The organism is Rheinheimera sp. SA_1, assembly GCF_001669775.1.
Lineage (GTDB): Bacteria > Pseudomonadota > Gammaproteobacteria > Enterobacterales > Alteromonadaceae > Pararheinheimera.
This window is the reverse complement of sequence record NZ_LXWK01000015.1, coordinates 749313-806453: the sequence shown is the minus strand read 5'-3', so window position 1 is coordinate 806453 and position 57141 is coordinate 749313. Positions and strand designations below refer to the sequence as shown.

At 48.9% G+C, this 57141-nt stretch carries 56 protein-coding genes and 5 tRNA genes (2 of these 61 running past the window's edge); 35 read left to right on the top strand and 26 right to left on the bottom strand.

Annotated features, from left to right (window positions below; translation table 11 throughout):
- The 7 genes from purN to A5320_RS10920 form a co-directional block, all read right to left on the bottom strand.
- Positions 1-456 carry the 5' portion of a phosphoribosylglycinamide formyltransferase gene (gene purN / locus A5320_RS10950; protein WP_068064254.1) on the bottom strand. Its footprint begins 201 nt before the window's first position, so the window shows 456 of its 657 coding nt (coding positions 1-456); its start codon is at positions 454-456; its stop codon lies beyond the left edge, outside the window.
- Between the two features lie 6 nt (positions 457-462).
- The gene (gene purM, locus A5320_RS10945; RefSeq protein WP_068064253.1) at positions 463-1515 is read right to left on the bottom strand and encodes a phosphoribosylformylglycinamidine cyclo-ligase; all 1053 of its coding nucleotides are present in this window, start codon (positions 1513-1515) and stop codon (positions 463-465) included.
- Between the two features lie 188 nt (positions 1516-1703).
- Positions 1704-2114: a hypothetical protein gene (locus tag A5320_RS10940; RefSeq protein ID WP_068064252.1), complete on the bottom strand. Its 411-nt coding sequence runs from the start codon at positions 2112-2114 to the stop codon at positions 1704-1706.
- Complete coding sequence (locus A5320_RS10935) at positions 2111-3022, bottom strand: LysR family transcriptional regulator (RefSeq protein WP_068064250.1); 912 nt, start codon at positions 3020-3022, stop codon at positions 2111-2113. The genes A5320_RS10940 and A5320_RS10935 overlap by 4 nt, the downstream gene beginning before the upstream one ends.
- Positions 3023-3039: 17 nt before the next feature.
- The gene (cmoB, locus tag A5320_RS10930) at positions 3040-4005 is read right to left on the bottom strand and encodes a tRNA 5-methoxyuridine(34)/uridine 5-oxyacetic acid(34) synthase CmoB (RefSeq protein ID WP_068064248.1); all 966 of its coding nucleotides are present in this window, start codon (positions 4003-4005) and stop codon (positions 3040-3042) included.
- Positions 3998-4774, bottom strand: coding sequence for a carboxy-S-adenosyl-L-methionine synthase CmoA (gene cmoA, locus A5320_RS10925; protein ID WP_068064247.1), 777 nt, complete (start codon positions 4772-4774; stop codon positions 3998-4000). Before cmoA ends, cmoB begins: the two co-directional genes overlap by 8 nt.
- Before the next feature lie 102 nt (positions 4775-4876).
- Entirely contained in the window at positions 4877-5737 is an 861-nt protein-coding gene (locus A5320_RS10920) for a DUF72 domain-containing protein (protein WP_068064245.1), read from the bottom strand.
- 84 nt (positions 5738-5821) lie between these two features.
- Here A5320_RS10920 and A5320_RS10915 point away from each other — a divergent pair, with 84 nt between their 5' ends.
- The 19 genes from A5320_RS10915 (at position 5822) to rlmC (ending at position 22632) form a co-directional block, all read left to right on the top strand.
- Positions 5822-8665: a transporter substrate-binding domain-containing protein gene (locus A5320_RS10915; RefSeq protein WP_082971683.1), complete on the top strand. Its 2844-nt coding sequence runs from the start codon at positions 5822-5824 to the stop codon at positions 8663-8665.
- Positions 8666-8756: 91 nt separating this feature from the next.
- Entirely contained in the window at positions 8757-10544 is a 1788-nt protein-coding gene (gene aspS / locus A5320_RS10910) for an aspartate--tRNA ligase (protein ID WP_068064239.1), read from the top strand.
- A gap of 159 nt (positions 10545-10703) precedes the next feature.
- Positions 10704-11447, top strand: coding sequence for a YebC/PmpR family DNA-binding transcriptional regulator (locus A5320_RS10905; RefSeq protein WP_068064237.1), 744 nt, complete (start codon positions 10704-10706; stop codon positions 11445-11447).
- A gap of 3 nt (positions 11448-11450) precedes the next feature.
- The gene (gene ruvC / locus A5320_RS10900) at positions 11451-11972 is read left to right on the top strand and encodes a crossover junction endodeoxyribonuclease RuvC (protein WP_068064235.1); all 522 of its coding nucleotides are present in this window, start codon (positions 11451-11453) and stop codon (positions 11970-11972) included.
- Between the two features lie 72 nt (positions 11973-12044).
- Complete coding sequence (ruvA, locus tag A5320_RS10895) at positions 12045-12668, top strand: Holliday junction branch migration protein RuvA (protein WP_068064233.1); 624 nt, start codon at positions 12045-12047, stop codon at positions 12666-12668.
- Between the two features lie 102 nt (positions 12669-12770).
- Complete coding sequence (gene ruvB / locus A5320_RS10890; RefSeq protein WP_068064230.1) at positions 12771-13787, top strand: Holliday junction branch migration DNA helicase RuvB; 1017 nt, start codon at positions 12771-12773, stop codon at positions 13785-13787.
- Positions 13788-14459: 672 nt separating this feature from the next.
- Entirely contained in the window at positions 14460-15146 is a 687-nt protein-coding gene (tolQ, locus tag A5320_RS10885; RefSeq protein WP_068064228.1) for a protein TolQ, read from the top strand.
- Positions 15146-15577 carry a protein TolR gene (tolR, locus tag A5320_RS10880; protein ID WP_068064226.1) on the top strand — a complete coding sequence of 144 codons (432 nt, stop codon included), beginning with the start codon at positions 15146-15148 and terminating at the stop codon, positions 15575-15577. Before tolQ ends, tolR begins: the two co-directional genes overlap by 1 nt.
- Positions 15578-16498 carry a cell envelope integrity protein TolA gene (tolA, locus tag A5320_RS10875; RefSeq protein ID WP_068064218.1) on the top strand — a complete coding sequence of 307 codons (921 nt, stop codon included), beginning with the start codon at positions 15578-15580 and terminating at the stop codon, positions 16496-16498.
- 11 nt (positions 16499-16509) lie between these two features.
- Complete coding sequence (gene tolB / locus A5320_RS10870; protein WP_231916715.1) at positions 16510-17868, top strand: Tol-Pal system beta propeller repeat protein TolB; 1359 nt, start codon at positions 16510-16512, stop codon at positions 17866-17868.
- A 40-nt stretch (positions 17869-17908) separates the two neighbouring features.
- Positions 17909-18418 carry a peptidoglycan-associated lipoprotein Pal gene (gene pal / locus A5320_RS10865; RefSeq protein WP_068064216.1) on the top strand — a complete coding sequence of 170 codons (510 nt, stop codon included), beginning with the start codon at positions 17909-17911 and terminating at the stop codon, positions 18416-18418.
- A gap of 19 nt (positions 18419-18437) precedes the next feature.
- A complete protein-coding gene (ybgF, locus tag A5320_RS10860; RefSeq protein WP_068064214.1) occupies positions 18438-19310 on the top strand; it encodes a tol-pal system protein YbgF in 873 nt (290 codons plus the stop codon).
- 313 nt (positions 19311-19623) lie between these two features.
- Positions 19624-19699 (top strand) — tRNA-Lys (locus A5320_RS10855).
- A gap of 26 nt (positions 19700-19725) precedes the next feature.
- Positions 19726-19801 (top strand) — tRNA-Lys (locus A5320_RS10850).
- 17 nt (positions 19802-19818) lie between these two features.
- Positions 19819-19894: transfer RNA gene (locus tag A5320_RS10845), tRNA-Lys, on the top strand.
- Positions 19895-19914: 20 nt separating this feature from the next.
- Positions 19915-19990: transfer RNA gene (locus tag A5320_RS10840), tRNA-Lys, on the top strand.
- Positions 19991-20062: 72 nt separating this feature from the next.
- Entirely contained in the window at positions 20063-21121 is a 1059-nt protein-coding gene (gene nadA / locus A5320_RS10835) for a quinolinate synthase NadA (protein ID WP_068064212.1), read from the top strand.
- Between the two features lie 115 nt (positions 21122-21236).
- Positions 21237-21326 (top strand) — tRNA-Ser (locus tag A5320_RS10830).
- 163 nt (positions 21327-21489) lie between these two features.
- Complete coding sequence (gene rlmC / locus A5320_RS10825) at positions 21490-22632, top strand: 23S rRNA (uracil(747)-C(5))-methyltransferase RlmC (RefSeq protein WP_068064210.1); 1143 nt, start codon at positions 21490-21492, stop codon at positions 22630-22632.
- Positions 22633-22821: 189 nt separating this feature from the next.
- Here rlmC and A5320_RS10820 read toward each other — a convergent pair whose 3' ends face one another.
- Positions 22822-23343 carry a SixA phosphatase family protein gene (locus A5320_RS10820; RefSeq protein ID WP_068064207.1) on the bottom strand — a complete coding sequence of 174 codons (522 nt, stop codon included), beginning with the start codon at positions 23341-23343 and terminating at the stop codon, positions 22822-22824.
- 291 nt (positions 23344-23634) lie between these two features.
- Between A5320_RS10820 and A5320_RS10815 the strand changes: the two genes are divergently transcribed.
- The 6 genes from A5320_RS10815 to A5320_RS10790 all read left to right on the top strand — a co-directional run bounded on the left by A5320_RS10815 (position 23635) and on the right by A5320_RS10790 (position 28069).
- A complete protein-coding gene (locus A5320_RS10815) occupies positions 23635-24288 on the top strand; it encodes an energy transducer TonB (protein ID WP_197490067.1) in 654 nt (217 codons plus the stop codon).
- 82 nt (positions 24289-24370) lie between these two features.
- On the top strand, positions 24371-24958 hold the full coding sequence (locus tag A5320_RS10810; protein WP_197490066.1) for an RNA polymerase sigma factor: 588 nt from the start codon (positions 24371-24373) through the stop codon (positions 24956-24958).
- Positions 24955-25620, top strand: a complete 666-nt coding sequence (locus tag A5320_RS10805; RefSeq protein WP_068064205.1) for a hypothetical protein — start codon at positions 24955-24957, stop codon at positions 25618-25620. Before A5320_RS10810 ends, A5320_RS10805 begins: the two co-directional genes overlap by 4 nt.
- Before the next feature lie 74 nt (positions 25621-25694).
- Positions 25695-26198, top strand: coding sequence for a M48 metallopeptidase family protein (locus tag A5320_RS10800; protein ID WP_068064203.1), 504 nt, complete (start codon positions 25695-25697; stop codon positions 26196-26198).
- Between the two features lies 1 nt (position 26199).
- Positions 26200-26667: a gamma-glutamylcyclotransferase family protein gene (locus A5320_RS10795; RefSeq protein ID WP_068064201.1), complete on the top strand. Its 468-nt coding sequence runs from the start codon at positions 26200-26202 to the stop codon at positions 26665-26667.
- A gap of 94 nt (positions 26668-26761) precedes the next feature.
- Positions 26762-28069 (top strand): serine hydrolase domain-containing protein, encoded by a 1308-nt coding sequence (locus A5320_RS10790; protein ID WP_068064199.1) that lies wholly within the window; start codon positions 26762-26764, stop codon positions 28067-28069.
- Positions 28070-28104: 35 nt separating this feature from the next.
- On the opposite strand, the gene rlmA is transcribed toward A5320_RS10790, so the two are convergent.
- From rlmA to A5320_RS10765, 5 genes are all read right to left on the bottom strand, one after another.
- Positions 28105-28947 (bottom strand): 23S rRNA (guanine(745)-N(1))-methyltransferase, encoded by an 843-nt coding sequence (gene rlmA, locus A5320_RS10785; RefSeq protein WP_068064197.1) that lies wholly within the window; start codon positions 28945-28947, stop codon positions 28105-28107.
- Positions 28948-29001: 54 nt separating this feature from the next.
- Entirely contained in the window at positions 29002-29463 is a 462-nt protein-coding gene (locus tag A5320_RS10780; protein WP_068064195.1) for an SRPBCC family protein, read from the bottom strand.
- Between the two features lie 295 nt (positions 29464-29758).
- A complete protein-coding gene (locus A5320_RS10775; protein WP_068064193.1) occupies positions 29759-30160 on the bottom strand; it encodes a VOC family protein in 402 nt (133 codons plus the stop codon).
- A gap of 73 nt (positions 30161-30233) precedes the next feature.
- The gene (locus A5320_RS10770) at positions 30234-30884 is read right to left on the bottom strand and encodes a response regulator (RefSeq protein WP_068064191.1); all 651 of its coding nucleotides are present in this window, start codon (positions 30882-30884) and stop codon (positions 30234-30236) included.
- Positions 30881-32041 (bottom strand): sensor histidine kinase, encoded by a 1161-nt coding sequence (locus tag A5320_RS10765; protein WP_068064189.1) that lies wholly within the window; start codon positions 32039-32041, stop codon positions 30881-30883. Before A5320_RS10765 ends, A5320_RS10770 begins: the two co-directional genes overlap by 4 nt.
- Positions 32042-32211: 170 nt before the next feature.
- On the opposite strand from A5320_RS10765, the gene A5320_RS10760 reads away from it, so the two are divergent.
- The 4 genes from A5320_RS10760 (at position 32212) to A5320_RS10745 (ending at position 35363) form a co-directional block, all read left to right on the top strand.
- Entirely contained in the window at positions 32212-32961 is a 750-nt protein-coding gene (locus A5320_RS10760; RefSeq protein ID WP_068064187.1) for a hypothetical protein, read from the top strand.
- Between the two features lie 221 nt (positions 32962-33182).
- A complete protein-coding gene (locus A5320_RS10755) occupies positions 33183-33542 on the top strand; it encodes a DUF440 family protein (protein ID WP_068064933.1) in 360 nt (119 codons plus the stop codon).
- 64 nt (positions 33543-33606) lie between these two features.
- Complete coding sequence (locus A5320_RS10750; protein ID WP_197490065.1) at positions 33607-34206, top strand: HutD/Ves family protein; 600 nt, start codon at positions 33607-33609, stop codon at positions 34204-34206.
- On the top strand, positions 34203-35363 hold the full coding sequence (locus tag A5320_RS10745) for a dienelactone hydrolase family protein (RefSeq protein WP_082971678.1): 1161 nt from the start codon (positions 34203-34205) through the stop codon (positions 35361-35363). The genes A5320_RS10750 and A5320_RS10745 overlap by 4 nt, the downstream gene beginning before the upstream one ends.
- Positions 35364-35378: 15 nt before the next feature.
- Here A5320_RS10745 and A5320_RS10740 read toward each other — a convergent pair whose 3' ends face one another.
- Both A5320_RS10740 and A5320_RS10735 read right to left on the bottom strand, forming a co-directional pair.
- Complete coding sequence (locus A5320_RS10740) at positions 35379-36188, bottom strand: S1/P1 nuclease (protein WP_157605775.1); 810 nt, start codon at positions 36186-36188, stop codon at positions 35379-35381.
- Between the two features lie 8 nt (positions 36189-36196).
- Positions 36197-37036 (bottom strand): 23S rRNA (adenine(2030)-N(6))-methyltransferase RlmJ, encoded by an 840-nt coding sequence (locus A5320_RS10735; RefSeq protein ID WP_068064928.1) that lies wholly within the window; start codon positions 37034-37036, stop codon positions 36197-36199.
- Between the two features lie 264 nt (positions 37037-37300).
- Here A5320_RS10735 and A5320_RS10730 point away from each other — a divergent pair, with 264 nt between their 5' ends.
- From A5320_RS10730 to A5320_RS10715, 4 genes are all read left to right on the top strand, one after another.
- Positions 37301-38365, top strand: a complete 1065-nt coding sequence (locus tag A5320_RS10730; RefSeq protein WP_231916713.1) for a tRNA/rRNA methyltransferase — start codon at positions 37301-37303, stop codon at positions 38363-38365.
- A 69-nt stretch (positions 38366-38434) separates the two neighbouring features.
- Positions 38435-38965, top strand: a complete 531-nt coding sequence (locus A5320_RS10725; RefSeq protein ID WP_068064180.1) for a GAF domain-containing protein — start codon at positions 38435-38437, stop codon at positions 38963-38965.
- A gap of 134 nt (positions 38966-39099) precedes the next feature.
- Entirely contained in the window at positions 39100-43608 is a 4509-nt protein-coding gene (locus A5320_RS10720; protein WP_068064178.1) for a response regulator, read from the top strand.
- Positions 43609-43650: 42 nt separating this feature from the next.
- Entirely contained in the window at positions 43651-44793 is a 1143-nt protein-coding gene (locus A5320_RS10715; RefSeq protein WP_068064176.1) for a response regulator, read from the top strand.
- 18 nt (positions 44794-44811) lie between these two features.
- On the opposite strand, the gene A5320_RS10710 is transcribed toward A5320_RS10715, so the two are convergent.
- From A5320_RS10710 to A5320_RS10665, 10 genes are all read right to left on the bottom strand, one after another.
- Positions 44812-45066: a superinfection immunity protein gene (locus A5320_RS10710; protein WP_068064174.1), complete on the bottom strand. Its 255-nt coding sequence runs from the start codon at positions 45064-45066 to the stop codon at positions 44812-44814.
- Positions 45067-45404: 338 nt separating this feature from the next.
- On the bottom strand, positions 45405-46166 hold the full coding sequence (locus A5320_RS10705) for a LytR/AlgR family response regulator transcription factor (RefSeq protein WP_082971676.1): 762 nt from the start codon (positions 46164-46166) through the stop codon (positions 45405-45407).
- On the bottom strand, positions 46159-47310 hold the full coding sequence (locus tag A5320_RS10700) for a sensor histidine kinase (RefSeq protein ID WP_068064172.1): 1152 nt from the start codon (positions 47308-47310) through the stop codon (positions 46159-46161). The genes A5320_RS10705 and A5320_RS10700 overlap by 8 nt, the downstream gene beginning before the upstream one ends.
- Entirely contained in the window at positions 47303-48538 is a 1236-nt protein-coding gene (locus tag A5320_RS10695) for an ABC transporter permease (RefSeq protein WP_068064170.1), read from the bottom strand. Before A5320_RS10695 ends, A5320_RS10700 begins: the two co-directional genes overlap by 8 nt.
- 1 nt (position 48539) lies before the next feature.
- Positions 48540-49274, bottom strand: coding sequence for an ABC transporter ATP-binding protein (locus tag A5320_RS10690; protein WP_231916712.1), 735 nt, complete (start codon positions 49272-49274; stop codon positions 48540-48542).
- Entirely contained in the window at positions 49271-50422 is a 1152-nt protein-coding gene (locus A5320_RS10685) for an efflux RND transporter periplasmic adaptor subunit (RefSeq protein ID WP_068064167.1), read from the bottom strand. The genes A5320_RS10690 and A5320_RS10685 overlap by 4 nt, the downstream gene beginning before the upstream one ends.
- 93 nt (positions 50423-50515) lie before the next feature.
- Positions 50516-51208, bottom strand: a complete 693-nt coding sequence (locus A5320_RS10680; RefSeq protein ID WP_068064162.1) for a YIP1 family protein — start codon at positions 51206-51208, stop codon at positions 50516-50518.
- A 236-nt stretch (positions 51209-51444) separates the two neighbouring features.
- Complete coding sequence (locus tag A5320_RS10675; RefSeq protein ID WP_068064160.1) at positions 51445-52146, bottom strand: DUF4097 family beta strand repeat-containing protein; 702 nt, start codon at positions 52144-52146, stop codon at positions 51445-51447.
- 184 nt (positions 52147-52330) lie between these two features.
- Positions 52331-52921, bottom strand: coding sequence for a lytic transglycosylase domain-containing protein (locus tag A5320_RS10670; RefSeq protein ID WP_068064158.1), 591 nt, complete (start codon positions 52919-52921; stop codon positions 52331-52333).
- 174 nt (positions 52922-53095) lie between these two features.
- Positions 53096-53662 carry a YkvA family protein gene (locus A5320_RS10665; protein ID WP_068064156.1) on the bottom strand — a complete coding sequence of 189 codons (567 nt, stop codon included), beginning with the start codon at positions 53660-53662 and terminating at the stop codon, positions 53096-53098.
- Between the two features lie 244 nt (positions 53663-53906).
- On the opposite strand from A5320_RS10665, the gene A5320_RS10660 reads away from it, so the two are divergent.
- Positions 53907-54599: a M24 family metallopeptidase gene (locus tag A5320_RS10660; RefSeq protein WP_068064154.1), complete on the top strand. Its 693-nt coding sequence runs from the start codon at positions 53907-53909 to the stop codon at positions 54597-54599.
- A gap of 25 nt (positions 54600-54624) precedes the next feature.
- On the opposite strand, the gene A5320_RS10655 is transcribed toward A5320_RS10660, so the two are convergent.
- Positions 54625-56178 carry a hypothetical protein gene (locus A5320_RS10655; RefSeq protein ID WP_197490064.1) on the bottom strand — a complete coding sequence of 518 codons (1554 nt, stop codon included), beginning with the start codon at positions 56176-56178 and terminating at the stop codon, positions 54625-54627.
- Between the two features lie 453 nt (positions 56179-56631).
- Here A5320_RS10655 and ahpC point away from each other — a divergent pair, with 453 nt between their 5' ends.
- Positions 56632-57141 carry the 5' portion of an alkyl hydroperoxide reductase subunit C gene (gene ahpC / locus A5320_RS10650; protein WP_068064151.1) on the top strand. It continues 54 nt past the right edge of the window, so only the first 510 of its 564 coding nucleotides appear in the window; it begins with the start codon at positions 56632-56634; the stop codon falls past the right edge of the window.

The window sequence follows — 57141 nt, the reverse complement described above, 5'->3', positions numbered from 1 at the left end:
CTGTAATACCACAGGTCCACCATCGAGTTCCGCCGTGACAAAATGCACGCTGCAACCATGCTGCGTATCACCGGCGTCCAATGCACGCTGATGCGTATGCAAACCCTGATATTTTGGCAATAACGAAGGGTGAATATTTAATAATCGCCCTTGATAATGCCCGACAAATTCAGGTGTTAAAATACGCATAAAACCGGCCAGCACCACTAAATCAGGCTGAAAACTATCGATGCTCTGTAGTAATGCCGCATCATAACTTTGCCGATCAGGAAAGGTTTTATGGTCCAGCACCACAGTTGGAATGTCCGCTTCTAAAGCGCGTTGTAGCCCAAAAACCCCGGCCTTGTTCGAAATGACGGCGCTGATGCGACCGGCAATAAAGCCAGCCGCACAAGCATCGATAATGGCCTGCAGGTTTGAACCACTACCTGAAATCAGTACAACAATTGATTTCATAATGGTTTATGCATTTACGCCAGGGATCACAACCTGCGCTTCACCTTCAGCCGCAGTTTGAATTTCACCTAAGTGCCAGGCAGTTTCGCCCGCATCTTGCAGGAATTGCAGTGCCGGAGCCAGATTGTCGGCACTTACCACCACGATCATGCCCACACCACAATTAAAGGTGCGGTACATTTCATGACGGGTGACATTGCCTTGTTGTTGCAACCAGTCAAAAACTGCCGGCCATTGATAACTTTGCTCGTTACAAACTGCTTTGGTCTGTTCTGGTAATACCCGTGGAATATTTTCCCAGAAACCGCCACCGGTGATGTGGCACAGTGCATGTACCGGAACGGCTTTAATCAGTGCCAGCAAGTTTTTCACATAAATGCGGGTCGGCGCCATTAAATGGTCGGCCAGGGTTTTGCCTTCCAGCATAACATCCGGCGTTTGACCGCTGACTTCGATAATTTTACGAATGAGTGAAAACCCATTGGAATGTGGGCCAGAAGAGGCGAGAGCGATGATTTGGTCACCGGCTTTGACCTTAGAACCATCAATGATGTCGGCTTTTTCGACCACGCCAACACAGAAACCGGCGATGTCGTAATCGCCTGTATGGTACATGCCTGGCATTTCAGCAGTTTCACCGCCAACCAGGGCACAACCTGATTGTTCACAACCATCGGCGATACCATTGACCACACTGGCCGCTACATCAACATCTAATTTACCGGTGGCGTAGTAATCGAGGAAAAACAACGGTTCAGCGCCTTGAACCACGATATCGTTAACGCACATGGCGACTAAGTCGATACCAACGCTGTCATGACGGTTGAGGTCGATGGCCAGTCGTAACTTGGTACCTACACCGTCAGTGCCCGATACCAGGACTGGCTCTTTATAACCGGCTGGGATTTGACACATAGCGCCAAAACCACCGAGGCCACCAATTACTTCTTTGCGGGTCGTACGTTTAACTGCACCTTTGATCCGGTCGACTAAAGCCTCACCAGCATCAATATCTACGCCTGCATCTTTGTAACTTAACGAAGTTTTTTGTTCGCTCACGGTAATCCTCGATGGCAAAAATGAATACGGGTCAAAAAATCCGCCGCATTTTACCCTGTTCTGCCGTCAGACAAAAGGATTAAGGCTCGGCTGGCGCAGTTTATCTTTGTAGCTATTGACCTCAACACCAGGGGCACCAGATGAATCCCACTCACCATAGACAGATTCAAGCCCCTGTTATCAAAAGGTTATTGCATTACATTGCTCATCGCCTTGCTGATGTAATCCCGCACGCTCAGGTTATGATCTTTGCTGATTTTGTGATAACACAGTGATGCCAATGGAAACTCGCGGTTGTTGTAGTTCAAACTGACGTAAGGTGCTGTTTCATCGGCTTTTTGATGGATCCATTCCCCACCAACGACGTTGATAAATATTTGCCCGACATAAGCGGCAAAAATATTACACAGGGTAAACATGTGCTCGTCACTGAAGCGTTGCAGACGATTCACTTCATGTAACCGCGACAACAGGCTGTCGACCAGTAGTAGGCTTTCCAGACTGAAATCAAGGTTGATTTGGTATTCTTCCGCGGCGAATTGCACCGCATCGGCGGCACATTGCTGCATTAATGTATCAAGTTCTGGTTGAGTGCTCATAGCGGACTTCCTGTTTTGCCATGAATGGCAAGGATCAATTGACGGAGTTGCCGGCTGCCCGGCCCTAATTTTTCTTCTTTAGGTGTTAATAGTGACATTGGGGCCAATCGCTCTGAACTTTGTGTCAGTGGCAACCGGTATAACACGCCTTCGGCAATCAGGTTTTTTACCAGATGCTCCGGCAACCAACAAAAGCCGATGCCACTTTTAATGATTTCAATGGCTTCATAAAAATTACTGACGGTCCAGCGCTGTTCGGCTTTGAGCCAGCCGCCCGGGCCTTCCATTGGTTTGCTGGCGGTATCCCGGATCACAATTTGCAGATGTTGGCTAAGTTCATCTAAATCCAGTTGCTTATGCTGAGCTAATAAATGCGCTGCACCAATCACCGGAATTAAGTGGGCAACATAAATCGGTTCGCCCAAATAGCCGCGAGGGATCACTCCTGTTGCAGCTATGACTAAATCGGCTTTCCCTTCCAGAATGACTTCGGTGGTGCCGGTGATCACCGTATCAATAATTTGGATCCGACTGCCGCGACTCTGCGGGTGAAACAGCGCCAGCGCCTGATATAAATATTCTTTTGGGTAAACCAGCTCTACCGCGATACGAATTTCCGGCTCCCAACCCATATCAATACTGGCGGCGAGCAGTTCTAAGTCTTCAATTTGCTGCGTCAGAATCCTTGAGCGGCGCAGCATCACATCACCGGCCTCGGTTAAAAAAGCTTTGCGGCCAATCACCTGCAGCAATTCGACACCGAGCTGGTTTTGTAGTTTTGCCACCGCATGATTGAGACTGGATTGGCTTTTATTTAATAGATCAGCAGCCTGAGAATAACCGCCGGCATCGACTACGGCCTGCAAAATGCGCCATTGTTCCAAAGTCGATTTTGGCCGGTACGGCATAATTCTCCTTTTGCCAATCAGGCAGTTGCAATAATGACTGCTCGCAGTGGAGCCGGATAACCTTCGATGGTTTTACTATGATCAGTCGGGTCAAGAAAATCAACCAGACTTTCATTTTCCATCCAGCTGGTTTTACGCTGCTCTTCCAATGAAGTCTGATTTAAATCAACCACTTTGGCATCATTAAAACCAACCCGCTGTAACCAACCAAGCAATGCTTCGCAACTTGGAATAAACCAGACATTGCGCATCTTGGCGTAACGTTCACCCGGCACCAGCACTGTGCTGGCATCACCTTCGACCACCAGTGTTTCCAGTACTAATTGGCCACCCGGACGCAACTGATTCTTTAACTGCTGTAGAAAATCGATTGGCGATTTGCGGTGATATAACACGCCCATCGAAAACACGGTATCAAAGGCTTTTAATACCGGCATCTCGTCGATACCAATCGGAATTAAATGTACCTTTGGATCCGGATTAAAATGTTTAATCGCTTCAAACTGCGCATAAAACAACTGGCTTGGGTCGATACCAACCACAAATTCGGCACCGGCGCCGCGCATCCGCCATAGGTGATAACCGCTACCACAACCGACGTCTAACACCAGCCGATGTTGCAGCGGCGCCAAATGAGGTAACACCCGATCCCACTTCCAATCAGAGCGCCACTCGGTATCAATCTGCAAGCCGTGCAGCGTAAAAGGCCCTTTGCGCCATGGCATCAGTTGTTTCAGTAATACTTCTAACTGTTGTTTGGCGCCAGCAGACAGTTCATCTGCGCTGCCAAAGCTGACTTCTGTGGCAAGTTCAATTGCAGTAGTCGTGGTTTTAGGTAAGTTGGCCAGTACTTTTTGCCATTGCTTAAAATCGCCATGCAGTGCTTCTTTGCGCCAGCTAGCCAATTGTGCTGGCAACACTTCTAACCATTTATGCAAAGCGTTTTGGGCTATTTCGCCATAGAACTTATTAAATTCAAGCATTGGCTGGCTCCGGATCTGTCATTGCAGGATTTGTACTGGCCGGATTTTTGATTGCGACCATTGAGCAAAAATTAAAACACTGAAACCAAACCACACTGCTGTCAAAGCCAGCTTGTTGAAAACGTTGCTGATGCTCATCGATAGTGTCAGGCAACATCACATTTTCCAATGCACTGCGTTTTTGGCTGATTTCCAATTCGCTGTAGCCATTAGCGCGCTTAAAGTCATGATGCAAATCAATTAGTAATTCATGAGTTTGTTGGTTTTGCAGTACAATTTTTTCCGACAAAATAAAAATCCCGCCGGGTTTTAACCCCTGAAAAATCCTGGCGACCAGCTCATCGCGATGTTGTTTGGGCAAAAACTGCAGGGTGAAATTGCTGACGACGATGGCGGCATTGGAAATTTCGACATCGCGGATATCGGCAAGCAGCACGTCGAGCGGCACTTCCGAGCGGAATGATTGCAGGTGTCGCTGACAACGCTCGACCATCGCCGGGCTGTTGTCAATCGCGATAATCCGGCTACCGGCATCAGTCAGTTGGCGGCGCATGGCGAGACTGGCTGCACCTAACGAACAGCCTAAGTCATAATAACGGCTGTCCGGCTGTTGATACTTTTGTGTCAGTTTGCCGATGGTTTGGATAATGGTCTGATAACCCGGCACCGAGCGCTGGATCATGTCCGGAAATACTTCAGCGACCGTAGCGTCAAAGCAAAAATCCTGGATCTGAGCCAAAGGCTCGGCGTAAATAAAATCTTTTTGCATAATAAAATCAGGGCTGAGCGGCAATAATGCATTAGTTTAACCGATTTCACCGCCGCATCGTAACCCTGTCACCTGATTATCCGCTGGGCTACCAACCTAAAGTTAAAACAGCTGCAGCTGTGGTTTTGGTGATGCAATCGTCGAGACAGGCCATGGTGCTAAGACTGGATGGGATATGCCGGATAGTTGTAAAAAATCAACCGCAAATTGCCTTGCCAACAAAGGCGCCTGCGCATTGTCCGGGGTGTGAAAAAAGGCGTAAGGGGTAAAACCTTGGCTACACCACTGCTGCATTTTTTGTAACCAAGGCTGATAAAATGGCCGGTTTGCGGCCAAATCGTCCAGACCGATAAAACGAAACACTGGCTGAGAAGTAAGTGCGATTGCATGTACCGGCAGCCGCGGCTTTTTCTGCTGTGCATCGATCATTGCGGCGGTGTCAGCTGGCACAGAAAACAATGCCCTGCTGTCGAGACATAACCGCTCGGTGTGAGTGGCTCTGAGTAGCTGATGTAATGCCTGTTGTTGCTGCGCTTTGTCAAAAAACGCCGGATGACGCACTTCCAGCGCACAGGGATGTTCGGCCCGAATTTGCTCCAGTAACAACGATATATAAGGTAATTGTTCCGGGCCAAAACTCGCCGGCAGCTGTAGATGAATAAAACCAATTTTGCGCTGAAGTGGCCTCAGCAATGTAAGCCAGGCGTTCAAGTCTGCGACTGTCGCAACTTGATGGCTGATCGACTTTGGGACTTTAAAGTTAAACCGGAATGTATCAGGGCTCTGCTCATCCCAGCGTGTAATCATTTCAGCCGAAGGTGATGCATAAAATGTGGTGTTTCCTTCAACAGCATTGAAAAACCTACCATACTGGGATAAAAAAGTGGCAGGCTGACTGTCGTTGCTAAAAAGGCTGTCGCGCCAGCGTGGATTCGCCCACATTGGGCAGCCGAGATAGTACATCGTTGTTCCCTGAAAAGTTATTGATTGGCAGGTGGCAAATTGTTATCACTGCTGGCTTTGAGCCAGTGAGGAAAGAATATCACAATGAAGTTATGGCGTGTGTGGATGACCTGGTTTGTGGTGGGCTGTACTTTTCTCAGCGCTACGTGTCCTGCATTGGCCGCCGGGCAGCAACAAGCTCCGGTAACTTTGAAAATTGCTATCAGCAATGACACTTACCCATACATGTATCTGGACAAACAGGATCAGCCCGGTGGATTGGTCGTCGATTGGTGGCGGACCCTGGCCAAAGCACAACATCTCGACATTGAATTTCAGGCCGTTGACTGGGCGAATATTATGGAATTACTGGATTCCGGCCAGGTTGATATTATCGGTGGCATGGCGGTGACTGCCGAGCGGCAACAAAAATACCTGATGGGAGGCGTGGTAAGCGATGTGCACAGCAATGTGTTTTTACATCGGGACTTAGTACAGGTCAACACGCTGGAGCAACTTACACCACACATTATTGGTGTGGTGAAAAACTCCGGCAATATTGCAGCCATTAACAGCAAACAGCCTGGATTAACGCTAAAAACGTTCGAAAATACCAGCGCAATGTTTGATGCTGCGCTGGCAGGTCAGATCAAAGCTTTTGTCACCATGGACCGTCTCACACCACGATATCCGGAGTTCGAACGGCTGAATCAGCTGTATCCGGTGTTTAAAAAACTGCCGTTGCATAAACTCGAATTAACCTACGGTTTGCGCAAATCCGACGTGCAACTTGCATCAAAACTGGCGCAGTGGGCAACGCAGTTACCTGCTGATTTAACCGATAAATTGCAACGACGCTGGCTCAGTGGCGCCAGCACCGATGATTCCTTGTTGCTGTCGTTATCGGTTGGGAATCAGCCGTTAATGGGCGTGTCCCCAAGTGGTCAGCCACAAGGGTTGTTAGTCGATTTGTGGACCTTATGGTCAGAAAAAACCGCGACGCCGATTGCGATAGTGCCGGATATCAGCAGTGCCGGGATTAAAAGCCTCAGTCAGGGGCGGGTCGATATTCATATGGGCTATCCATTGCAGCCTTCGTCTGGCACCGATTTGCAATCGGCCTATCAGGTTTATAATTTCAGCTCGTCGTTTTATTATCCGAAGAATATGCCGGTCGCCAGTCTGGCCGATGTCAAATTGCCGGTGGGGATTTTTGCTTCAGCTGGTTATTACCAGCAACTGCGCAAAGATTTCCCCAATCTGGAATTGCAACGGGTGAATACGTTAGATGAAATGTTGTTTGCCGTTGAACGCCGGCAAATTGCCGGCTTTTTTGGCTCTGATTTAGTAATGCAACACCGGTTGTTGCTTACGCAGAGTGATACCTATAAAGCGCTTGATTATCCAAGGTTTAATAGCCCGTTGTATGCCCTGGTGCGTGAAGGTAACACCATGCTGGCCAATAAAATTGCCCAAGGTTTTGCCGCTTTGACCCAGGACCAGTTGGAAACCATCGAAAAACGCTGGATTAACCAAAGTGACTTTGCCTATTTTGCCAAGTTTCGGCAGCAAGTTCCTTTAACCACCGCCGAAAAAGATTGGTTAAGCCAGCACCCGCAATTAAAAGTGGGGGTACTCGCCGATTGGGCGCCGATGGAATTTATTGACGAGGACGGCCAGTTCAGCGGCGTCACGCAAGACGTGCTGCATAAGTTAAATCAGCGGCTGGGGACCAATTTTGTGGCGGTGCCTTTTCAGCAATGGGATGACCTGGAGCAAGCATTTAGTGCGGGGCAGCTGGATGTCGTTGCCAATATGTCAGATCTGCCAGAGCGACGCCAATATGCCGCATTCAGCTTTAATTTCTGGCCGTTACAATGGACGCTGATTAGCCACAACAGCACTGCAGAAATCAGTCAGCTGCAGCAACTGCAGGGAAAAAAAATTGCTGTGATGAAAGAGTATCAAATCGTTAAATATTTCGAAGTTAATTTCCCGACTATTGCCTTGTTGCATGTTGAAAGTCTCGATGAAGGCATAAAAGCGCTGCAAAGAGGCGAAGCCGATTTTGTGGTGGACACTGTAGTTTCCTCTGGCCGGGCCTTACGTCAGACCGAAAACCGCAATCTGCGGATGCATCTGCCGACCGATATGCCGACCTACCCATCGTTATTTGCCGTGCGCAAAGACTGGCCTGAATTATTGCGTATTATGGACAAAGGGCTAAAAACCCTGACTGAAGCCGATCGCTCGGAAATTCTCGACCGCTGGTTTACCGTTGAAATCCGTCAAGGGGTCGATGAAGGCAAAGTGGCTGATTTAATTCTACAAATTGTCGGCATTGGGGTGTTTTTGCTAGCACTGGTGTTTTTCTGGAATATGTCACTGCGCCGGGAAATAGGCTTGCGTCGCGATATGGAGCAAAAAATGCGGTTTATGGCCACGCATGATGATTTAACCAAACTGGCCAACCGAAATTTACTGGAAGAGCGCTTAACGCAGGCGCTGCATCAACATGCACGGCATCATGAAAAACTGGCGTTATTGTTTTTAGATTTGGATGGTTTTAAAGAAGTGAACGACCGCTTTGGTCATCATGTTGGTGATGAGTTACTGATCAAAGTCGCCGATGTGCTGAACCACTGTGTGCGTAAAAGTGACACCGTGGCGCGGTTTGGCGGCGATGAGTTTGTGATATTGCTTACTGCCATGCTGGATAGGGACGATGCGGCAATTGTCGCCGAGAAAATTTTGCTGCACTTATCAACACCACTGCAGTTGTCGGCGTGCTCCGCGCAGGTTGGCGCCAGTATCGGCATCGCCTTGTATCCAGACAACGGCATTGATAGTCAACAAATGATGAAAGCTGCTGACAGTCTGATGTATCAGGCAAAACAGCAGGGTAAAGGCTGTTATCGGTTTAGTCAGGGCGCAACAACCGGGCTTTGATGATCAAGGGCAGTGACTTTAACCATCTTTTCTATATAATTGGCGCTCATTTTCAGTGTCAAGTTTCAGTACCGGTAGAAAGGATCAGTGCATGCGTAGTCATTATTGCGGTTTGTTGAACGCACAACACGTCGGGCAACAAGTTTCTCTGTGCGGTTGGATCAACCGTCGTCGTGACCTCGGAGGTCTGATTTTTGTGGATCTGCGCGACCGTGAAGGTCTGGTGCAGGTGTTTTTTGATCCAGATTTAACCGACATGTTTGCTGCTGCCGCAGAACTTCGTAACGAATTTTGCGTACAAATCAAAGGCGAAGTGCGGGCCCGTCCTGACTCACAAATTAATAAAGATATGGCAACCGGTGAAGTGGAAATTTACGCTTCAGCTTTGACCATTCTGAACAAAGCGCCAGCGTTACCGCTTGATTTTAATCAGAACAACAGCGAAGAACAGCGCTTAAAATACCGCTATTTAGATATCCGCCGTCCGCTGATGAGCGATCGCTTAAAATTCCGCGCCAAAGTCACCAGCTTTGTCCGTAACTTTATGGACAGCAACGGCTTTTTAGATATCGAAACGCCGATCCTGACCAAAGCAACGCCAGAAGGCGCCCGTGATTATTTAGTACCAAGCCGCACGCACAAAGGCCAGTTCTTTGCTTTACCACAATCACCACAGTTGTTTAAGCAGCTGCTGATGATGGGCGGCATGGACCGTTATTATCAGATCGTTAAATGTTTCCGTGACGAAGACTTACGCGCCGACCGTCAGCCAGAATTCACCCAAATCGATATCGAAACCAGCTTTATGACCGCTGCTCAGGTGATGCAAGTCACCGAAGAGATGGTGGTGTCGATGTTTAAGTCGATGCTGGACGTCGATTTGGGCACCTTGCCACAAATGACTTATTTGGAAGCCATGCGCTTATATGGCTCAGACAAACCGGATTTACGTAACCCGATGCAGTTTGTTGATGTGGCTGATTTATTAAAAGAAGTCGACTTTAAAGTATTTTCAGGCCCAGCCAACGATCCAAAAGGTCGTGTAGTTGCGCTGAAAGTGCCAGGCGCTGCCGAGAAAGTGTCGCGTAAAGACATCGACACTTACACCGCTTTTGTTGGCATTTACGGTGCCAAAGGCTTGGCTTGGTTGAAAGTAAACGATGTGGCACAAGGCCTGGAAGGTATTCAATCACCGGTCGCTAAGTTCTTAACTGCAGATATCGTCAGCGAAATTTTAAGCCGTACCAGCGCGCAAAATGGCGACCTGATTTTCTTCGGTGCCGATCGTGCCAAAGTGGTATGTGAAGCCATGGGCGCACTGCGCTTAAAACTGGGTGAAGATTTAGGCATTACCCAGCCAGGCTGGAAACCGCTGTGGGTGGTAGATTTCCCTATGTTCGAAGAAAACGATGATGGCAGTTTTTCTGCTGTACACCATCCGTTTACTTCACCTCTGGATACCTCGGCGTTTTTAGCCACTGAAACCGGAGCGCTGGAATTGGGCTCGTTATTATCCAATGCCTACGATATGGTGCTGAACGGTACTGAATTAGGCGGCGGTTCGGTGCGTATCCACACGCCGGATGTACAGGCCAAAGTGTTCCAGTTGCTGGGGATCAGCGACGAAGAAGCTGCTGAAAAATTTGGTTTCTTATTAGAGGCCTTGCGTTACGGTGCGCCACCGCATGCTGGTTTAGCCTTTGGTTTAGACCGTTTAGTGATGCTGATGACCGGTGCAACCTCAATTCGTGACGTGATGGCGTTTCCAAAAACGGCGACTGCCGCTTGCCCGCTGACTGATGCTCCTGGTTTTGCAAATCCACAGCAATTAGCGGATTTAGGCATTGCGGTCGTGGTGAAAGCTGACGCTGCGCAATAAGGTCGCGTGCAGTCCGCCGCACCGATAGATCCGGCAGCGCGCTGAAGTGTGCAGCTATTTAGCTTCAAAGCGGCGACAACTGAGTCGCCGTTTTTATCTGTAGGTTTTGGGCATTGCATCCGTAACGACAGTTTTTCGAAATTTTGATGGAGTATCGACATGGCAGGTCATAGCAAATGGGCCAATATGAAGCACCGCAAGGCGCGTCAGGATGCCAAAAAGGTGAAGATGTTCACCAAGCTTATTCGTGAATTAACCGTTGCCGCTAAGCAAGGGCCGGATCCGGATGGTAACCCGCGTTTACGTACGGCAATTGCCAAAGCATTGCTGAATAACTTGTCGCGTGATGTGATTGAACGGGCAGTAAAACGTGGTGCTGGTGATAGCGGCGGTGAGAATTTCGAAGAGCTGGTGTACGAAGGTTATGGCCCGAATGGTGTGGCAATTATTGTCGAAACCCTGACTGACAACCATAAACGTACCGTTGCCGATGTCCGCAGCGCCTTTACTAAATATGGTGGCAATTTAGGCACCAATGGCTCGGTATCCTATATGTTCGCCCGCCAGGGATTATTGAGTTTTGCACCGGGGATCAACGAAGATTTGCTGATGGAGCAAGCATTGGAAGCAGGTGCCGATGATGTCGTCACGCATGAGGATGGCTCTTTTGAAGTGATAACTACGCCTGAAGCTTTTGTTGATGTACAGGAGGCATTGGCTCGGGCAGGGTTACAGGCCGAACATGCCGAAGTCAGTTTAGTCCCTGCGACCAAAGCTGAAATCGGCGCTGATACCGTGGTTAAATTCTTTAAACTCATTGATATGTTAGAAGATTTTGACGATGTACAAAACGTCTATCACAATGCTGACATCGCAGACGATGTTATGGCTCTGGTTGAATAACTGTTGAACATTATTCTTGGTATTGACCCAGGTAGCCGGCTAACCGGTTATGGTGTGATCCGCCAGCAGGGTTCGAAGTTTGAATATGTCGCTAGCGGCTGTATCCGGATGACCCTTGGCGAAATGCCGGACCGACTGAAGCAAATTTTTGATGGCATCAGTCAGATCATCGAGCAAACGCAGCCAACGGTATTTGCGATTGAGCAAGTATTTATGGCGCGCAATCCTGATTCAGCGCTGAAGCTCGGTCAGGCGCGAGGCGCGGCGATCGTTGCGGCAAAAGTCGGTGGGCTGAACGTGTACGAATATTCTGCCCGTCAGGTGAAGCAATCGGTGGTCGGCACCGGCGCTGCAGATAAAGCACAGGTGCAGCATATGGTGCGTACCTTGCTGAAACTACAGGCCAACCCGCAGGCTGATGCCGCGGATGCATTGGCCGTTGCTTTGTGTCATGGTCATACCCAACAAAGTTTGATCAGCATGGCCGGGCAGGCCAGTAAAACTGTGCGTGGCCGTTTAAGGTAATGCTGGTTTGAACTGCTGCACCATGACAACCCAAATGCAACTAATTCGCATGAATATGCAGGTAATAAAACAATGATAGGTCGACTCCGTGGCATTATTGCCGAAAAACAAGCACCAGATCTGCTGATTGAAGTAGGTGGGGTGGGTTATGAAGTGCAATTACCGCTGACTAGTTTTTATACTTTACCGGCAGTCGGTCAGGAAACTACTCTCTATACCCATTTTGTCGTGCGCGAAGATGCACAATTACTCTATGGTTTTGCCAATCCAACTGAACGCAGTTTGTTTCGTCAACTGATAAAGGCCAACGGCATTGGCCCGAAAATGGCGCTGACGATTTTATCCGGTTTAACGGCCAGTCAGTTTGTGCGTTGTGTGCAACACGACGACATCAGTACCTTGGTGAAGTTACCTGGTGTTGGTAAAAAAACTGCCGAGCGGTTGTTAGTTGAAATGCGTGACCGATTAAAAGACTGGGGTCTTTCTATCGCCACGCCTGTTACTGATCATTTGGTGTTAGGTGATGACGAAGTGGAGAGCTTTCAGCTGAAAGAAAGCCCGCAAGCCGATGCAACCAGTGCATTGGTTTCGCTTGGATATAGCCAGGCGCAAGCCGCTTTGGCAGTAAAAAAGGTGTATCATGCTGGCTTAACCAGCGAGCAGCTTATTAAAGCTTCATTAAAATCAATGATTTAATCAGTAATTTAATCGACGATTTAATCAAGAGATGGCTTGGCAGCACCAGCCTGATAGTGTTTAGCATTTAGTTTTCAGAGCATCGACTCCAGAGAGTAGCCCATGATTGAAGCGGATCGTTTAATTGCCCCCGGCGCCAGCCGTGAAGATGAAGTGATCGACAGGGCGATCCGGCCAAAATCATTGGCCGATTACACCGGGCAGACTCATGTCCGCGAGCAAATGGCTATTTTTATTGAAGCCGCGCGGGGGCGGGGTGAGCCGCTGGATCATTTATTGATCTTCGGTCCGCCTGGTCTGGGTAAAACCACGTTGGCGATGATTGTGGCCAATGAAATGGGCGTCAATATCAAACAAACGTCTGGGCCTGTACTGGAAAAAGCCGGTGATTTAGCCGCGCTTTTGACCAATCTGGAACCTAATGATGTACTTTTTATTGATGAAATACATAGGCTTAGTCCGGTCGTTGAAGAAATCCTGTATCCGGCGATGGAAGACTATCAGCTGGATATCATGATTGGCGAAGGCCCGGCTGCGCGTTCAATTAAACTTGATTTACCACCATTTACCTTAGTTGGTGCGACTACACGCGCTGGAGCCTTAACGTCGCCATTGCGTGATCGGTTTGGCATCGTGCAGCGGCTGGAATTCTATAAAGTAGAAGAATTGGCGCAAATCATTCTGCGTTCCGCTCATTTCCTCAATTTACAACTTGAATTACCAGCTGCGACAGAAATTGCCCGCCGTTCTCGTGGTACACCACGGATCGCGAATCGGTTGTTGCGTCGGGTGCGCGATTATGCCCAGGTCAAATCCAATGGCGAAGTGTCGATGGACGTCGCCAATCAGGCGTTGTTGATGGTAGATGTGGATGCGCAGGGTTTTGATTATATGGATCGCAAGTTATTGCTGACCATTATCGAAAAATTTATGGGGGGCCCTGTTGGTCTCGATAATCTGGCAGCCGCAATCGGTGAAGAAAAAGATACCATCGAAGATGTGATTGAACCGTTTTTGATCCAACAAGGTTTTATTCAGCGTACGCCAAGAGGGCGGATTGCCTCGCCTCATGCTTATAAACACTTTGGTTTTGATTTACCTGCCGCCAAAGCTGAGTAAACAACAACATCTGTGAATTTGAATGGCAGCTAATGCTGCCTTTTTGTTGTATTTCAGTTTATTACAGGCAAAAAAAAGCCCGCTTAAGCAGCGGGCGAATGCAACAAGTTGAAGTAGAACTTCAAAAATCCAGGGAACATGTTTGACTAGCCCGATTCAATCCGAAGACAAATCCAACTAATCTGTGATCTTTACTACAGTGAAACACCCTCGGGTCACACCGTTGCGCTAGCTCAGAACACGGAGGCATTCTAGGTAATTAGACTATTTACTTCAAACGAGAAAAATTGACTAAATTCATTAAAAAAAGTAATGCGAATATTAATGCATGATTAGTGAATATCAAGTGATGCCATAATGCAGGTCAATATTCTAAAGGCTCTTAGCTTGGTAAGATGAACATATCATGAATATTTGAGATTATTTTTTTCATGATTAACATGCGCAAGTGCGGCTTTTGACTCTTTATCGTTGAATCTCGGGGATTCATCGTAAAAAGTGAACTTTTACCAAGTGCAGGTCTCCATTCATAGGGTTTGGCACCAGATCCGCGCACATTTGGAACTATTTTTGCAATTGCCGATGTTGCGCTGTTGAGTTAGTCAGCCTGCTCCAATATCATAGCGCCCAAATCGGTAGTTTTATTTCAGCTTTTTTCAGAGGTACGTGCAGGTGACTGGTCAACTTTCAATTTTACACCTTATTCTTGGCGCCAGTATTCCGGTGATGTGCGTGATGCTCATCCTCAGCGCCGCATCCATCGTTTCATGGGCAATGATTATTCAGCGCAGTAAAGCCTTAAAAGAAGCTACAGAAGATACCCGCAAATTTGAGGACCGCTTTTGGTCCGGTGTTGATTTATCTAAGCTGTACAATGAAGTCAGCGCCCGTGCCAATGTCAACGGCATGGAATCATTATTTAAAGCCGGTTTTAAAGAATTCGCACGCCTGCACAAAACCAACGCCCGTCAGCCAAGCGCTGTAATGGAAGGCACCCAAAGAGCAATGCGCGTGTGCCTGTCGCGTGAAGTTGAACGTCTTGAAATGCATTTACCTTTTCTGGCAACTGTTGGGTCAATTAGCCCATACATCGGCTTGTTCGGCACCGTCTGGGGCATCATGACCTCATTTATTGCACTGGGCGCGGTGCAACAAGCCACTCTTGCAATGGTTGCACCTGGTATTGCTGAAGCTCTGATCGCCACCGCTATTGGTTTATTCGCAGCTATTCCAGCTGTTATTGCCTACAACAGATTTTCGCACCGGGTTGAACAACTCGAAAATGCTTATGCCAACTTTGTCGAAGAGTTTTCGAATATTCTGCATCGTCAGGCAGTTAGCGGTGGAGACGGTCAATAATGTACGTGCGCAAAAAACGCCGGATGGTCGCTGAAATTAACGTCGTACCTTATATCGACGTTATGTTGGTACTGTTAATTATCTTTATGGTGACCACGCCGATCATTACTCAGGGTGTTAAAGTCGAGTTGCCTAAATCTAAAGCTGAACCGATTGAGCAAGTCAAAGACGGTAAAACGCCGATCGTAGCGACCGTCGACGAAGCAGGTTTGTATTATTTTGAAAAAGACGGCGTCAATAAAGGCCCGTTTAATGCCGAGCAATTACAGGCGGAAGTCACTGATTCGCTGACCATTGAACCCGGTACCCAGGTGATCATTAAAGGGGATGGGCGGGTGACTTATGAGTCCATCATCTTATTGCTAAATTTATTAAAAGAAGCCGGAGCGCCGGCGGTTGGTCTGATGACAGAAGACGTGGAGTCCAAATAAATGGATCCAGCGTTTAAAAAAGCGCTGCAATTATCCGGTGGTGCGCATGTACTGCTGATTGTAGCGATGTTAGTCAATTTCAGTTTCTTTGACGACAATGAAGTTATTATTGTTCCGCTATACTCGGCCAGCAATGCCCCATTGATGGCCAGTGTGGTTGAAAATCCAGAGTTAAAAGAAGCGGAAAAAGCCACCAAGAAAAAACCTGAGCCGAAAAAAGAAGAACCGGTGAAAGAGCCACCTGAAAAGGAAGAACCAAAAGAAGATCTTCAGAAAAAGCAGGAAGAAGTAAAAAAACTTCAGGCTGAAAAAGAAGCGGAAGTGAAAAAGAAGCGTGAAGCAGATGTCGCGCTGAAAAAGAAAAAAGAAACTGAAAAGAAGAAAGAATTAGAGAAGAAAAAGGCTGACGACAAAGCCAAACAAGAAAAGAAAAAGAAAGACGAATTGGCTAAAAAGAAAAAAGCTGACGAGTTAAAGAAGAAAAAAGCGGATGAGCTTAAAAAGAAAAAAGCCGACGAATTAAAGAAAAAGAAAGCTGAAGATAAAAAGCGGCAGCAGGAACTAGAGCGCCAGGCTGAAGAACAGTTGATGGAAGACGAGTTGGCTGAAGAAGCTGACGAGGCACGCCGGGCGGCACGACAAGGGCAACAGCTAACTGAAAAGCAGCGACATGTTGCCATGATTGTTGAACGTGTTCGCCAAAACTGGTTTACTGATGACACAATGAACGGTAAAGAGTGTGTCATTTCGCTGAGTCTGGCTAGCAATGGGTTTGTAATTAATATGAATGTTGTAGGTGGCGATGCTGGTGTTTGTAATGCCGCAGTCAACGCAATCAACAGGGTAGGCCGTTTTCCAATGCCTGAAGATCCGGATTTAAACGCCGAATTCAGACAATTGACGTTACCATTTAAAAAATAAACAGAGACCTGATGACAATGATATTGAAGTGGATTGGAAAAACAGCAATTTTTGCGTTGGCAGTGGTCGCTTTACAAGCAAAAGCCTCGCTCGAAATTGTAATTACAGAAGGTGTGGATTCGGCGCGGCCGATCGCAATTGTTCCATTTACTTTTGTCGGTCAGAATCAACCGACACAAAACATAAGCCAGATTGTCGCTGCCGACTTAATGCGTAGCGGTAAATTTAATCCGGTAAATGTTATGCGGATGCCGCAACAGCCTCAAAACAGCAGCCAGTTTAATGCTGCTGCCTGGGCGAAAACCGGTATTGAAGCTGTGGTGATGGGCACCGTGAAAGAAGTCGGTCTTGACCGTTATACTATTAATTATGAGCTGGTCGACGTGGTAAAAGCCAATGGCGGTGTTGGTCAGCCAATGATGAATGCAGCTGGTCGTATGGTTGCAGGCTCAAATCATATATTGCATTCCAGCGAAATTACCATCGCCGGAAAATTATTCAGACAATATGCCCACCGGGTCAGTGATGTTATCTATGAAAAATTAACTGGCGAACGTGGTGCTTTTTCGACCAAAATAGCTTATGTATTAGTAAGAGATAAACAAGAGTATCGTTATCAGTTAGTTGTGGCCGATTATGATGGTGAAAATGAGCAGGTATTATTGCGCTCGAAAGAACCGTTAATGTCGCCAACCTGGTCACCTGATGGCACCAAATTGGCTTATGTAACTTTTGAACGTAAACAATCTCAGATTTATATTCAGGATGTTTATACAGCTCGCCGTAGTATCCTGACATCGTTTAAAGGGATTAACAGCGCGCCAGTGTGGTCGCCAGATGGCCGGAAAATGGCGATGACTTTGTCAAAAGATGGCAATACTGAAATTTACGTGATGGATATTGCGTCAAAATCACTAAATAAACTGACGAATCATCGCGCGATTGATACAGAACCGAATTGGGCACCTGATAGTCAGACGGTACTTTTTACATCTGAACGTGGCGGAAATCCGCAACTTTATACTGTAGATATCAACACAAAAGCAACAACTCGTGTTACTTTTGACGGTGAACAGAATTTAGCGGGTAAATTTACACCTAACGGGCAAGCAATTGTTATGGTAAACCGGACAAACGGTCAGTATAATATTGCGCGCATGGATAGGACTACCCGTCAAATGCAAGTGCTGACTCGCACTTATTTGGATGAGTCACCAAGCATTGCGCCTAACGGCTCAATGATAATTTATAGTACTTTGCACGGTTCGTCACAAGTACTGGCACTGGTGTCCATGGATGGTCGCTTTAAAGCTAGGTTACCAGCAGTGAATGGTCGGGTAAAATCGCCAGCCTGGTCGCCGTTTTTATAAAATACAAAAATTTGGTTAATCGTTTTACTAAGGAAAAATCATGAACTTAAATAAAGTTTTAAAAGGTTTGTTAGTAGCAGTGCCAGTGCTGACTTTAGCTGCATGTAGCTCTAACAATGACACTGATGCCGGTGCTTCTAACGAAGTAGTAAACCAGCCAGTTCAAGCTGTTGATCAAGGTATGAGCGATGCAGAACAACTGCGTCAGCAATTAGAAGCCCTGCGTCAGCAAAACACTATTTACTTCGACTTCGACAAGTCAACTATCCGTTCTGAATTCGCTTCAGTTCTGGATGCTCACGCTGCTTTCCTGCGTGCTCGCACCACTATCTCTGTAACTGTTGAAGGTCACACTGACGCTCGCGGTACTCCAGAGTACAACATTGCACTGGGCGAGCGTCGTGCTCAGTCAGTTCAAAGCTACCTGGCAAACCTGGGTGTTGCTGCTGGTCAGCTGTCTGTAGTTAGCTACGGCGAAGAAAAACCAGTTGACGCTGGTAACACTGAAGATGCGTTTGCTAAAAACCGTCGTGCAGTTTTAGTATACTAATCTGATTTTGTGAGTGTGCATGGACGTTAAGAAGTCTCTGATTACAGCGTTATCGCTGATCAGCATTGCAGTATTGGCTAACCCGGCGCCTGTCGCCGATTTAAGCCGTAGTAGCAATAAAACTTTCGGTGCACAAAACAGTGCGCGGGCTGGTTCTGTTGAAGAACGGCTTGCTGCACTGGAGCGTGTGGTGGAAGCTAGAGCATCTGCTCAGCTTGAAATGCAGCAGCAATTGCAGACTTTACTTGATGAAGTCAGCGAATTGCGCGGTACCACCGAAGTGCACAATCACAAATTAGAAGAGATATTACAGCAACAACGTGATATCTATCAGGAAATTGACCGTCGGTTAGGTGGCCAAGGTTCAGCAGGTGTGGCAGTACAGTCAAATGTGCCCACAACAGTTGAGCCTCAGACTTCTGTTCCAGCGGGCAATCCCGCCGCCGTAGTTGCAGCCGATCAGGTTGCAGCTTCGGAAGCGGCTGCTACTCAAGCTAGTGCTTCTTCGACATCGACGATGAGCGAAGGTCAGGCTTATGAGCAAGCAATCAACTTTGTGATTAAAGATAATAACTATGCGGCAGCAATTCCTGCATTTGAAAGTTTTATCGAAAATTACCCAAATTCAGAATACACGTCAAATTCGCACTATTGGTTGGGTCAGCTTTATTATCAAAAGTCTGATTTCCCAAAAGCAAAAACTCATTTTGAACGTGTCGTCAAACAGTATCCAAATTCATCACGTGTACCAGATGCTTTAGAAAAGCTCGGTATGGTTGCTGAAAAACAAAACGATTTAGTTGCGGCGAAGCGCTTTTACAATCAATTAATTAAAAGCTTCCCTAAATCAAAGCCAGCTGCAAAAGCCCGCAAAAAGCTGGAAACAATGTAATTTGTTGTTTTTAGAAAAAACCGCCGCAAGGTGGTTTTTTTTTGCCTGTTTTTTATAAACCACATTTGGTTGGTTGTAGTCACCTTGCACTTAAGAAATGCAAAGTATGTCTGGATATTTGTCGCAATTCTCAATATTAGGAAAGCTTGCGGGCTTGGTTAATTCGACCTCATAACAGCGTATATTTGTTCGATTAAGCAACAGCTTGGTTTTTTCTGCTGGCATTTTAAGCAGTCAGCAGCCCAAAATACTGTTTTTGGCAGATTTTGGTTGCACTGGGCGCGTAAATAAGTAAGATATGCCTCCGCGACAGGGGCCATTAGCTCAGCTGGTAGAGCAGCGGACTTTTAATCCGTTGGTCGATGATTCGAATTCATCATGGCCCACCACTTTCGCGCAAACAATAGATTGAACTGGGTCATTAGCTCAGCTGGTAGAGCAGCGGACTTTTAATCCGTTGGTCGATGATTCGAATTCATCATGACCCACCAGTTCAGTCCTTTCGTTTGGGTCATTAGCTCAGCTGGTAGAGCAGCGGACTTTTAATCCGTTGGTCGATGGTTCAAATCCATCATGACCCACCACTTTCTCAAAATCCCGTTTGGGGTCATTAGCTCAGCTGGTAGAGCAGCGGACTTTTAATCCGTTGGTCGATGGTTCAAATCCATCATGACCCACCACTTCCTCCGATAGTTTTTATCGTCATAAAACCCGTGTATAATGCGCCTCCCCTAGATTGTTGGATGGTCAGCATGAATCAAGCACTGCAGTTTAATGAACTTGAGTATGTCTTCCCGAAAAAGCCGTTGCCATTAAGCGCTGACGACAAACAAGCCTATAAAATTCGTATTAAACAATTATTAAAACAGCAAGATGCAGTCTTAGTTGCGCACTACTATACCGATCCGGAAATCCAGGCGTTAGCTGAGGAAACCGGTGGCTGCGTATCTGATTCGCTCGAAATGGCCCGTTTTGGTAATCAGCACGCCGCAAAGACGCTGATTGTCGCCGGTGTGAAATTTATGGGCGAAACCGCAAAAATCCTTACTCCAGAAAAAACTGTGCTAATGCCAACGCTGGACGCAACCTGTTCGCTGGATTTAGGTTGCCCGGCAGCTGAATTTTCCGCGTTCTGTGACGCTCATCCTGACCGCGTTGTGGTGGTCTATGCCAATACTTCAGCAGCAGTAAAGGCTCGTGCCGACTGGGTGGTGACATCATCGATTGCGCTGGATGTGATTGAGCATCTGGACAGTGAAGGCAAGAAGATTTTATGGGGGCCTGACAAACACTTAGGTGCTTACGTGCAAAAGCAGACCGGTGCCGATATGTTGTTGTGGCAAGGCGCTTGTATTGTGCACGATGAATTTAAAGCCAATGCGTTGGTTGAGCTTAAAAAGCAGTATCCAAATGCCGCAGTGTTGGTGCACCCGGAGTCTCCGGCTGCGGTTGTTGATTTAGCTGATGCGGTCGGTTCGACCAGCCAGTTGATCAAAGCCAGTCAGACGATGCCTAACGATACCTTTATTGTGGCCACCGACAAAGGCATTTTCTATAAGATGCAACAGGCGATGCCTGACAAGACCTTTATCGAAGCTCCAACCGGCGGTAACGGCGCAACTTGCCGTAGCTGTGCACATTGCCCTTGGATGGCGATGAATGGCCTGAAGGCGATTGAAGAGGCGTTAACGGATGCCAGCGGCCACGAAATTTTTGTCGACGACGCAATGCGTGAGAAGGCGTTACTGCCGCTGGATCGGATGTTAAGTTTCGCCAAAACCAATAGAGTCGCGGTCAAAGGTAACGCTTAATTGTAAAAATGGCGGCTTTGCTGAAAATAGCAGCGAAAAGCCTGGTTATTGCAATTTGTTGTTGCGCGGTGCGGTGAATTTACCTAGTATAGCCGCGCTTGCGCAAGCAAGTTCCGGAGAGATGGCTGAGCGGCTGAAGGCGCACGCCTGGAAAGTGTGTTTAGGTTAATCCCTAACGAGGGTTCGAATCCCTCTCTCTCCGCCATATACATGAACAAAGCCCCGCACGAAAGTGTGGGGCTTTGTTGTTTCAGGCGGCAGCGTATGCTTACAGGACATGCTGATGAGGCCAACCTCGCGGAACTCTTACGCCGGGACATCGCTATTTGCTAGAATCTAAGCGTAGCTATTACAAATCTGGATATCCGATGCTGTGTCAATACTTTGCTGTCGATCAATGCCGCTCCTGTCAGTTTCTTGCTACTCCCTACAGCGCGCAGCTTGATGAGAAACAGCAGCAATTGCTGAGATTACTTCCATCGGTGCAAGGTGCCGTGGTGCTACCGCCCGAGCCAAGTGCTGAAATGCATTTTCGCAATAAAGCTAAAATGGTGGTGATGGGCACAGCTGACGAACCGGTGCTTGGGATTGTGAATCATCAGCAACAATCGATAGATTTAACCGGTTGTCCGCTTTATCCCAAAGAATTTCGCGACGCATTTGCGCATATCAGCGCTTTTATCCGGCGGGCCAGATTACAACCTTATAATGTCGAAACAAAGAAAGGTGAGCTCAAGTTTGTGCTGCTCACCCGAAGTAGTGCCACCGGTCAGTGGATGCTACGTTTTGTGATGCGATCGCAAAATTGCGTGGCGGCGATGCGCAAGCACTTGCCGTCCTTGTTGCAACAATGGCCACAGCTTTGGGTTTGCTCGGTCAATCTGCAGCCTGAGCATAAAGCCGTGCTTGAAGGCGACGTTGAAATCCTGCTGACCAGTCAAGGTATGTTGCCGGAAATGCTGAACGATGTACCGATGTATATTCAGCCGCAAAGTTTCTTCCAGACCAACCCGGTATTGGCGGCAAAGTTGTATCAGACGGCCAGAGAATGGACAGCAGATTTACCTTTGGTGCAAATTTGGGATTTGTTTTGTGGCGTTGGCGGTTTTGCCTTGCATCTGGCGGCGCCGGGCCGGGCGCTGACCGGTATCGAAATCTCTGATTCTGCCATCGCCTGTGCCAGCCTGTCTGCAACCAAGCTTGGTCTGGATAATTTTCATTTTCAGGCACTGGATGCAGCTGCTTTTGCCAAAGCCCAGCAGCATCGACCGGATTTATTAGTCGTCAATCCGCCAAGACGAGGGTTAGGTCCGGAATTATGCGCCACGGTTGCAAGGCTTAAACCTGGTTGGTTACTCTATTCCAGTTGCAACCCGCAAACCTTAAGTACCGATTTAGCCTTGCTTACGGAATATCAACTTCGAAAAGTACAATTGTTTGATTTGTTTCCACATACCACCCATGCTGAAGTCCTCTGTTTACTAGAACTTTCTCCTCCTGCCATTGATTAATTTGCTTGGCACCTTGTCTATAAAAGTGCGACAGGCTTGCTGCCAAAGTCTGATCTGCGCCAATTTAATGCACAGCGATAAAAAAATTGGCGCACCGCCGGCAGTTGCAACTTTATGGCGCATCACCGGACGGTTTTTTCATTGTGGCTGTAAGGATACGTGAAACAGCAAAGGCAGCAGTCCACAGCATTATTTTTTCAGACAGGCTTCTGGTTGTGGCAATTGCAGCTGATTGATTGACTGTAACTGGCTGTTATTGAAGCTAAGCTGATAAATCACGCCATATGTCAGTTCTGACAGCGGGGCGATGTCTTTTCCTGACAATAAAGCAGCAAGCTGCGGTGTGGTATTGCTGTGACCAACCACAACGGCGGATTGTTGCTGTTGCTGCAACTGCTTGGAAAATTCGGCTAATTTGGCTGGATCATAAGACTGCAAAGCACGGCCAGGCTGCAACAGCGCCTGGGCTGTCATGGTTGTTCGCTGATAAGGGGTGTGATAAATCTGGGGCAATGGCAGCTCTTTTAACAATGTTGCTAAGGCTTGGGCCTGAAGTTTTCCGCATTCGGATAACTCTGGGTCGGCCGAAGTGGCGGCTTTTTCGGCGTGACGCACTAAAAACAATTGATAATGGTTAGCCAGCGCCTGGGTGCTACATAACAAACCGGCGATACTGCCGACTTTGATCAACTGCTTGATAATTTTTTTCATCTGACAATTCCCTGAACAGACACTCTGTGAATGTCTTTGTGTTGGTGGCGATACCATAAACGCGGATGCAGCGCCGGGCAAATAAAAATGCCCGTACCGTGCTTAACTGGGTTCGTGGTTGTGGTTCACGGTAATGGAGCATTTTTGCTGGATTTCAGTTAAATGAATAGCGAGAGGCAAAAAAATAGAAAAATTATTGCCCCTTTTTTTAAGCTCAAACGTCAAAGGTCAGACTCTTACTTGAAGGAAAGGATCTGTACTATGACAGCAGTAAACATGACAGCAGTAAACATGACTCCAGCAAACATGACAGCAGCAAACAGCTTGCCGCAATTTTTTCAACCTCGTTTTGCCGCAGCAGCCTGCACGGCTACAGTGATAACTTTGGCGTTGTTTCAATTGATGGCGACTTTAGTGACATCTGAACCCTATCAGTCAACAAGGCCAACGACCGTTATTGATGTAGCCTGGGCTGATCCAAAAAAAGAGCGCCCGGCTGAGACAAAACCAAAATTGCAGCCGCCGCCACCCAAGGTCACCGCTGCGCCAAAAACAACAGTGTTATCCGAACCTAGTGCAGGCGAATTGTTGCCAACTGAGGGGCCGATGCCAGAAATCCAGATCAACACCGGCACCGGGTTGCCGGTTCTACAGCAACAGCCCAATAGTGAGCCATCGCCGATAGTCCGGATCAATCCAAAATATCCGGTGGTTGCGGCACGAGATGGCATCGAAGGTTGGGTGCAGCTGCGGTTTAGTGTTGACGCTACCGGTGCAGTGACTGATATTGAAGTGATTGCAGCGAAACCACAGCGGGTGTTTGAACAAGAAGCGATCCGTGCGTTAAAACGCTGGAAATATCAGCCATCAACGCTGGATGGTGCTGCAGCAGCTCGCAGTGGCTTGCAAGTGCAACTGGATTTTAATCTGGATGCCGCGGAGTAATGATTCGATGTGCTGGGCGGAATAACGAAGTCATGTGACTCGGCTTGTTGTATCAGTTGTACCTGTTATGCCGGAGGCGTCTATGGGATGGAAACAAATCAGTGGTCGATTAGGCTTAGCCAAAGCACAGAGCCAACAGTGGATGACGGACTATCAGCAAACGGGTGATCAGGCGCTTTTAGCGAAACTGTTTATGTTGCATGCCGATGCACTGTATTTCTTTTTACTGCGGCAAAGTAATGCTGAACTCGCAGCGGATATCAGTCAGCAAAGCTGGCTGAAATTGCTCGAACAACGCCAGCAATTTCAGGGCGGCTGCAGCTTTAAAACCTGGTTGTTTTGTCTGGCGCGTAACGCTTTGCTGGATGAGTTTCGCCGGCAGCAACGCTGGGGGCTTTCGGAAATTTCTGACATTACCGAAACAACGTTATTTTCAGAGGCCGAACCGAACTCAGCTGAGCAACAACTATCGCAGATGCAACAACAACAGCAACTTGAATCGGCGATCCAACAATTGCCGGTGTTACAGCAAGAATCATTGTTACTGCAGCTAGAAGGCTTTTCACTGGCAGAAATCGCTTTAATTTCAAACAGTAACACCGAAACCGTCAAAAGTCGGTTGCGCCATGCCAGAACTAGATTGGTCAGTTTAATGGAGGACAAGCCATGAAGCGTTCGGACGAAGAGCTGGAGCAACAGTTACAGCAATGGTATCGGCAATCGCGGCAGCAAAACGGTCTGCCAGTGGCAGTTAAAAAACAGCTGGCAGCACAGATCGCCGCAACTTCCCAACCAACATTTGGCTGGCAGCGGATGATGCTTGGGATATTGCAACTCTTTAGCTGGCGGAATATTCAGGCGCTTACGGCAGTGCTGGCGCTTGGCATCGGCTGGCAGTTGCTGCAGCAAGAACAAAGTTATTATCAAATCAGTCAGAGTAATGACGTATATCCGGTGCAGGTGCACCAATTCACACCGCAGCAAACGCCAGCAACGCCACCCGATACACCGAATAACAGTTCCGGGCAACGTCAGGCGCTTTATACACAAAAGTATCAGGATTATCTTCAAGCCAGTAAAAACAGTCAGATACGACGGCAGTTGATTGTCTCGCGGCAGTTCAGTGAAGACGGCTGGCATTTGGATGTTTGTCAGCAAATGCAGTTACAGCTGACCAGCGAGTGGCTGGCACAATTTAAATTACAACAACATTGGACTGAGCCGCAGTGGCAACAATTACAGCAAAGTGATTGGTTACAGATAACGACCGGGGCAGAAGGACAAATTCTGGCTCTGCAGCGTAGCGACCAACCACCGGCCTGTGCACCGTAAAATGCTGTTGTTGGATGGCGGATACCGGTAAACTGAACACCGTTTGATAGTTCAGCCCGGAAAAACGATCCGCCATGCAAGAATTGATTTACCTGCGTTCCTACCCCGATTCTATTCAGCAACAAGTTTCGCAATTATTGCAGCAAGGCAAACTGGGCAGTACCTTGCAAAAACGCTACCCAGAACAGCAACACGCGATTCAAACCGATAAAGCTTTGTACGAGTTAACGCTGAATTTGAAACAGCAGTTTATGAAAAGCAGCGATCCGATCAGCAAAGTACAGTTTGATCCAAAAATTCATGTCATCAACAATGCACTGGGCACCCATACCCAGGTTAGCCGGGTGCAGGGCGGCAAACTGAAAAGTAAAAATGAAATCCGTGTCGCCAGCTTGTTAAAACAACTGCCATTGCCAATACTGCAGATGGTGGTGGTGCATGAACTAGCGCATTTGCGGGAAAAAGATCACAACAAAGCGTTTTATCAATTGTGCCAGTACATGGAACCCCAGTATCATCAACTGGAACTGGACTTACGACTGTTCCTGACGTGGCGCGACAGCGCTGAAGGAGTATGAAGTGGCGGAACCTTCTGAACCAATGCATATTTTTGTCTACGGTTTATTGACCTTTCCTGAGATAGTCACAGCAATTACCGGTCATCACTTTGACATGATACCGGCAGTGTTACCTGGCTACCGCCGATTTGGATTGTCGCAAAGTCCGCTTGAAACTGCGGTACCGGTGTTGCTGGAGCAATGCGGTTATCGTCAGTCGGGCCAGTTGTTGTTAGATGTTGATGCGGCTTCGGTCGCAAAATTAGATTTTTTTGAAGATCTGGACTCCGGGCATTATGTCAAAACGCGAGTACGGGTCGAGGCAAATGGCCAATGGTTTGAGGCCTTTTGTTATAGCGCAGGCCCGGCATTGGCACCCTATGCCACGGGTGACTGGCAGCCGGAATTGGTTTCGGCGGCGGCAAAAGCCGATTTAATTAACAGATTGATCCCACAGATGTTAGTGGCAATAACTGATCCGGCTTCGTGAAATTATATCGCTCCGGATTAATACGTCGATTCAGCAGGCTTGTGCTGCATTTCTTGAAGACGTTGCCCCAAATGTTGGGATCCCGGAAGGTAAAATGCTCAGATTAACAATGTTGGCGAGTCTTTTGTGGTGGTCGGCTTCGGCCGCCGCTGCGCCATCAATCAATGAATTTGCCAATGAATTCCACCAGGAATTCAGTCGGAAGATGGCAAAAAATAAAATCCCAGGTGGCGTTTACGTCATTGTAAAAGATGACAAAATTGTCCGGGTTGGCGCTTATGGCGTCCGTTCCCGCAGTGCCAAGGCCAAAATTGACGCCAACACTGTATTCCGGTTGGCATCAGTTTCTAAAACCTTCGCCGGTGGTTTGGCCGCTCAGGTCGCCCATGAAGGCCGTTTCAGCTTTCAGGATAAAGTCACCAAATATGTGCCGGGTTTTAAATTTCGTAGCCCAAATATGACCTCGCAATTAAAGATTGAACACTTGCTGGCACAAAACTCAGGCGTCAGCCCGAATGCGTTTGATGATTTAATTGAAGCCAATATGACACCGGCACAAATTCTACCGAAATTCGGCAATATCAACCCGCGCTGCCAGCCGGGCAAATGTTATGGCTATCAAAATGTGTTGTTCAGTTTAATTGAAACTGTACTGTTGAAAACCACCAACACGCCTTATGAGCGGCTGATCGAACAACGTATTTTTAAACCACTGCAAATGCATAATGCGTCAGTGGGCTATTCAGCGTTCCTCGCCAGTAAAAACCGCGCCATGCCGCACGTAAAAATTCGCAGTGGCTGGGGCGAAGCCAAAGTGGTCCCTACCTATTATCGGGTGAATCCGGCAGCAGGGGTGAATGCCAGTGCCATGGATATGGGCAAGTGGCTGATCGCCAGGCTTGGTCATCAGCCAACGGTGCAATCACCGGCGGTGCTGCAGGATATTCATAAACCGCGGGTGAAAACGTCAGACAATTTGTCCGGCCGCACCTTCGGTCCTTATGTTACCCAGGCGCATTATGGGCTGGGTACGCGTATTTATCAGTTTGGTAAACATAAACTTTATTACCACGGCGGGTTGGTGCGCGGTTATCGGACCGACCTTTCGTATTCCAGCGAGAAAGGCCTGGGATTAGTGGTATTGCTGAATGCACAAAGCAATCTGGTGGCAGAGCTTTCCAGTTATTTCTGGGCGACAATGCTCGATACCCAGCCCCAGGTCACACCGCCGGCTAAACGCAAAAAGAAAGTACGCAAAGTGGCACAGCAGCTGGAACCGTTGTTTACACCAGATGAGCTGGATGAATCGGCACCTTGGTTGGTGCCGATGCAGCTTCCCGTCGTTGACGACAGTCAATTAGCATTGTGGTCGGCTGAGGATTGGGAACAATCAGCGCCTTAAAGCTGCTCTGGCTTTGTGATGTTTTGTCTTGTTGCTTATTGGCGCTGGTATAGATCCAGATAAAAATCCAGCGTGATGGCCGGCAGTTCAACGATAAGTTGCTGCCGTACTTCAGCAATTAAGCGATAGCCCAACGGGATCATTTGTAGCAGTTGTTCAAGCTGGGTTGCCGATTGTGGCTGCCAGTTCCAGCTTAACTGTTGTCGCTGCTGATGGTTAAAACCTGCTTCTTCAGCGATTTCAGCACGATGTAATCGCGGCTCTTGATAGATTTTTTGTTTTAATTCAATTAAATGCTCTGGGGCAGGGGTGACGGTGCATAACCAGCCACCTGCTTTACAGACTCTTGCCAGCTCACTGCTTTGTGACGGCGCATAAATTCGTAGTAACGCAGCAAAACTCTGATCAGCAAAGGGTAAATGGTAGCTGCTGGCGACCGCAAACTGCAGTTGCCGGTACTTTTTCGCCGCCGCTTTGATGGCAGCTTTGGAAATATCGATGCCGTATAAAGATACTGCTGGTGCAGGCCCATTTAAATCCACAACTTGCTGAGTTTGAATAAAATTCTGTAAACGCTGGCTGTAATAACCTTCGCCACAACCGATATCCAGCAAGGTTGGCGCTGCTGTTTGCTCCAATACCCTTGCCAGCATGTCATTTACTGCATCTGACAACGGCTGATAAAAACCAGCTTCCAGGAAATTGCGCCTGGCCTGGATCATGTCGGCGCTGTCACCCGGATCCAAGGACTTTTTCTGTTGGACCGGCAGCAAATTGACATACCCCTCTTTTGCCCGATCAAACTGATGGCGATTGGCACATTGATAGCCGGAAGGGGAGCTTACAAGCGCAAGCTGACAAAGCGGGCAGCGGTACATAACAAATCCATGGAGAATGAAGGCCAGCGATTATACCCTGAACTACGCGAATGGCTAATCCAGACTATTGGCACCGCCGCTACGATTTAGCTCCGCCGACAAGCCAACCAGCACGTTGGTCCAGCCTTCAACAATTTTTTGTTGATGTGGTTGCCACTGTGCGGACATCTGATGCCGTAACGTCAGTTCGCAGCCAAAGGGCATTGGTGTGATCAGGATCCTGACCAGATCCGGCTCCGGTGAGTCGCTTTCGGTACTAAAGCTAAATAATAATTGTTGTGGCCGGTCGATCAAATGGTATTCGCCGGTGTGCAGCACATCAACGCCATTGCGATGTTCGATCATTTTGTAACGACCGCCGACTCTGGCGTCGATGTCGATTTGCTGCAACTTGCCCGTTGGTGTGGCGAACATCCAGCGGCCGGCGCGGTGTTCATCCAGCCAACAATCAAACACAATTCCGGCATCAAACTCAAAACAGTGGCTGACTTCCAGTAATATGGTTTGATGTGGCATTGCAGATCCCTTCTGACTGTGTGTAAAGGCGCGGAGTAAAACGCGGAAAAAGTCGTTTTTTCGCTGGCAAAATCCACCAGCCGCAGCTCAAGTGTAGTCAATATCACTACAATTATGTGTCAGTATGGATGCTAAGTGTGAAGATTGTGTGATTATACCCGTCATCCTTAACGATTCGGGGTTGTTGGCCGCTTTAGCTCACTGGAGCGCCAGTCCGACCCAGTCACATATGACAACTATGCTCCGGGCCGGGCTGGCGTTCCAGATTCGCTCACTTGCCGCCTACCCGAAATCTTTAATGATTTTGGGTATATGTTCTTTGCAACAGATCCCATTTGTTGCCATACAGATCCTGAAAAACCACCACAGTGGCGTAACTTTCTGCGCGTGGTTGCTCCAGAAATTGCACGCCAGCGTCGAGCATGCGTTGATAATCTTTCCAGAAATCATCGGTTTGTAGAAATAACCAAACCCGGCCAGCGCCCTGGCCGCCGACAAGCGCCTGTTGCTCCGGTTTACTGGCTTTTGCAAGCAGAATGGCACTTTCGTGACTGCCATGCGGTGCCACCACCACCCAGCGTTTGTCACCTTGCGGGGTATCTTCTTTCAGGTCAAAACCAAGTTTTTGTGTGTAAAATTCAATTGCATGGTCGTAGTCATCGACCAGAATGCTGACCAGACTGAGTAGTTGTGACATAAGGTTTCCAAAAGAAATTAAATTAATTCAGCGTTAAATTAAGCGGCAGCAACAATACCGCGATCTTGGCGGGTTAACCCAGCAACCCCAAATCAATGGCTTTGAGCACGGCTTTGGTGCGATCCCGCACGCCGAGTTTACCTAAAATCGCCGACACCTGATTTTTCACCGTGCCTTCTGATTTAAACACCGCTGCGGCAATTTCGCGGTTGCTAAAACCAGTGGCGAGCAACCGCAGTATTTCCAGCTCTTTGCCGGATAAAGCTTCGGCATGCTGATCTTCGGCTGACGGCTCATCGGTTTTTCGTTGTAAAAACGACGCCAGAATTTTATCGGTAATGGCTGGTTGCAACAAGCTGCCACCACGGTGCACGGTATGAATCGCATCGACCAGCAATTCCAGCGCCACATCTTTTAGTAAATAACCACGGGCGCCAGCTTGCATGGCTTGTAGCACCCGGTCGTTATCATCGAAGGTGGTCAGGATAATCACCGGCACTTTAAGGTGTGCCTGATTGAGTAAATGCAGCGCATCAATACCGCTGACTTGCGGCATCTGGATATCCATCAGTATTACATCGACCTGATGCTGTTGCACCAGTTCAACAATACCGGCACCATTGGCCGCTTGCACTACCACTGTTAAATCTGCGGCCAAACTAAGCAAGCTGACAATGCCCTGACGCACTAACGTTTGGTCGTCAATTACTGCGATGCGGATCATGCTGTGGCCTCCGTTAATTCAACATCAATCTGCAGCGATTGCTCTGGACGGCTGAGCAACAATTTGCCACCGGCTTCTTCAATGCGCTCGCGCATCCCCTGTAAACCATTACCTTCCAGCAGCGGCCACTGTGGACATTGACCGTTATCCTGAAAGCGTAAATGAATGGTTGAACGATGCCGCCATACTTCAACTGAGGCTTCAGTGGCGCCGGCATGGCGAATACTGTTGGTGAGGGCTTCCTGACAAACCCGGAATAACAAGGCCGTTGACAGTGGATCAATCGCCAGATCGGCACTGATCTGACACTGTAGTTTTAACTGCGGGAAATTCTGTGCTAAAGCACGGCACTGACTGGCCAGATGTGGTTTTTGCGGCTCACGCAATTGCGACACACTGTGCCGGATATCCTGCAGCAGCTGTTTTGCTAATTGGTGGCAGTGTTGTAACTGCGGTTGGTGCGCCGCATCAGCTTGATATTCCGCCACTTGCAGCTGGATCACCAACGCTGTCAGGTGATGACCTAAGCTGTCATGTAAATCTCGGGCGATGCGTAGCCGTTCGGTGTCGGCAGCTTGTTCGGCTAGTTTGCCCTGTGCATCCAATAATTGCTGATGGGTCAACGCCAGAGCTTCCCGGGCCAATGATTCCGAGCGCGCTTTACTCATGGCAAAAATGGCAAAAAACTGAAAGGTGCCGCAGGTCAGCAGCATGATAAAGTCGCCGATATGCGGCTGATCCAATAACGAAACCAGCGCATGCGGTGCCAAAGCCGGAACCACCATCCAGTACAACCAGCGCTCCGGTACAAACCACGGCAGTAGTGCCACCCACAGTACCGCCAGACCCGGCGTAAAACCATCGCTGACCAAAGCAGAATTCAGTGCCAGGATCAGCCACATTGAGCCCAGTTGCAGCCATTGCTGGCGGCGGGTTAAATCAGATTGTGACTTTAAAAACAGCACGATAAACAGCAGCATACTCAGCGCAATCACTGCCGTTTGCCAGCTTGCCATGCCATCATTTCTGATTACGGCAGTGACCTGAATATAACTAAAAGCAGCCCAGGTAATAATGGCGGCCCAGTTTTCTTTGGCAAACCAGGAGCGGCGCTCCGGATCTTGGGCTCTGCCCTGATGTTTTAACACAATTTCCATTCTGGCAAAGACCATCTGCTGAAGTTCTGCGAAGTATGCCGTCTCACTCTCTGCGCGGCAATAGGCCGTAAGTCATTGTGACGAATATGACTTCCGGCACTACAGCGCACTTTGATTGCCGCTTAATCTGACGGTACTTTAATGCTGGTCAGCTTGACCGGGAGAATCTCATGTTATTGATCCATCAATGGTTAGTTTGGGCACATATTGTCGCGGGCAGTCTGGCACTGGCGTTGTTCTGGCTGCCAATGCTGGCGAAAAAGGGGAGCCCGATCCATCGGCAAAGTGGACGTTATTATGCGTATTTACTCTATGGCGTGTCGATGTCGGGCATTGTTAGCTGTGCGCTGGTGATTGTGGCGCCGTTGTATTTTAAAGCCAAAATGTTAAAACACGGCGTTGACCCAGTGCTGCTGGCCGAGAATATCCGGGCGTTCTGGCACTTTTTGGGGTTACTCAGTTTATTGAGCTGGGTGTCTATTCGCCAGGCGGTGCAGGTGCTCAAAGCAGGGGTTGAACGCAGTTTGCTAAAACAGCCGCTGCATTTGCTGGCCATAACGACGTTAGTGCCGTGGGGCGCTTATGTGTTGTGGTTGGGGATTGCTCGTTCGCAGCCATTGTTTATCGTCTTTAGCCTGATTGCCATGGCATCTGCTGTCGGGGCCTTACAGTTTATTTTCCGCGCCGAAGTCAGCAAAATGATGGTGCTGCGCGAACATATCGGCAATATGCTGGCTTCAGCCATTGCGATTTACACTGCTTTCGCCGCCTTTGGTGGCCGTAATTTACTGGGGTTGTCGGCGAATGGACAACTGGTCAGCTGGTTGTTGCCGTCAGTGGTTGGTGTTGGTTTTATTGTTTGGTACAACCGACGTTACCAGGATAAGCCTAAAGCTATGGTGACTGCGCAGCAGGCGTGACTTTCTATACCCAAAATCATTGAAGATTCGGGTAGGCTACGAAGGAACGAGACTGGAGCGCCAGCCCGGCCCGGAGCATAGTAGTCCTATGTGACTGGGTCGGACTGACGCTTCAGCGAGCGACTGAAGACAACAACCCCGAATCTTCAAGGATGATGGGTACTGGAGACCCAACCGCAGTTATTGTTATACTGCGGTTTTCCTTCAGCCACGAGGCTTTTATGTCACTTGACTCACCCGGCGATTCGCCAACACAATTATCTGAATTAGAACTGTGGACCATGGACGAGCTGTGCGACCACGCATTCAGCATTTTTGAAGAGCTGGCGTCCGAAAATTTATCTGCCGAAGATTATCAGTTGTACCAACAACATTATGAAAGCCGTGCTTATGTTGATCTGGTGCCACCAGCGGCCGACTGGGTCGAACTGATCCAGGCAGAACTGGAGCCAGAACTGCATTTTGAAGCATTAATTGGCTTAAGTGGTGAACAGGGGGGTGCCGATCTGGTACTGGCGCGTATTTTACTCAGCCTCGAAAAACACGATTCGTTATGCCATGCCCAATGGCGTGGTCAATAGCGGCTTGGACAATAGTGGCTTGGACAATAGCTGCGAGGGCAGTAACCAGGTGAATAGTAGCTGCGTGGAAGCAAAAATCATCCCGGCAGCTTCGATGCCCGTCAGCAAATGGACCGGCGGCGAAACCCGGCAATTGGCGATTTCACCGCCGAGCGGCACAGTTGCAGCCCAGGATTTTCAGTGGCGTTTTAGCTCGGCGACCGTGCTGCAAGATGGCGCTTTTACTCAATTTCCAAAATATCAACGGCTATTAGCGCTGCGCCAAGGCGCTGGCTTTACTTTGCAGGTGGATGCCCATCAGCAGCAGGTCAGTTCGCCGTTACAGATGTTACGCTTTGCCGGAAGTGCCCAAAGCAGTGCAACGTTAATCGCCGGTGCTATTGTTGATATTAACCTGATGGTTGATGCTTCGATGCAAGCAAATTTGTGGTCGGCACCCTGTACAACTGAGTTCCAGCCTTGGCCTGGGCCAATACTTCCAGGCGCAATCTTATTGATCTACGCCGATCAAGCGCCGCTGCAAATATGTCTTGAGCCTGGCGCACCTCCGCTGTTATTGGCACTTGGCGATGTGTTGCAACTACAGTCGCCACAACAGCCTTGTCTAGTTCGCGCTGCCAATGCGCCTTGTACTGCAGTGTTTGCCTGGCTGGCACCATTATGAGAAGTTGGCGCTTTGGCTTGATCTGCGTTCTTGGGTTCGCGACTGGATCCATCGCCGCTGAGCAACCAGCGTCATTCTGGCCAGTTGAGTTAGAAGCTTTAACGCCACAAACCAGCGAAAAACAGCTCCAACGCCAAAAAACAGATTTTCACCAATGGCAGCAACAAAACCGCCAACGCCTGCGTCAGTCCTATTTATGGCCAGAGCCGCTGCCGCAAATCACAGCACAGCGACTCAGTCGCAGCGACGAGGGTGCTTATTGGCGCGAGCACTGGCAGCTGCAACTGTTAACGCCGGTGTGGCAGCAGGTCTGGTTATTAATCCCCAAAACAGCAAATCCAGCACAGCCGAAACCAGCGGTTCTGCTTTTGCATGATCATGGCGCCGAATTTCGGCTTGGCAAAGACAAGTGGATCCGACCTTTGGATCAAACCAAGTTGCCATTGGCGCAGCAATGGGCTGATCAATATTTTTCCGGCAACTTTGTTGGCGAACAGTTGGCAGAACAAGGTTTTGTGGTGTTGGCGGCAGATACCTTAGGTTTTGGCGAACGTGGCCCGGTGGCTTATGCGCAGCAACAACAATTAGCTGCGAATTTTCTGGCGCGCGGCCGTTCGCTGGCGGGTTTTACTGCGCTTGAAGATCTGCAGCTGGCGGCTTTTTTAGCCGCGCAGCCGGTGGTCAAAACTGGGCAAATCAGCGCATTGGGCTTTTCGATGGGCGCTTATCGGGTATGGCAACTGGCCGCGTTATCAGAGCATATCAGTGCCGGTGTTGGCATTGGTTGGTTTAATCAGTTTGCCAATTTAACCACTCCGGCTGGCAATTTCAGTAAAGGTCAAAGTTCGTTTTATTTATTGCACCCTGGCTTACTGGCGCAGCTGGATTTACCGGATATCGCGGCGCTGGCGGCGCCTAAACCTTTGCTTCTGGTGATGGGCGGCAAAGATCCGCTGATGCCGGCAAGCGGTGTGCAGCAGGGTTTTCAAAAGCTACAACAGTGGTATCAGCAGTGCAGCGCCACTGCATCGGCTGGGCTGCAATTGAAATTCTGGCCAGAGAAAGGTCATATTTTTGATGCCCAGATGCAGCAGCAAGTACTGCACTGGTTACAGCTGCAGAGCGTCACCGCAACATGCGACCCGCCGCTGCGATGACCATCGAGCTGAAAACTATCGAGCGTTAGTTTTCAGCTGCTGTTCTAACAATGCAGCCAGCCGCACGGCCGCTTGTTGTAAACGTCGTTCGGCGATTGGACCATCCCGCTTCACTGCGGATTCGTCCAGTAACATGCCAGGGCGGTAATGCTGATAAATGTTGATGGTTTGCGCCAGCGATTCATTGGCCCAGCTCAACGCATTGCCCTGACGCCACAGTTGTTGTTCTTTGGCTGACACTTTGGCTAACTTTTCAGTGAGTAAATTCTCGTTTTGCTCATATCCCAGTTCGGTTAACAAAGCCCGATCCCAGACGCCGTGCAAATTTGACGGTTGTTTTAAAAAATACACCGCGGTTTTATTACCGCCTTGATCAGCAGCATAACTTACATGCAGCGGTTGATGTAAGTCGGCGATAAAATGACTGAAAAATAACAGCGACTGGCGTTTTGGCTCATTTAACGGCAACTTTTTCAGCAAATTGCCATGGTGTTGAATCGCCGACAACAAACAACCGACAGTGGCGCAATCGCGCGCTTTAACTTCACGTGCCTTGCGTGCCACATTGATAAAATGGTGCGGCGCGGTATATCGATAAGCCGCTTCTCCACGTGCTTCGTCCGGCCAGACACAACCGTCGGCAAAACTTTGGCCGGGTTTAAGGGCCAACAGCGCATCGACTTGTTGCTGAGTGTCATCAGACAATAACTGATAAGCCGCCTGGCAAACTTGCTGATGACCGGTGCGGCTAAAAGCGCTAGCCTGCGACGCGCCAAACAAACAACACAGCAGCAGTAACGATTTGATAGAGATGAGCTTTGTCATAAAAAACCTTATTCGCCAACCAATTGGGTCACTTGCCATTGCGCCGTGCCATCGGCCAGCAACGGAGACAATTCCTGCAGCGCGGCTTTCATCTCGGCAGCCAGCGTATAGGGAGGGTTAATCACCAGCATGCCGGAGCCGGTCATGCCAAAACCTTCGCTGTCGGCTTTCGGACTGAATTCAATTCGCAGTTGATTGCGAATACCGGTATCGACTATCGCCTGGATCACCGCTTCAATGCTGTCCCGTTCAATCACCGGATACCAGATAGCGTACACGGCTTGTGGGAAGCGCTGATAAGCCTGCTGTAAACCTTTGACCAGATCCTGATATTCGGTTTTTAGCTCATAGGGCGGGTCTATCAGCACCAGACCGCGTTTGGAAAGCGGCGGTAACATGGCGCGAAAACCGGCATAAGCATCCATTTGTTCGATACGGCAATGACGACGGTTTAAAAACTGTGCCTGCAGCAGCGGAAAGTCACTTGGGTGTAATTCGGTGGCCTGAATACTGTCGTCGCGGCGCAGCAGCATTTTGGCGATGGCAGGGGAGCCCGGATAAAATTGCAGCTGACCGTTTGGGTTTAGATCGCGGATTAATTGCAGATAAGCCGCCAGCGCTTCGCTGTGTGGCTGGTACTGCATCAACCGACCAATACCTGTGCCAAATTCGCCGGTCTTCAGCGCTTGCTCTGAATTCAGGCTATATAAGCCAGCACCGGCGTGGCTGTCGTGATAGCAAAAAGGTTTATCTTTTTTCTTCAGATACAACAGGATCGCAACTTCCACCAGATGTTTAATCACATCAGCGTGATTGCCGGCATGATAACTATGACGATAACTCAGCATAAATCTGTTCTCCGCGCCAACCTGCGCCTGTTTGGAAGTAAAACACTCAATCAATGGACTTAAAGTGGTCCAAAAAGTACCTGACAGCTGGCTTATCCAGACTGGAGGACGCCACTGGGTGTTGGTAAAAGTACCAAAAATTGCGCGCCAGCATACTGCGCGCGCGGACAAACTCAAGTCTAATCTTCGCCGTGCGCGGCAATTAGGTTAGAATAACTGATTATTGATGCCTGTGATGCAGGCGCAGCCCCAAAGGAAAAGTTCGTGTCCGCAGATACCAAACCACGCCGCCAGCACGGCAAACCATCTTCTTCTATTGCTGCGCCGGGCAATCCGCGCAAGCAGGGTCAGGAGCGGAACAGCCGCACTCCTCAAACGAACTCCACCAAAGCTGAAGATGCATTACAAAAGCCTTGGGCGAAAGCTGGTTATAAAGCTGCGGTAAAACCAGGCCAAAAGTCAGGCAAAGAGCACAGCGCAAATACAAGAGCGGACGCCAGACATCATGCCGGAACTGACGCAAACACGGACAACAAAGCGGCGGTCAACAAAGCTGCAGTCAATAAAGTAAATGCCGCCACATTAAAACAACACCGGCTGGAAGAAACCAAAGTGCAGGGCGAAAACGCTTGCCGGGTTTGTTTCACCAAAAGACCACAATCGGTGGTCAAAATGTACCTTGAAGCCAGTATGGCCAGCAAATTTGCCGACGTGATGAAATATCTGGCAGCGAATAAACATGCTTACCATATTGTCGACAGCAGCGAACTGGAAAAAGTTGCTGGCAGTCAGCATCACGGTGGTGTGGTGCTGATAGTAAAACGCAAACCGGAGTTATCGTTAGCCGCTTATCTGGCGGCGAATAAACATCTGAAACAAGACTGTTTATTGGCGCTGGATGGCGTAGGTAACCCGCATAATTTGGGCGCTATTGTGCGCAGTTGTGCTCATTTTGGCGTGAAGGGCGTGATTATGACCCAGCCTTATTTGCTGCAATCTGGCGCCGCAGCACGCACCGCTGAAGGTGGGGTTGAGTTTGTTGACGGTTTAAGCTGTGAACATTTACCGCTGGCGCTGCAGCTGTGTAAACAAGCCGGTTATAGTTTGGTCACCACATCCAGCCATGCTGGGGTGTCGTTGTACCAAAGTCAGCTCGGCAGCAAAGTGGTGGTGGTGTTTGGTGAGGAGATGGATGGTGTCTCGAAACAAGTCGCCAGCAGCACCGATGTCGCGTTACAAATCCCGGGTTCGGGCCAGGTTGAATCGCTGAATGTCAGCGTCGCGGCCAGTCTGATTCTGGGTGAATGGTATCGTCAGCAGCAGCGCTAAAAGTGTTGTCACCTGATTTGCAATTTTTTGAGTCATTGATCCAACAATTGATCCAACAAAGGAGTTGTTATGCTCGACCAGACCGGCTTATTGCTGCTGATCAAATCGTTAAAAGACGGACAAATCAACGCTGAACAATTTTATCGGCAACTGACTGAAACTATTACCCTTCAGCTTAAATGCAGTCGCGCCAGCCTGTGGTTGTATTCCGACACTTTACTCAGTGAAATTGTTGCCATCGATTTATATGATTCGCTGCAAAATGAACATTATCAGGGTATTGCGCTACATGAAGATGATTTCGCGCCCTATTTTGCAGCAATGCGTGATGAAGGTGGGATTGATGCGTCTGTCGCGGCCGAACATCCGGCAACTTCATGTTTTAACGAACTTTATTTTGAACCGAATGACATTTATTCGCTGCTGGACGTTGGTATTTGTTACAACGGCCAATTAGTCGGGGTGTTTTGTTGTGAGCAGGTTGGCGAAGTGATGCAATGGAACAGTGCGCAAAAAGCCTTTTTGGAACAAGCAGGTAAACTGATTACCTTCGCCTTAAAACCCTATTTACAGCAGAAGTTTGCGGCATTGTTTTCATAAACTATCAGTGACAGAACTGTAAGATCATTCACCGTGCTACTGCTTTTATCCCGCTGATAATTGGTCATTATTTGACCCTGTGCTAGGCTCAGAGGAACAGAAAATTTTCCGGTTCCAGGGATGGGCATGGCGGTATGCGGATCAAAACCACCAGTAATCTGATTGCAGCTGTGATGGTGGTGCTTATCGCAATGACCATGCTAAGTGTGATGGTCGCCAGCCATTACAGTACCCAGCGCCGATTGGTCCAGGAGCATTTGTTGCAGTCGCAGCAAATGCTGACACTGTTTCGCAAAGGTGCCGACAACATGACCTTTGCTGTGCGCGCTTACGCCGCTACCGCCGACAGCAAATTCCGCTCTGAATACAACACCGAACTCAATATTACCCAGTCCAGACAACGTGCTCTGGCCGGTCTGGCCGAATTGCCGCTGCAAACCAATGAGCGCGCACTGATCGAACAAGCCCAAACCTTATCCGACAACGCTGTGTTGTTAGAGCAACAAGCCTTTGATACCGCAACCCAACAAAGCACTGCAGCTGCGGTCGAGCTGGTGTATGGCACGCAGTATTCCGGCGTCAAACGGGCGATTAACAGCCGGCTGAATACCGTCACCGCTGATATCGAAAAACGACTGGTGCAGGACAGTGCTGGTTATACCCGAGCCGCACAGTGGGCTGATGCGCTGTTGCTGTTGTTACTGACCCTAGACGCAGCTTTGATTTTATTGGTGTTTATCGGTTTTGTCCGGTTAAGACTGGTGCGGCCCATCACGCGATTAACCCAACAAACGCAACAGTTAGCGGCAGGTGAGACCATCAGCAGTTTTGGTTATCAGGCTGATGCATCGGAGCTTGGCGAACTGGCACGGGCGCTCGATAGTTACCGGTTGGCTAGTCAGGAAATTGATTTACAGCGCCTTAGCAAGGGGCTAATCACTCAATTATCTGATGCTCTGCAATCTTGCCAGAGTTATGCCCAGTTTGGGCAAACTTGCCTGCAGTTACTGGCAACAGAACTGGGTTTTCAGCACGGTCTGTTTTACTGGTTTGACGCGCAATTGGCACAGCTGGAACTAATGGCCAGCTACGCCTGTAACGAGCCAGAAAGCATTCCCAAAACATTGGCGCTGGGCGAAGGGCTCGCCGGACAGGTCGTGTTGCAGCAACGGGCGATGGTGCTCACTGATTTACCCGCGGATTATTTTAAAATTGGTTCCGGCCTTGGCGGTGCTACGCCCGGTTGCATCCGGCTGTTGCCGCTGCAAAGCCACGGCACCATGTTGGGGGTGCTGGAACTTGCCAGTTTGCGCAGTGATGACCCATCGCAGCAGCGGCTGCTGGAAGCGGTGCTGCCAGCCATTATTACCGCCATGACACTGTTACAACGTCATCTCGACAGTAAGGAACTGTTAGCGGCGACCAAACGCCAGGCGCAAAAAATGCAGGATCAGGCGCTGATGCTGGCAGAACAAACTGCCACGCTAGAAGCGCAACAACTGGCGCTGCGTAGCACCGAAGCCTGGTACAAAGCCATTATTCAGTCGGCGCCGGAAGGTATGCTGGTAGTGGCTGAAGATCATCAGATCATCCTCTGTAACCCACAACTGACATCCATGTTTGGTTATCAGGAAGCCGGGTTATTACAGCAATCGCTGCAACTTATTTTACCGCAGTGCAAAGCTTTATTGGCAGAAGTGCTGGCGGGTGAACACCACAATATTGCGGCGATTGAACAAGCCGCGGTGCAACAGAATGGAGCCAGGATCCCGGTTGAAGTGCAGTTGTCATTGTTACCGCCCGTTGGTGAACGCGGTCCTTGTGTCTGTATTTCGGTGCGTGATATCCGCGAGCGCAAAGCATCACAAAAGCAATTGCTGGATCAGTTCAGCTTTCAACGCGCCTTAATTGACACCATTCCGTACCCGGTATTTTACAAAGGCCCGGACGCCCGTTTTGAAGGGGTGAATCTGGCCTATGAACGCACTTTTTCAGTCGATCGGCAGCAGTTGATTGGCAAAACCGTGTTGGATCTGGAATATCTGCCACTGGAGATGCGCCAGGCTTATCAGCGGGAAGACGAGCATGCCATCGCCACCAGTAGTTCGGTACAACATGAAATCACCATGCAATTTGCCGATGGCCAGGAACATGAAACTTTGTATTTTATCGCTGGTTTTAATAAAGCGGATGGCGCGCCCGGCGGCTTGGTTGGTACCTTTGTCGATATTTCCGAGCAAAAAGCCGCCGAACGTGCCATTTCCAAAGCCAAAGAGCTGGCCGAACAAGCCACTAAAATGAAATCTGATTTTCTGGCCAATATGAGCCACGAAATCCGCACGCCAATGAACGCCATTATTGGCATGTCGCATCTGGCGCTAAAAACCAGCCTGAGCCACCAACAACGCGATTATCTGCAAAAAGTCCAATCCGCCGGCAAACATTTGCTTGGCATCATCAATGACATTCTGGATATTTCAAAAATCGAAGCTGGCAAGCTGGAGCTGGAGCAGGTGAATTTTAATCTGGAGCGGATGCTGGATAATGTGGCGGCGCTGATCAGTGAAAAAGCCGCAGCCAAGGGATTGGAGCTGATTATTGATATTGCCTCCGACGTGCCGCAAGCCCTCATTGGTGACCCGTTACGGCTAGGACAGATTTTAATTAACTATGCCAATAATGCAGTGAAATTTACCGAACGTGGGGAGATTTGCATTCAAATCCGGTTGTTAAAAACGCTGCAGGATCAGGTAACTTTACATTGTTCGGTGCGCGACACCGGTATTGGTTTAACCGCCGAGCAAATGAGCCGGTTGTTTCAGAGTTTTCAGCAAGCCGACAATTCAACCACCCGTAAATACGGCGGCACCGGCCTTGGCTTATCGATCAGCAAAAAACTGGCCGAGTTAATGGCGGGTGAGGTTGGTGTTGAAAGTGAACCTGGTCGTGGCAGTTGTTTCTGGTTCACAGCCACTTTAAAACTAGACCCCACTCCGGCCCGAAAATTACTGCCACGCCATGATCTACGCCAGCAACGGGTACTGGTGGTCGACGACAACCAAAGTGCGCTGGCGGTGCTGCGCGAATTGCTGGAATCGATGACTTTTGTCGTGACCACCACCAGCGATGGCGCCACGGCGCTACAGCTTATTGGCGAGCAGGAGAAGCGTAAGCTGCCATTTCAGCTGGTGTTACTCGATTGGCAAATGCCCGGTATGGATGGGTTAGCTGTCGCAGAGAACATTGGCAAACTTCGTCTGCAACAGCCGCCAAAACTGGTGATGGTGACAGCTTATGGTCGGGAAGAGCTATTAAGTCAGGCACAAAATGCCGGTATTGAAGCGGTGCTGATTAAACCGGTGAATGCCTCGATGTTGTTCGATACGGCAATGAATGTGTTAAGTGCCGATCTGCCGCCGCCGGCGCAAAGCGAGCCACAGGCGTCGATAACGCCAGAGGATCAGCCGGAACAGCTGTCCAACCCGGATCAGGTGTTCAGCGCATTGCAGCGTTTTGCCGGGCGACGGATTCTATTAGTTGAAGATAATGATTTAAATCAGCAAGTTGGTATGGAGTTGCTGCAAAGTGCCGGTTTTAGCGTGATGCTGGCGGAAGATGGCCTGCAGGCGTTAACGCTGGCGCAGCAAGAGCCGTTTGACCTGATCCTGATGGATATGCAAATGCCGGTGATGGACGGCGAAACCGCCACTAAGGCCATTCACAATATTGCCTGTTTAGCACATATCCCGATTATCGCGATGACCGCCAATGTGTTAGCGCAGGATAAAGATCGCTGTTTGGCGGCGGGAATGGTCGATTTTATTGCCAAGCCGATTGAACCGGAGCAGCTGTTTGCGACATTGCTGCGGTGGCTGTCGGCTGCATCGGCTGCATCGGCTGCATCGGCTGCATCGGCAGCGTCGCCACCAGTGACGGCAACGCTGCAGGTCACCAAGCCAACTGCAGCCCTTGATTTAACCATCCTCGATCAATGCAGCATGCTGCACTGGCGGGAAGCTTGCCGTCGTTTACAAAAAAATCATTCGTTGTATTTGTCGTTATTAAGCCGTTGTGTTGAGGCGAAAGAGCCGCTGGTTCAGCAACTGCTGCTCGCCGCGGCTAACTTCAATTGGCCAGAGTGCGAGCGCCATTCCCATAGCCTGAAAAGTGTCGCCGCCACTATTGGTTTAACCGCCATTGCCAGTGAAGCGACCCAGCTTGAATTGTTATGTCAACAGTTGTCGGCCGGAGCTACTGCTACAGACCACACCCTGACAAGCGCATTGCAGCGGCTACAACAGCAGTGGCAGCAGGTGCAAGCTGAAGTTGCGCCGCTCTTGCCATTGCTAAATGCCACAGTCACGACGGCCAAGGCCACAGCGCCGGTCAACGCATCGCTGGGCAAAGCGTCAGCAGTAGAGCCGCAACCAATCAGAGCAGCTGTCAATCAGCTGTGCCAGTATCTGGCCGATGCTGATGGTGACGCTGTCAGTTGTTTTTCAGAGCAGCAAAGTTACTGGCAACAGTCGTATCCGCAGCAATTCCTGCACTTGCAGTCGTGCATTGAAAATTTCGAATTTGAACAGGCGTTAACTTTGATCCGGCAACTACAAGGCGAGCCGGACGTGGTGCTGAGTAAATAACCGGTACGCCGGACCAACAATGAAGCCATGGAGCAATGTCAGATGGACGTACCAGTAAAGCCCAAACCAACCATTCTGGTGGTGGATGATACAACCGACAACCTGATGTTAATGAATGCGTTATTAAAAGATTTGTACCGGGTTAAAGTGGCAAACGGCGGCCAAAAGGCGTTGCAGATAGTCGCCGCTGCCGACAAACCAGATTTGATTTTGTTAGATATTATGATGCCGGAGCTGGATGGTTTTGAAGTTTGTCGCCGGTTAAAAGCCGACCCACAACTGGCCACTATTCCGGTGATTTTCCTGACCGCCAAAGTGGCGGTGGAAGACGAAGAGCTTGGTTTTTCGCTCGGCGCAGTCGATTTTATCAGTAAACCTATTAGCCCGCCAGTGTTGTTGGCGCGGGTGAAAACCCAGTTAGCGATGAAAAGCCACGTCGATTTCCTACGCGACAACAATGCATTTTTACAGGCCGAAGTAGAAAAACGCACGCAGGATGTTTTAGCCATCCAGGACGTGACCATTCTGGCGATGGCGTCGTTGGCCGAAACCCGCGATTCCGATACCGGCAACCATATTCGCCGTACTCAATATTACGTCAAAGTGCTGGCGCAACAGTTACGGCATCATCCGAAGTATGCAGCGGTGCTGGATGATGACATGATTAATTTACTATATAAATCAGCACCTTTGCACGACATTGGCAAAGTGGGTATTCCCGACAGTATTTTATTAAAACCTGGCCGTTTTGTCGGGAACGAGTTTGAAATTATGAAAACCCATACCACTTTGGGTTGGAACGCTATTGAATATGCGGAAAAAGCCTTAGGCGCGCCGGTCGCTTTTTTAAGGCTGGCCAAAGAAATTGCGTTGTACCATCAGGAAAAATGGGACGGCAGTGGTTACCCGGAAGGTCTGGCGGGTGAGGCAATTCCACTGTCGGCACGGTTGATGGCGCTGGCCGATGTTTATGATGCGCTAATCAGCCGCCGGGTCTACAAAGAGGGCATGCCCCACGAAAAAGCCCGGCTGATTATTCTCGACGGTCGCGGCAGCCATTTTGATCCGGATATCGTCGATGCTTATTTGGTGGTGGAGTCGCAGTTTGTGGAGATCGCATTAAAGTACGCCGATTCCGATGAGGATTTACAAGCCAAAGCGGCGCAACTGAGCCGCTCTGGTTAACTCTGCAAAACCTGGCGTTTATACCTGAGGTTCAACCGGCGTGGCAGTTTTTTTCTGCCACAGTTTGCCGGTCACCGCCCAGACGATACAACCACCCCAGGCAATAAACGACATACCCGCCGGTACGTTGGCAATCGCAATATACTTCAACTGTTTACGATTAAAAAACGCCGCCAGAATAGTCGGTAAAAACCACACCACCAACATTAATGGTAAAAACCATAACCAAAATCCGAGTCCTTGTTGTTGCAATGTGTTGATGATGTCTTGCATAGCGATGATCCTTGTTGTGTTTTGAGAAGGCTTGCTGTTGGGGTTAGATTAAGGCTATGCGGGGTTTTGACAGTTAAAAAAGTGATATTTGGTGAAAATAGGGGTTAAACGGTTGGTTTTGCCATCACAACGTGTGGGGGAAGGAACGGTTGGTTGCACAAGTTGCATACACAATACTCTCCCCGCAGTAGGGCGTCACTCACCGCGTTAGCGGTAGTGCGCCGGACCTGTTGTTATGGATTTTTGTGTGGAATGCACCATCCGGCGGACTAGCCTTCGGCTGAGTCGCGCCCTACAGTTGGTTACTCAAGGCGTATTTCAAATCGCCAACCAACCCACTAAAAAGTCCCAAACGTCTGCTTTAGCGACTGCATTTGCCTACGGCTGACTTCTATTTCCGATCCGTCTTGCAGGATGGCAAGCATGGTGCCGCTGCCGATGCCGGGTTCGAGTTGTTTGATGGCGTCGAGGCGGACGATGTCGGCGCGGCTGGCTTTGAAGAAAAATTGCGGATCGAGCCGGCTTTCGATTTTTGACAGCGAGCTATGTAAGTAAGTTTTTCCAAAACTGGTGTAAACGGCGGTGTGGTTGCCGATGCTTTCAAAACGGCTGATTTCATAAAGCCGCACGATGCGGTTGAGTTCGCCGAATTTGAGTAATAAACCATGTTGGTCCGGTAAATAATTCTCCGGGATCGCAGCAGGCTGGGGTGCCGCTGAAGCTAGTTGCAGCTGGTTTTGCTCAGGTAATTCCAGCGGCCGGTAACGCTGTAAGGTTTTTGCTAAGCGGACCGGATCCAAAGGTTTAACCAAATAATCCAGTGCGTTCAGGGCAAAAGCGTCCAGCGCGAAACTGTTAAAAGCGGTGCAAAACACAAACTGTAGTGAACTACTCAGGCTGGCGGCGAGTTCCAGGCCAGACACTTCCGGCATCTGAATATCCAGAAAAACTAAGTCGACTTCCAGCCTATCCAGCAGGTCGCGGGCTTCAGCCGCGCTGGCGGCTTCGCCAACAATGTCAATATTTGGATGAACGCTGAGCAGCCGTTTTAATTCGGCACGCGCCAGTCGTTCGTCATCCACGATTAAAGTCTTAATCATACTGCAGCTCCAGCGTCACCAGAAACTGTCCTAAACCTTGTTTCGGCTCCGTAATATTGGTGGTTAAAGTATTTTCTCCCGGCATCAGCGCCAGTCGTTGTCGTAAATTCGTCAGGCCAGTTTGAGTACCGCCTTGTTGGCTTTGGTGACGGTAACTGTTTTGCACTTCTAAGCGCCAGCGGGTGGCTGATAGTTGCAAACTGCTGATCCGAAGTACACCAGGCTGTTGATTCGGGCTGATGCCATGTTTAATGGCGTTTTCAACCAGTGTTAACAAACTTAAAGTAGGAATTTGTTGTTGCCATAGCTGCTCGGCAAAGTCGAGTTGTACCTGGAGCCGCTGCTCTAACCGCACCTGTTCAATCGCCAGATAACGCTGGGCGATTTGCCATTCTTCCGCCAGGCTCGACATCGGTCGCAAATGGGCTTGTAGGTGAGTGCGGAACAATTCGGACAGCTGGGTGACGGTTTCGGCGGCTTTATCGCGGTCTTCATAAATCAAAGCGCGGATGCTGTTAAACGCATTAAATAAAAAGTGCGGGCTTAATTGATTGGTCAGCTGTTGCAACTGGGTTTGTTGCATCTGAATTTGCATTTGTTTTTTACTTTTAATGCTTTGCCACATCACGTAAGCCATCGCCCAGGTGGCAAATACCACGGCCTGGTTGAAGCCGCCAATCAGCAAGGTGGTGCTGGTGTCGAGCCGCATCTGGTGTTCACCTTCGGCCGAGGTAAACACCATACTGCTAAAGTCAGTCAGTTTTAGCAGCGGAATTTTGCCGTAGCCGTAAGAAAGCAGCATGCTCAACACACCCAGCACATAGAGCCAGGCGGCAAGTTGCACCAGTTCCCAGCCAAAGCGGCCTTGCGGAATAAAAGTCAGCTTCAGGTAGGGACGCAACAAAAAATGACAACACAGGATTAAAGTGGTGGTATCAAGCACACCACGAATGAGCACCGCCAGTTGGGTACGAAAACTGGTGTCGACAAACATCGCCTGCATCACACTGTAATAGACGGCAAAGGCCAGCACAAAGGTCACCACAGTGACCATTTTATATTCACGGCTGGTCTGCAGACTCACTTGCCAAAAAGGTCGGAATTGCTGCCAGAACGTGAGTTTTTGTGCTGCATTGTTATTCATAACGTAAGGCGTCTATCGGTTGTAATCGGGCCGCTTTGACCGCCGGAGCTAAGCCAAATACCAATCCAATCAAGCTAGTAAAGCCAAACGATAACCCAATTGCCCATAGCGGCACCAGAGCGCCCGGCATTGAAGGCAGCGAAAAAGCGATAATTGCCGCAAATAAATATCCAAGCATTAACCCCAGCACGCCGCCAAACAACGATAACACCAAGGCTTCAACTAAAAACTGCAGCAGAATAAACTGTGGCGTTGCACCCAGAGCCTTCACAATGCCAATTTCGCGGGTGCGCTCGGTCACCGACACCAACATGATATTCATCACACCAATGCCACCCACCAGCAAGCTGATACTCACCACACCAGCGGCGACTGCAGTAATTGAATTAAACACGGTATCCAGCTGTTGTTTGGTTTTTTCGGCGCTGACAAATTCAAAATGATCCGGCGCGTCGCTGGCCAATTTGGCGCGGTGGCGTAGCAACTGACGAATTTGCTGTTCGATAAGTTTTGGGTCGGCATCGGCTTTCGGGCGGTAGCTTATTTCCACCATTAAATTATCCGGACCGTTCAACGCTTTGGCGGTGCTAAAGGGGGTGATGATGTAGTTGTCCTGATCAAAGCCAAACAGGCTGCCACGCTTTTCTGCCATACCAATCACCCGAAACCAGTCGCCGGATAAATTAATATACTGACCAATTGGATTGACCGGCATTTGCAGTTTTTTCGCCACAGTCGCGCCAATAAAAGCCACCCGACGGCGTTTACTATCGTCTTCTTCCGATAAAAACCGCCCTTGTTGCGGATAGACCCGTACCACATTCTGATAGCTGCTGTCGGCGCCAACCAGCTGGGTTTGGGTGCTGTTGCGACCATAACCGACACTCAGCCCCATGCTAAAGGCTGGCATCGTCGCCGTAATGTCTTCGACATTTTTTACCCTGGACTTTAACAGCTGATAATCTTCGTCGCGCAGCTTGTTGCGAAAACCTAACAACTCCTGCTCCGGTGTGGTGTAGGCGCGAATTGTCACCATGTCACTGCCCAAATCGTCCAGCTGGCCGCGGATACTCGAGCTTAAACCGTTCATCACCGCAACTACGGTAATCACCGACGCTACGCCAATAATAATGCCGAGGGTGGTAAGAGAACTGCGCAGGGCATGAGCGCGGATCGACTGCAACGCCGCGCGGCTGCCTTCAAGTAAAGCGTGCAAAAAGTGCTGCATATCAAACCCTCAGCTTATCGGTGTGCTGGCTGTTGCTGCTATCAGCGGCTAGTTTTCCATCCATCAGCCGCACCACGCGTTGGCAATGGTCGGCAATATCCTGCTCGTGGGTCACCAGAATGATGGTGTGGCCCTGTGCGTGTAAATCATCAAATAACTGCATGATATCGCTGGTAGTTTTGCTGTCTAAATTACCGGTCGGTTCGTCACCGAGCAAGATTGCTGGCTCAGTCACTAAAGCGCGGGCAATCGCCACCCGCTGCCGTTGGCCACCGGACAACTGATTGGGCAAATGGCCAGCTTTATCGCTCAAGCCAACTTTCGCCAGCGCCGCTTTGGCTTTGGCTTCGCGTTCACGCCACGGCATTAGCCGGTACACCAGCGGTTGCATCACGTTTTGCAGCGCAGTCATTCTTGGTAGTAAGTTAAAGCTCTGAAAAATAAAGCCCACCTGGCGATTTCTCAGGATTGCCAGCTGAGTTTCATCGAGTTCTGCAACCTTGTGCCCGGCAAGCTGATAGTGGCCCTGGCTTGGCATATCAAGGCAACCCAGCACATTCAATAACGTCGATTTACCGGAGCCACTGGGACCAATGATCGCCACGTATTCGTTTTGCCGGATCTGCAGGCTGAGGTCGCGTAAGGCGTAAAAAGTCTCATCGGCCATCTGGTAACTTTTGCCGATGTCACAAAGGTCAATCACCACCGGTTGTTCGAATGTTGCAGCGGCCATCATAATGTCAGCTCCGTGACCTTCACTTTACTGCCGTCGGTCAAGCCGCTGATCATGCGGGCAGGGCCGGTGACGACATTCTGGCCTTCAGCTAAACCTTCGATAATGGCTTGAGCGGTGTCCGTAGCCAAGCCGGTTTTCACTGCTGTTTTATTGGCGACACCGTCTTTGATGGTCCAGACGAAACTCTGCTTGTCCTTTTTCTGCACTGCGGCTAGCGGCACTGACAAGGTGTTTTCCAGCCGCGCTGTAAGTAACTCAGCACGGCAGCTGATCCCAGGGTGTAATCCGGCAATAGTTTGATCTAAAAGCACTTTCACCCGAAACGACAGCGCCTGACTTTGTCCAAGCAAGCGCGCAGAGCTGCCAATGGCGATCACTTTGCCACTAATCGCTTGCTCGGTATTGGATGCTGCAAAAACGGTTGCCGATTGTCCAAGCGAAATTGCATTGATATCGGCTTCATCAACCCGTAATTCGGCCAGAATGGCGCTGGGGTCGGCCAGAGTCATCAAATCCGAGCCAATAATATTGGTAGTGCCAGGGATCACCGTTTCGCCGGGTTTAACGTCCACTGATACTAATAAACCGGCAATCGGCGCCCGGAATTCGGTTTTTTTCAGTGCATCTTCTGCCATCAATAAACTGGCAACACTTTGGGTGAGTTGGGACTTGGCGGCAGTAATGGCAATCTGCGCAATCTTCACTTCGCTTTTCAGTAAATCGACTGTTTCTACCTGTACCAGCTTTTTGCGCAGTAATTGCTGCTGCCGGTCCAGTTGCCGTTGTAAATTAGCCAACGCAGCTTCTGTGCTTTGAATTTCAATGTTGGAACGATTGACCATCGCCTGCGCTTTGGTTACTTCTGCCTGATATGCGGTAGGGTCGAGGCGCAACAACAACTGGTCTTTTGCGACCTGCTGGCCTTCTTCTACCAGCACTTCGGCCACCCGGCCGGTGAGTTCCGAGCGAATTTGAATTTGCGTGTTGTACACCAGATTACCAGACGCCAGGATACTGTCATCCAGTTGGCCAATACTGGCTTTGGCGATGTTCACTTCCAGTTGTTGTTTGCCGGCGCGGTATTGCGAAAACACGACAAGGCCAGCTAAACCTGCCACGATCAGTCCTAATTTAATAAATTTATGCATAGCGCCTATCCTTGTACAAATCTGGGCGGGGTGTCTTTGGTGAATTCGAAAACAAAGCCCTGTGCGGTAAAGCGACAGGGCTGGCGTTGTTGATTACACCAACAGCGCCCAAATTCCGAAGATTAAAAATGTTGGCAGCGCGGCAACGATGATTGCTTTGACCGTGCTGAAGTTGCACCATTGTTTTAGACCGATGGCCGTCACGGCAATTTGCCACAACATAAACAGGCTAAAGGACTCGGCCCAAGTGTAAAAAGGTGCGCCAATCGGTAATTGCAGCAGTAACTGATTCAGCGAGGCGTAGGTGGCGGTGGCAAGCGGCAAATTCGGGGTATCGGCGAATAACACCAATAAAATGAGTCCGATAGTGTTGAGCTGCATCGGCATTTGACTCCAGACGCTAAAGCCAAACCAATCCTGATAACGAAAATCGCCGCTCATCTTGGCGACTAAATGAAAGTAACCGGCCAGGATGGCATTGACCACCACCAACATAATAGATCCGAAGACTGTAGAAATGATGGCGGTGTAAGGTGCCGATTGGGCCATCATGGCACGGGCTTGTTCCGCCTCTGCTGGTGTTAAATCGCCAGCAGTCAGCATTTGTTGCTCAACCAGCCACTCTGGCGACATGCCCTGATAAAACAGGTAAAACGCCAGTGCGGTTAATAGTATCTGGCCAATCAGCAATAGCAGATTACCGCCGCTGCCACGCAGATTGGCAAAGGCTTGCTTTGGTGCAATAAAAATGTCGAGCAGGGAAGTACGGATGGTTGCAGTTGTCATCGTTATGTCCTTATTCAGTGTTTACGGTTGATAACCAACACTGTAAAGACCCGGTAACGCTGGAGGTGCATAAAAGTGAATAACGGTAAAAAAAGCGGATAAATGGTTGTAATAGCGGATGTGGTGAATTTTAGTTGTGGAATTGTTTGCTGAGGCTGTTTGCAGAGGTTCTTCGCAGTAAGCGGCAACTGATTGCGTGCTCACTGTGAAGAAGCGATTTTGCTTAGCTCGGCGTATTAATCTTTGGCTATCGATACCGGGCCATTGATCTGATCGATATCGAGTTCGCCAGAGCCGCCATCGGTGATGGTTAAACCAGCGCTTTGATGTACCCGGATATCGCCAGAACCATCAGTGACAGTGACCACACCGGCAATCTGTTCTATTTCAAGGTCACCAGAGCCGTCATCAACGGTGACTGCACCTTGAATACTGCGGACAAACACATCACCGGAACCATCATCGAGTCGCAGCGAGTTGCCACCGCTAACACGCAGCTCGCCGGAGCCATCGGTGACTTGTAAAGCACCGGTCAAGCCTTCAATCACAGTATCGCCGGAGCCATCGTCCAGCACCAGACCAAAATTGGTGGGCACTTTTACAATCAGATCGATATAAGGGCTGTTGCCGTTGACAAAGCTGCTCGGCAAACTTGCGTGCAACTGGGCGTTGTTGCCTTGTGCCTGCAAACTGATATCGGCGTTCATGCCTTCGTAGCTGTGAATTTCAGCAACCACTTCAACGGTCGTTCTGCCAGCTTCGCCCTGAATGAGCAAAGAACCGGCGCCGGTTGTAGCGACCAATTGCGTCAGTGTTGATGCGTCTAGTTCAAAACGTTTGGTACTGTGTTGGTCAGGGCTGTTATTGCCACCACCGATATGAATAACACAACCGCTTAAGATGGCCGCAGTACAAAAAGCTAATAAAGTTGTTTTCATCGAAAATGTCCTGAAAAGTGGGAAAATGCCAGATTGCTGTCTATCTTGGCAATAATAATGCCACGAGAATTATTTATATATTTCAATGCTTTAATTTTTAACGCTGAAGTTTTGTAGTCGTTTTGGCCAAAAAGTTGCTAGATTTGACCAACAATTTACTTACTGATAAACCTAGCTTTTCACATCAGCCGGTGCTTTGTGCGGTGGCTGCCAGCTGACGACGATACCGCTGCAGCAGAATTTGTACCCGTTTGACATAGGCTTTGGTTTCGGCATAAGGCGGAATACCGGCGTACTTACTGACAGTGCCAGGTCCGGCGTTATAAGCAGCACTCGCCAGGGCAATATCGCCCTGATAACTTTGCAGTAATTTCGCTAAATAGGCACTGCCGCCGAGAATATTAGCGTGACTGTCAAAACTGTTTTTTACGCCTAAATCTTTGGCGGTCTTGGGCATCAGCTGCATCAGGCCTCGTGCGCCTTGTCTGGATACGGCGTCGGCTTTAAAGCCGGACTCGGCATGGATCACCGCCCGGATCAATGCTGGCTCCAACTGATGCGCCGCTGCCGCCAGGCTGATACTGTGCTGATATTCGGCTAAAAATAGCCGGGTATTGGACCAATTCACGGTCGATGTTGGATTACAGGCGTAACAATCGAATTTTAATAACCGGTACGGCCGGTTAAGTGGTTGTCGATCTGAAAAAGCCACCACGCCGTTGGTCTGGGTATATTGATAGACTTTGTCTGCTGCAAGCACAGGTTCCGTGCTCATCCACGCCAGTACAATGACAGTGACGAAAGGGGAAACCCAGGATGTCCAAGAAAAAAAGTGACGGCTCATAACAGATTTTCAGCCAATAACAGGTGATGCCTCAACATCGAGATTAGCGGATCGGCCAAATAAAAACAGGAACCGCTAAGAGTTCCTGTCTGTCTGCCAGAAAGATTAACCACCTGGTCTGAAAATAGAACGGAAACCACCACCGCCGCCACTGCGACGTTCAGCGCGACGACGGCGCATCCACAGGAATAATTCCTGTTTTTTGGTTTCCAGCCAGTCAGCTTTGGTTGGGCTGGTTTCTGCGCCACGGCGGGCAATTTCAGCAGTGCGGAATTTGCAAAATTCGTCATATGCTTGAATATCGTCAGCCAGCGACTGAGCGACTAATTCAATCATGATGGCGTCATCAAGAAAACCCAGTACCGGCACATGGTCAGAAATCAAGTCTTCTGGTTTGGCAAAATAGGCCAGCGCACTCAGCACTTCTGTAGTTTCTTCGTCCGTCAGATCCCATTCTTTATCTTCAACCAGCGCGACGAGCTGTTGCAATTTCAGGATCCGGCTGGCCATAAATTCTGGCACCTTACCATCCACGTCCTGCGCTAGCTTTTTGGCGGCTGCTAAAATCTGCTGTTGATTTAAGGTTGATACAGCGCCTTGGGTTTTGGCCATGATTTGACGGAAATAATCTAAATCAGGTTCCTGTAATTCAAAAGTGATGGACAGTGACATGTTGGTGTTCCCTTTTTTCCTGGAAATATAATTATGAGTGCTTGAGTATAAGTAAATTTGTTAAAAGCAAACAAGTGCTAAATGAGTGAGTTTTTTTAACACCAAATTCGCTTTCAGGTTGAAAAAAACGACAGTCATGGCAGCGCTGACTTTAATGCAACCAAAGATGCATTGATGAAAGCTGTTAGTTACCGTTACCATAACGACAACAATTTGAAATAAAACTATATTTCAGGATTTTATTATGGAATTAGCCCACAATTATCCAGCGCCGGAGCAAGTCGGGCCGGTCTTTTCTGTCGATTTAATGCGCATGGCGCAGCAACATTCCTGGGCGGCACTGGCGCAAATAGCGGCTGCCATTAAACCCGGTATGACTGAAGCAATGGCACGTCAGCTTGCCAAAGATTTATTACAACAATCCGGTGTTGAGCGGTTGTGGCATCCGGTGATTATCCGGTTTGGGGTGAACACCTGCAAAATTTACAGTGAGCCTTCGGAGAAAGACACGGTCCTGCAGGAGAACGATATCTTTTTCATCGATTTAGGCCCGGTCTATGGTGGGCATGAAGGTGATGTCGGCGCTACTTTTGTGGTCGGAAACAATGCGGAGCAGCAACATTGTGCCGCAGCAGCGCAGGAATTATTCGAGCGTGTCCGTCGTCAATGGTTGACGCAGCGATGCTCCGGTAGTGCTTTATATCAGTTTGCGGCGCGACAAGCGGCGGATCTGGGTTATGAGCTGAATCTGGCGATCAAAGGCCACCGGCTATGTGATTATCCCCATAAACTTTATGCTGGCGGTAATTTGGGCGATTTTAGTGGCACGCCAAGAGCAGGTGTCTGGGTGCTGGAAATTCAGATCAAACATCCGACTTTGGCCATCGGTGCATTTTATGAAGATGTATTGTTGCCTGACGTTGAACTCCTGGAATGAACCTGGCCTGTGCGGATTATCCGGATTAATGCTCGGTGGGCGGCAGTGTAATGCCACGGAATTTACTCAGTCCTAACTGACGCATCAACTGATGTACTTGCTGCAGATATTCCGGCTGATCCGGCGCCTTTTTTGCAGCTGCCAGATACATTTTTGCTGCCAGTTTAAAATCCTGCTGTTGCAGGTGCCGCTTTGCCATCGCAGCATATGCAGCGCCGCGTTGTGCCGGTGAAATAATAAAATCAAAAGCGTGTTGATGTAAACAGCCGGCGAAAACCCGGGCACTGTTATCCAGCATCTGATCAAATACTTTATTGGCTTCAAATAAATAGTCGAAGGCACGTTCCGGTTGCTCCAGTCCGGCATAGACCACAGCGGCATGACATAACAACGACACCGACATATCGTTGACCACAAGCAGTTGTTGCTGCTGCGTCAGATAATGCCGCGCGCTGTCGGCACCTTGTTCAAATTTCAATAAATGGGTTCTGACCAATAACAAGCCTGCCGCAATTTGCCGGGCATCTTTATCATCTTCGATTTGTTGTAATAACTGCTTGAGCTGGATCAGCAATACCGGTTTTTTCGGTGGATCCAGATTGAGAGTAAGCAATAACAATAATGAACGTGCATGCGCAATAGAAAGCTGTAAAAATAACGGTCCTCTACCGGCAAGGCGGCGTTTTCGTTCAATAAATTCGATCGCCTGTTCTGTTTTTCCGGCCAGAATAAGCACCAGGTGCACCAGCCGCACCATTTTCATCGACATCCCGACATTCGGAATTTTTACCGCCACCCGCAGCGCTTTGTCGTAATCTAATTGTTGGATGGCCAGATAGATTTGCCAGATTTCGCGGCGCTCTGCATATTTAGCCAGTTCCTCTGAGCCATCCTGCAAAAATGCTTCACAAGCGGCAATATCACCCCGTTCATACCGGATCCGAAACAACGCCCATAATGCCCAGCCTTGCATCTCGGCCACAGGTGCTTTTAACAAAGGGACTACAGCTTCATGTTTGTCCATATCCAGCAACAGTTGAATTTTCAGTTTCAGCAACAGTTGCTGTAATTCGTCAGATATAGGTTGTTGTTGGGTATGCAGCAGTAATTTAAGTGCGTCGTTGTAGCGGCCAAGTCCAGCCAGACTCAGAATAGGTTTTAACCAGGCACCAAACATCACATGCTGTTTCAGTTCATAATCTAACTGTTTGATGTTAAAAGGCCGGGGCAAGTACTCAATTTGATGATAAGGGTATTCTATGGCATAGCGGGCGCGGTCATTTTCAACCGCCAATAACACCAGGCGGGTACGATTCGGTAAAATACCGGCCAAGATTAACTCTTCAACAATTTCCGCGCCAGTGCGGTGTTCTTCAATCTGGTAATCAAGGAAAATTACATCGTAACTGAGTTTTTCCTTGCTGCTGAGCAATTCTTCAATATTCGATTTACTGGTCAGTTTTTTAATCCCAAGACTCAACAACATCTGTTTGAACAGGTGCAGCAAATCCTGGTCTGATTCTATCACCAGCACCTGCAGATCAAACAATTTTGCCAAATCTAACTTCAGCTGACTCAAGCGAAATCCCCAAAATGGAAAAATCGGTAGTTTGTCAAAAAAAGCTACCAAATTCAGTGAGTAATTGTAACCTAGCTTAGAACTAAATCTGAAACAGTGCAAAATGCACTGTTGCTCCCATCAGCGCTGATACTATGAATCAGGCGCAAACCAAGGTAAAGTAACGCTGCATCATAAGCATTGGTTAAAAGTTGTCTTTTTAATTTATTTAATCGATTAGCTGCATTGATTTTATTCGTTATGACGAATTGTCATGCTGGGCTACTATGCTTTCAACGCGACGGCTTTCTGGCTTGTATTTATCCCCAAAGTCATTGAAGTTGTAGCGCGACGGCAGGTAAGCGAGACCCATGAGCATTGTTGTCCTATGTGAATGGGCGAGAGAACCTGCCAACAAAGCTACAGTTTCAAGGGCGAAGGGGATACCAATTAACCACAACATGGAGAAGACAAATGTCTATCATCAACAGCAAAGTAAAACCTTTTAACGCTCAGGCTTTCCATCAGGGTAAATTTGTTTCTGTATCTGACAAAGACTTAGCCGGCAAATGGTCAGTAGTTGTGTTCTACCCAGCTGACTTCACTTTTGTATGTCCAACTGAATTAGGCGACCTGGCTGACTTCTATCCTAAATTCCAGGAAATCGGCGTTGAAGTGTACTCAGTCTCTACTGACACTCATTTCACCCACAAAGCTTGGCACGATGCTTCTGAAACCATCAAAAAAATCAACTACCCAATGGTTGCTGACCCAACAGGCACCATCACTCGTAACTTCGACGTGATGATTGAAGAAGAAGGTTTGGCGCTGCGTGGTACTTTCGTGATTAACCCACAAGGCGAAATCAAAGTTGCTGAAATCCATGACCTGGGTATTGGCCGTAGCGCTGCAGAACTGTTCCGTAAAGTTCAGGCTGCTCAATATGTTGCAAACCACGACGGCGAAGTTTGCCCGGCTAAATGG

Excerpts from the sequence above, each read along its gene's own strand:
- A5320_RS10940 (WP_068064252.1), bottom strand. The coding sequence starts at position 2,114 with ATGAGCACTCAACCAGAACTTGATACATTAATGCAGCAATGTGCCGCC.
- A5320_RS10935 (WP_068064250.1), bottom strand. The coding sequence starts at position 3,022 with ATGCCGTACCGGCCAAAATCGACTTTGGAACAATGGCGCATTTTGCAG.
- cmoB (WP_068064248.1), bottom strand. The coding sequence starts at position 4,005 with ATGCTTGAATTTAATAAGTTCTATGGCGAAATAGCCCAAAACGCTTTG.
- cmoA (WP_068064247.1), bottom strand. The coding sequence starts at position 4,774 with ATGCAAAAAGATTTTATTTACGCCGAGCCTTTGGCTCAGATCCAGGAT.
- A5320_RS10920 (WP_068064245.1), bottom strand. The coding sequence starts at position 5,737 with ATGTACTATCTCGGCTGCCCAATGTGGGCGAATCCACGCTGGCGCGAC.
- A5320_RS10915 (WP_082971683.1), top strand. The coding sequence starts at position 5,822 with ATGAAGTTATGGCGTGTGTGGATGACCTGGTTTGTGGTGGGCTGTACT.
- aspS (WP_068064239.1), top strand. The coding sequence starts at position 8,757 with ATGCGTAGTCATTATTGCGGTTTGTTGAACGCACAACACGTCGGGCAA.
- A5320_RS10905 (WP_068064237.1), top strand. The coding sequence starts at position 10,704 with ATGGCAGGTCATAGCAAATGGGCCAATATGAAGCACCGCAAGGCGCGT.
- ruvA (WP_068064233.1), top strand. The coding sequence starts at position 12,045 with ATGATAGGTCGACTCCGTGGCATTATTGCCGAAAAACAAGCACCAGAT.
- ruvB (WP_068064230.1), top strand. The coding sequence starts at position 12,771 with ATGATTGAAGCGGATCGTTTAATTGCCCCCGGCGCCAGCCGTGAAGAT.
- tolR (WP_068064226.1), top strand. The coding sequence starts at position 15,146 with ATGTACGTGCGCAAAAAACGCCGGATGGTCGCTGAAATTAACGTCGTA.
- tolA (WP_068064218.1), top strand. The coding sequence starts at position 15,578 with ATGGATCCAGCGTTTAAAAAAGCGCTGCAATTATCCGGTGGTGCGCAT.
- tolB (WP_231916715.1), top strand. The coding sequence starts at position 16,510 with ATGACAATGATATTGAAGTGGATTGGAAAAACAGCAATTTTTGCGTTG.
- pal (WP_068064216.1), top strand. The coding sequence starts at position 17,909 with ATGAACTTAAATAAAGTTTTAAAAGGTTTGTTAGTAGCAGTGCCAGTG.
- ybgF (WP_068064214.1), top strand. The coding sequence starts at position 18,438 with ATGGACGTTAAGAAGTCTCTGATTACAGCGTTATCGCTGATCAGCATT.
- nadA (WP_068064212.1), top strand. The coding sequence starts at position 20,063 with ATGAATCAAGCACTGCAGTTTAATGAACTTGAGTATGTCTTCCCGAAA.
- rlmC (WP_068064210.1), top strand. The coding sequence starts at position 21,490 with ATGCTGTGTCAATACTTTGCTGTCGATCAATGCCGCTCCTGTCAGTTT.
- A5320_RS10820 (WP_068064207.1), bottom strand. The coding sequence starts at position 23,343 with ATGAAAAAAATTATCAAGCAGTTGATCAAAGTCGGCAGTATCGCCGGT.
- A5320_RS10815 (WP_197490067.1), top strand. The coding sequence starts at position 23,635 with ATGACTCCAGCAAACATGACAGCAGCAAACAGCTTGCCGCAATTTTTT.
- A5320_RS10810 (WP_197490066.1), top strand. The coding sequence starts at position 24,371 with ATGGGATGGAAACAAATCAGTGGTCGATTAGGCTTAGCCAAAGCACAG.
- A5320_RS10805 (WP_068064205.1), top strand. The coding sequence starts at position 24,955 with ATGAAGCGTTCGGACGAAGAGCTGGAGCAACAGTTACAGCAATGGTAT.
- A5320_RS10800 (WP_068064203.1), top strand. The coding sequence starts at position 25,695 with ATGCAAGAATTGATTTACCTGCGTTCCTACCCCGATTCTATTCAGCAA.
- A5320_RS10790 (WP_068064199.1), top strand. The coding sequence starts at position 26,762 with ATGCTCAGATTAACAATGTTGGCGAGTCTTTTGTGGTGGTCGGCTTCG.
- rlmA (WP_068064197.1), bottom strand. The coding sequence starts at position 28,947 with ATGTACCGCTGCCCGCTTTGTCAGCTTGCGCTTGTAAGCTCCCCTTCC.
- A5320_RS10780 (WP_068064195.1), bottom strand. The coding sequence starts at position 29,463 with ATGCCACATCAAACCATATTACTGGAAGTCAGCCACTGTTTTGAGTTT.
- A5320_RS10775 (WP_068064193.1), bottom strand. The coding sequence starts at position 30,160 with ATGTCACAACTACTCAGTCTGGTCAGCATTCTGGTCGATGACTACGAC.
- A5320_RS10770 (WP_068064191.1), bottom strand. The coding sequence starts at position 30,884 with ATGATCCGCATCGCAGTAATTGACGACCAAACGTTAGTGCGTCAGGGC.
- A5320_RS10765 (WP_068064189.1), bottom strand. The coding sequence starts at position 32,041 with ATGGAAATTGTGTTAAAACATCAGGGCAGAGCCCAAGATCCGGAGCGC.
- A5320_RS10760 (WP_068064187.1), top strand. The coding sequence starts at position 32,212 with ATGTTATTGATCCATCAATGGTTAGTTTGGGCACATATTGTCGCGGGC.
- A5320_RS10755 (WP_068064933.1), top strand. The coding sequence starts at position 33,183 with ATGTCACTTGACTCACCCGGCGATTCGCCAACACAATTATCTGAATTA.
- A5320_RS10745 (WP_082971678.1), top strand. The coding sequence starts at position 34,203 with ATGAGAAGTTGGCGCTTTGGCTTGATCTGCGTTCTTGGGTTCGCGACT.
- A5320_RS10740 (WP_157605775.1), bottom strand. The coding sequence starts at position 36,188 with ATGACAAAGCTCATCTCTATCAAATCGTTACTGCTGCTGTGTTGTTTG.
- A5320_RS10735 (WP_068064928.1), bottom strand. The coding sequence starts at position 37,036 with ATGCTGAGTTATCGTCATAGTTATCATGCCGGCAATCACGCTGATGTG.
- A5320_RS10725 (WP_068064180.1), top strand. The coding sequence starts at position 38,435 with ATGCTCGACCAGACCGGCTTATTGCTGCTGATCAAATCGTTAAAAGAC.
- A5320_RS10720 (WP_068064178.1), top strand. The coding sequence starts at position 39,100 with ATGCGGATCAAAACCACCAGTAATCTGATTGCAGCTGTGATGGTGGTG.
- A5320_RS10715 (WP_068064176.1), top strand. The coding sequence starts at position 43,651 with ATGGACGTACCAGTAAAGCCCAAACCAACCATTCTGGTGGTGGATGAT.
- A5320_RS10710 (WP_068064174.1), bottom strand. The coding sequence starts at position 45,066 with ATGCAAGACATCATCAACACATTGCAACAACAAGGACTCGGATTTTGG.
- A5320_RS10705 (WP_082971676.1), bottom strand. The coding sequence starts at position 46,166 with ATGATTAAGACTTTAATCGTGGATGACGAACGACTGGCGCGTGCCGAA.
- A5320_RS10700 (WP_068064172.1), bottom strand. The coding sequence starts at position 47,310 with ATGAATAACAATGCAGCACAAAAACTCACGTTCTGGCAGCAATTCCGA.
- A5320_RS10695 (WP_068064170.1), bottom strand. The coding sequence starts at position 48,538 with ATGCAGCACTTTTTGCACGCTTTACTTGAAGGCAGCCGCGCGGCGTTG.
- A5320_RS10690 (WP_231916712.1), bottom strand. The coding sequence starts at position 49,274 with ATGATGGCCGCTGCAACATTCGAACAACCGGTGGTGATTGACCTTTGT.
- A5320_RS10685 (WP_068064167.1), bottom strand. The coding sequence starts at position 50,422 with ATGCATAAATTTATTAAATTAGGACTGATCGTGGCAGGTTTAGCTGGC.
- A5320_RS10680 (WP_068064162.1), bottom strand. The coding sequence starts at position 51,208 with ATGACAACTGCAACCATCCGTACTTCCCTGCTCGACATTTTTATTGCA.
- A5320_RS10675 (WP_068064160.1), bottom strand. The coding sequence starts at position 52,146 with ATGAAAACAACTTTATTAGCTTTTTGTACTGCGGCCATCTTAAGCGGT.
- A5320_RS10670 (WP_068064158.1), bottom strand. The coding sequence starts at position 52,921 with ATGAGCACGGAACCTGTGCTTGCAGCAGACAAAGTCTATCAATATACC.
- A5320_RS10665 (WP_068064156.1), bottom strand. The coding sequence starts at position 53,662 with ATGTCACTGTCCATCACTTTTGAATTACAGGAACCTGATTTAGATTAT.
- A5320_RS10660 (WP_068064154.1), top strand. The coding sequence starts at position 53,907 with ATGGAATTAGCCCACAATTATCCAGCGCCGGAGCAAGTCGGGCCGGTC.